This window comes from Nocardia sp. KT25-26 (assembly GCF_056627695.1).
In genome coordinates, this window is the sequence record NZ_CM152813.1 from 1,953,238 (window position 1) to 2,010,908 (window position 57,671).

Below are 57,671 nucleotides of genomic sequence, written 5' to 3' on the forward strand. Positions count from 1 at the left end.
GGCAGCTGGTATCCGGGCGTAGCGGTGGGGGCGTGGCGACGGGATTCTCCGGCGGACTCGCGGCACCCGTGCCCTGGCATGCGTGCGGTGAGAGCACGGTCCGGCGGTGAGCTGGGCGCTGTGGCGGGGGTGTGGTGACCCGGTCCTCCGGCGGACTGGTTGCACTCGCGCTCGCGTCTCGGAGCGGCGCGAGCATCGTTCGGCGGTTGGGAGCCGGGCGTAGCGGTGGGGGCGTGGCGACGGGATCCTTCGGCGGACTCGCGGCATCCGCGCTCGGGCATGCGTGCGGTGGGAGCACTCTCCGGCGGTGAGCCGGTGGCAGCAGTGAGGTTGTGCAGGCCGGGGTGCGACCCGCTGGGCGCCCGGTCCCGCGGCGGGATCGGGACCGGACACGGCGGCGGCGTGGACATGGCTCCACTCTGCTCGGCGGGGCGGCCCGGCCGGACCGGTCGGGGCCGATTGGGGACAAGGTTCCAGCATGTGAACACCGAGCTGGCCACAAGCCGGTGGGGTGGGGTTGCGCCGGGCTGATTTCGCACCCGGTGCGCGGGCGCGTAAACTGGGCAGGCGGTTTTTGTCCGGGACGTGGCCGAACGTGTTCGGTGCCCGGCGGAAATCGACTTCGCGCGCCACCCGATCCGTATGTCTGGGCGCTGCTCGCACAGCAGGTACGCCCTCCGGGTGTTTCCGCCCGGGCGAGGTTCCAGCGGCGGAAGTGGAAATCGTCGGCTGGTCCCGGTCCGAACCGGGTCCGGCGGTTTCGGTGGCGCCAGGGCGATCGATCGCCGATCGATCGCGACAACCGGCAACGAAAGCGAGATACGAGAGCCATGGCTGTCGTAACCATGAAGCAGCTGCTCGACAGCGGCGCACACTTCGGACACCAGACCCGGCGCTGGAACCCGAAGATGAAGCGGTTCATCTTCACCGACCGCAACGGCATCTACATCATCGACCTGCAGCAGACGCTGACCTACATCGACAAGGCCTACGAGTTCGTCAAGGAGACCGTCGCCCACGGTGGCACCGTCCTCTTCGTCGGTACCAAGAAGCAGGCCCAGGAGTCGATCGCGGCCGAGGCGACCCGGGTGGGGATGCCCTACGTCAACCAGCGCTGGCTGGGTGGCATGCTGACCAACTTCCAGACCGTGCACAAGCGCCTGCAGCGCCTCAAGGAGCTCGAGGCGATGGAGCAGACCGGCGGTTTCGAGGGTCGCACCAAGAAGGAAATCCTCATGCTCACGCGTGAGATGAACAAGCTGGAGCGCACCCTCGGCGGCATCCGCGATATGGCCAAGGTGCCCTCGGCCGTGTGGGTCGTCGACACCAACAAGGAGCACATCGCCGTCGGCGAGGCGCGCAAGCTCAACATCCCGGTCATCGCGATCCTGGACACCAACTGCGATCCCGACCTGGTCGACTACCCGATCCCGGGCAACGACGACGCGATCCGCTCCGCCGCCCTGCTGACCAAGGTCGTCGCCTCCGCGGTGGCCGAGGGTGTGCAGGCCCGCGCGGGCCGGGCCGCCGGCGATGTGAAGCCGGAGGCCGGCGCCGACGAGCCGCTGCCCGAGTGGGAGCAGGAGCTGCTGGCCCAGGCGAACCCGAACGCCGAGCCGGCGGTCGAGACCGCGGCCGAGGCCGAGGTCAAGGAAGCGCCCGCGGCGCACACCCCGGCCGACTTCTGAGTCGTTCGGTAGCTCACCGTTCACCTTGCCGGCCCGTCTGAGTTCAGGCGCGGTCGGCAAGGTGGTGTAAACCCGAGATACCCCAGTAGGGCCGATGGCCGAGAACACGAGCGCGCCAGCGCTCCGATAACACAGGAGGCTCGCCACCGATGGCGAACTACACCGCTGCTGACGTGAAGCGGCTCCGGGAGCTGACCGGATCCGGCATGATGGCCTGCAAGAACGCCCTCGCCGAGAACGACGGCGACTTCGACAAGGCCGTCGAGGCGCTGCGCATCAAGGGCGCCAAGGATGTCGGCAAGCGTGCCGAGCGCACCACCGCCGAGGGCCTGGTCGTCGCCAAGGACGGCGTGATGGTCGAGATCAACTCCGAGACCGACTTCGTCGCCAAGAACGCCGAGTTCCAGGAGCTGGCCGAGGCGATCGCCACCGCGGCCGCCGCCGCGAAGCCGGCCGATCTGGACGCGCTGAAGGCGCTGAAGCTGAACGACTCGACCGTCGACGATGCGCTGCAGGCCCTGGCCGCGAAGATCGGTGAGAAGCTGGAGCTGCGCCGGGTGGTCTCCCTCGACGCCCCGGTGGCCACCTACCTGCACAAGCGTGCCTCCGATCTGCCGCCGGCCGTCGGTGTGCTGGTCGAGTACACCGGTTCCGGTGACGCCGCCGCCGAGGCCGCCCGCGCTGCCGCCATGCAGGTCGCCGCGCTGAAGGCCAAGTACGTCACCCGGGACGAGGTGCCGGCCGACATCGTGGAGAACGAGCGTCGCATCGCCGAGCAGACCGCCCGCGAGGAAGGCAAGCCCGAGGCCGCCCTGGCGAAGATCACCGAGGGCCGCCTGAACGGCTTCTTCAAGGATGTCGTCCTGCTGGAGCAGCCGTCGGTCACCGACTCCAAGAAGACCGTCAAGGCGCTGCTGGACGAGGCCGGTGTCACCGTCACCCGCTTCGCCCGCTTCGAGGTCGGCCAGGCCTGATCCGGCACCGATCGGACCGTGGGCCCCGTGCACTGCACGGGGCCCACGGCTGTTCCGGGCCGGCCCGGCGCGGATCCGAAACCGGCACCCGGGGGTCTTGTACCGCTCCGGAATCCGGATAAGGCAGGATGGAATACGCTTCGCGGCGCGTGTGTGCGGCGACGAGTCCATCACCAGGGAGAAGGAGACCGACACCGATGACCGACCCGGGTAACGATCGCCCAGGATATCGCCGGGTGCTGCTGAAACTCGGCGGCGAGATGTTCGGCGGGGGTGGTGTCGGACTGGACCCGGACGTGGTGGAGGCGGTGGCCGAGCAGATCGCCGAGGTGGTCGCGACCGGCGCCCAGGTGGCCGTGGTGATCGGCGGCGGCAACTTCTTCCGCGGTGCGGAACTCGAGGAGCGCGGTATGGAACGCGCCCGCTCGGACTACATGGGCATGCTGGGCACCGTGATGAACAGCCTGGCCCTGCAGGATTTCCTGCAGAAGCAGGGCATCGACACCCGGGTGCAGACGGCCATCACGATGGGGCAGGTCGCGGAACCGTACCTGCCGTTGCGGGCCAAACGGCACCTGGAAAAGGGCCGGGTGGTCATCTTCGGTGCGGGTATGGGCATGCCGTACTTCTCCACCGACACCACGGCCGCGCAGCGCGCACTGGAGATCGGCGCCGACGTGGTGCTGCTGGCCAAGGCGGTCGACGGCGTGTTCGATGCGGACCCGCGGGAGGTTCCGGATGCGAACATGTTCGCCGAGATCAGCCACAAGGAGGTCATCGAACGCGGGCTGAAGGTGGCCGATGCGACGGCCTTCAGCCTGTGTATGGACAACCAGATGCCGATTCTGGTGTTCAATCTGTTGACCAAGGGCAATATCGCCCGAGCGGTCGCCGGTGACAGCATCGGCACATTGGTTCGGTCCTGACCCCGCATCCGCGGATCATGACGATGACGACGCAGTGGAGGAAACGGTCGTGATTGAAGAAGCGCTCTTCGACGCCGAGGAGAAGATGGAGAAGGCTGTCTCGGTGGCGAAGGACGATCTCGGATCCATCCGGACCGGTCGCGCCAACCCGGGCATGTTCTCCCGAGTGGTGGTGGACTATTACGGGTCGCCGACGCCGATCACCCAGATGTCCAGCATCACGGTGCCCGAGCCGCGCATGGTGGTGGTGAAGCCCTACGAACAGGCACAGCTGGGGCCGATCGAGACCGCGATCCGCAACTCCGATCTGGGGGTGAACCCCACCAACAACGGTGACATCCTGCGGATCACCATCCCGCAGCTGACCGAGGAACGCCGCCGCGAACTGGTCAAGCAGGCCAAGAGCAAGGGCGAGGACGCCAAGGTCTCGATCCGCAACGTCCGGCGCAAGGCGATGGACGAGCTGTCCCGCATCCAGAAGGACGGCGAGGCCGGTGAGGACGAGGTCGGCCGGGCCGAGAAGGAACTGGACAAGACCACGGCCAAGTACGTCGGGCAGGTGGACGAGCTGGTCAAGCACAAGGAATCGGAACTGCTCGAGGTCTGAGCGGGGAAGTCGGGTCGTCCCGCTCGGGCGGGGGATAACGGAAGCGACGAGTTGAGCGACGGGACAATCGTGGCCGAGAACGCCGCCGCCACCGGTGCGGCACCGGAGCCGGAACCAGCCGTTGACGCTGGTGCATCGGCCGATGCTGCCCAGCCGGTGCCGCAGCAGTCCGAGCCGCAACGGACCTCGCGGGCCGGTCGGAATCTGCCGGCTGCGCTGGCGGTCGGGCTGGGCCTGGGTCTGTCCCTGATCGCGATCCTGCTGTTCGTGCCGAAGGTGTTCATCGGCGTCGCCGGGGTCGCGGTCGGGGTGGCCACCTGGGAGGTGGCCAAGCGGCTCCGCGAGGCCGACGTGCTGGTGCCGCGGATTCCGCTGATCGCGGGTGGCCAGGCGGTGTTCTGGCTGGGCTGGCCGTTCGGTGCGAGTGGCGTGCTCGGCGCTTTCGCCGCGACGGCGCTGGCGTGCATGGTGTGGCGGCTGTTCGACCACGGCCTGCGCACGGCGCCGCGCAACTTCCTGCGGGATACCGCCATCACGCTGTTCACCCTGTCCTGGATTCCGCTGCTGGCGTCGTTCGCGACCCTGCTGCTCCTGGAACCGGACGGCAACCTGCGGGTGCTCACCTTCATGATCCTGGTGGTGTGCTCGGACGTCGGCGGCTACGTGGCCGGGGTGTTGTTCGGCCGGCATCCGATGGTGCCCGCGATCAGCCCGAAGAAGTCCTGGGAGGGGTTCTTCGGTTCCCTGGTGTTCAGCGTGATCGGTGGCCTGCTGACCGTCACGCTCCTGCTGGAAGCGAACTCGATGATCGGTGTCGTGCTCGGTATCGGGCTGGTGCTGGTGGCCACCGGTGGCGATCTGATCGAATCGCAGATCAAGCGGGAACTCGGCATCAAGGACATGGGAACGCTGCTGCCGGGGCACGGCGGCATCATGGACCGGCTGGATTCCATGTTGCCGTCGGCATTCGTCTCCTGGCTGGTGCTCAGCGCGCTGCTGTGAGCGCGGGCGCCGCCGTCAGTGCTTCTTGGCAGCGCGGCGCAGCTGCAGGATCCGGACCCCGCCGACCAGCCCCATCACCAGGGCACCGGCGATCACCGACAGCAGCACGGTGACTCCGAGCGGCAGCGACAGACTCCAGAACAGCAGCTCGACTTCCACCTGATCCAGATTCTGGATGATGAAGACCAGCAGGACGATGCCGATGATCGCGGCGGCGAGCAGCGCCGTCCAGGTGTAGCCGGTGCGCGATTTCGGCAGCGCGGTCTTACCGGGCCGGGCCGGGGCGGTGGCATCCGGTTCGCCGGTCGGCGGGGTCGGCTTCGCGGGATCGGCCGCATTGCCCGGATCGGGTGTGTGTTCGGGGTTGTGCGCCATCCTTCGATCATCGCCGATACCGGCGTTCCGGGCCGGGATCGGCGCGCTGTGGCTTCGCGATCCGGGGCGGGCGCGGCGGAACGGACGGTGTTTGGGAGAATGGACGAATTATGGCCTCCCTGCCCCTCGTCTTCGATGCCCCCCGCCGTGGTATGCCGCCGCGGCATCTCGCCGACCTGGATGCCGATCAGCGTCGCGAGGCGGTGCAGGAGCTGGGGCTGCCCAAGTTCCGGGCGGATCAGCTGGCCCGGCAGTACTACGCCCGGTTGCAGGCCGACCCGGAGCAGATGACCGATCTGCCGGCCGCGGTCCGGGAGCAGATCGGCAGCGCACTGTTCCCCCCGCTGCTCGACGTGGTCCGGCATATCACTTGCGACGACGGCGACACCCGCAAAACTCTGTGGCGGGCCGGTGACGGCACGCTGCTGGAGAGTGTGCTGATGCGGTACGCCGACCGCAACACCCTGTGCATCTCCAGCCAGGCCGGCTGCGGGATGGCCTGCCCGTTCTGCGCGACCGGCCAGGGCGGGCTCGACCGAAACCTGTCCACCGCGGAGATCGTCGACCAGGTGCGCGCGGCGGCGGCCGCGCTGCGCGACGGCGCGGTGCACGGCGGCCCGGGCCGGCTGTCCAATATCGTGTTCATGGGGATGGGGGAGCCGCTGGCCAACTACAAGCGGGTGGTGAGCGCAGTCCGCCGGATCACGGCGCCGGCGCCGGACGGGTTCGGGATCTCGCAGCGCAATGTGGTGGTGTCCACCGTCGGCCTCGCTCCTGCCATCCGCAAGTTGGCCGACGAGGACCTGTCGGTCACCCTGGCAGTCTCACTGCACACTCCCGACGACGAACTACGCGACACCTTGGTTCCGGTGAACAACCGGTGGCCGGTGTCGGAGGTGCTCGACGCCGCGCGCTACTACGCGGACCGGTCCGGTCGTCGTGTTTCGATCGAGTATGCCCTGATCCGCGACATCAACGATCAGCCGTGGCGGGCCGACATGCTCGGTGAGAAGCTGCACAAGGCGCTGGGGTCGCGGGTGCATGTGAACGTGATTCCGTTGAATCCGACGCCGGGTAGCAAGTGGGATGCCAGTCCGAAGCCGGTCGAACGGGAGTTCGTGCGGCGGGTGAATGCCCAGGGGGTGCCGTGTACGGTGCGCGATACCCGGGGGCAGGAGATCGCGGCGGCCTGCGGGCAGCTCGCCGCCGAGGAGTGACGGCGGCGGTCAGGCCGCGGTCGCCCGCAACTGCGCGGGTTCCCGCAGGATGACGGTGGCGTAGCCGACGGTGATCCAGCCCTGCCGTTCGAAATCCTTCAGGATCTTGTTCAGCGATTGGCGCTGGACGCCGAGCATTGCAGCCAGGGTCCGCTGGGTCAGCGGTACGGTGCCGTCCACTGCTTCGTCCAGGAGCAGTTGGGCCACCTGGACGGTCAGTGAGCGGCCCAGCATCGTGACCATCCGGTGCTGGCTCGCGGCGAGCCGCTGGGCGACGCTGGCCAGCCAGCGCCGGGCCAGCGGCAGGCTGTCGACCAGCAGCGCTTCGAAGTCGCGCAGCGGCAGGACCAGGGCCATGACATCGTCGAGGGCATGTCCGGTATAGGGCATGGCCACATCGAGGAGACATTCGACATCGCCGATGACATCGCCGGGGCGCAGCACGCCGGCCACCGCCCGGCGCGGTCGTCCCGCGCTCTTCGACAGTTCGATCCGGCCGTGCCGGACGATCCAAACGCCCACGGCCGGTGTGCCTTCGGCGAAGAGGGCGGCACCGCGCTCGAACAGCCTGGGCTGCAACGACCCGGCCAGGGCGGCGACATCGTCGGGGCCGAGCGCGGTGCGGCCACGACCCACGTACCGGGCCACCCAGGCAGCATGCCGGGCGGTGGCTTCGGCCGGGGCCGCGGCGGCGAGCAGAGCGGCCGGGTCCTCGTAGGCCGGAGCGGTTCGAATGGTCGACATCGTCGTTCACTTCTTCTGTTTCGGGGCGATTGTGGGTATACCGGCACGCCGACGGACCGGGTGTCGCCCGGTGGGCAGCGGATGCCGAGACGCTGAGCTCGGCCGGGAATCCCCCCCGGACCGTGCGGGCCGGTCGGACCGGCAGCGCGGGCGGGCGTGAATCAGGCGGGTGCCCGTCGTCGCCGGGTCCTGGCTCCCGCCCCGGTCAGGGGGTGGGGCGAACCGGTGGGCGAACGGCCGCTCGAGGTGTCGCAGGGGAAACGCAGGGGCCCGCCGGAGCCGGTGGGAGAGCGGTCACAATGAGGTGTCATTCGATTTCCACCGTCGTGCAGAGGGCCGGAGAGGGTGGACGCCGCAGTTGCCTCGTCGAAATCGCCACGCCCCGCCTTCGCGGTCCGAACGTATGATGTTGCTTTTCTCCGCACCCCGACCTGCCGAGAAAATGTCTGTTTTGTCCCGTTGTTCCATGAGCCGTTCTGTGGGCTGTTCCTACGCTACCGCGAGTTCTTCTGGACGAACGACTCAAAGCCACAACGATAGTAAGCACCCGGGCAGCCGGCGGGCAATCAACGAATCGGCAACATTCGCGGCGCGCCTGCCGAACCCGCCCCATCCGGAGTGTGTCGCCTCGCGGACATTCTGCTGCGTTCCTTCGTAAACCTCTGCGTATCTTTCGGAGTGGACTGATCGACGGGCCACGGGGGTCCAGGCGGCCCGAGGCTTCCTCCGGATCCGGCCACGACGTATCCATGGAGGTCAGCGATGATCGAACCCAGCGACCACCTCGACATCGGTGCGGAGTGTGTCGACCGGGCCCCGGAGTCGTCCGCGGTGCTTCCGCTGACCGCGGCCCAGCGCGGCATCTGGTTCGCCCAGCACCTCGCCGGTTCGTCGCCGATCTCGGTGGCGCAGTACGTCGACGTGCACGGCGCCCTGGAACCGGACCTGCTCGCCGAGGCCTGCCGGACCGCGGCCCTCGAATTCGGCTCGGGCTATCTGCGGTTGCTCGAGGTGGACGGCGAACCCCGGCAGATCGTCGACCCCGACCTGGTGCCGGCTGTTTCGGTCCTGGATCTGCGGTCCGAGCCGGACCCGGTCGGAACCGCCCATCGGATGATGGTCGACGACTACTCCGCACCGCTGGACCTGCTGCGCGAACGCCTGATGACCAGCATCATCTTCTGCGTCGGACCGGACCACTACCTGTGGTACCAGCGTGCCCACCACATCGCGCTGGACGGATTCGCCGCGGTCACGGTGCTGCACCGGATGACCGAGTTGTACAACTCCTGGATCGCCGGGGAGCGGCCGCCGGCGTCGAAGGCGGCAGATCTCGGCCGGATCGTCGAACAGGACCTCGGGTACCGGGAGTCGGAACGGTTCCACAACGACCGCAGCTACTGGACCGAGCACCTGGCCGGCGCTCCGCCGGTGGTGAGCCTCGGCGGGCGGGTCGGCAAGCCGACCGTGCACCCGGAATTGATCAGCGAGGCCCTGCCGGACGATACGGCTGCGCTGCTGGACCGGACGGTGGCCGACCGCGGCACCAGCGTGACACCGATCGCGGTGGCGGCCTTCGCCGCCTATCTGGCCCGGATGACCGGAAGTGACGAGGTGCTGCTGAGCCTGCCGGTCTCCGGGCGGCACTCCGCGGTGCTGCGCCGCTCCGGCGGGATGATCGCGAACGTGGTGCCGCTGCGCGTAGCGGTCACCGGCCGCGGCGTCGGCGCACTGATCGATGCCACCCAGGGCGAGCTGACCGGTGCGCTGCGGCGGCAGCGCTACCGGCAGGAGGACATCTTTCGGGATATGGGCATCGCCCGGGACGAAACGGCCTCGTTCGGTCCCGCCGTGAATCTCATGATGGTGGAGAACGAAGTCGTTCTGGGTGGGACCATCGGGACCCTGCACGTATTGACTTCCGGCCCTACCGCGGATCTGTTCGTCAATATCTATCCGGGTGCCGGCAAACGCAGCACACATATCGATTTTCAAGGCAATCCGAACGTTTACACCCCCGCCGAATTGGGTGGACATCATCGCCGCTTCCTGAATTTCCTGCACGATTTTCTGGCCGGATCGCCGGAAAACCGGGTGGATGAAATTCCGTTGCTCACCGAATCGGAACGGACTGCGCTGGTGCCGGTGCGGGGGCGCGGCGCGACCACCACCCGCACGCTGCCGGACATCCTGAGCGACGGTGCCCGGCGGCACCGGACCGCGGCTGCGGTGTACACGGCGGGGCGGACGGTCACCTACGGTGAACTCGCCGACGAGTCCGGCCGGTGGGCCCGGCATCTGATCGCCCTCGGCTGCGGGCCGGGTACGGCGGTGGCGATCGTGCTGCGGCGTTCGTACGAATCGGTGCTCGCGGCGTGGGCGGTCGCCGCCACCGGCGCCGCGATCGTCCAGGTGGACCCGGACTATCCGGCCGAGCGCATTGCCCACATCCTCGCCGACAGCGATGCGGCAGCGGTGATTTCGGTCGCGGCGCGGCGCGACAGACTGCCTCGGCAGCTGTCGCCGGTGCTGCTCGACGAGCCGGCCCGCCGGGCCGAGATCGCAAGCCTGCCTGCGGGTCCGGTGTCCGACCGGGACCGGATTCGGCCACTGCGATCGGCGCACCTCGCCTATCTCACCTACACCTCCGGGTCGACGGGCACGCCGAAGGGAGTCCAGATCACCCATGCCGGACTCGCGAACCTGATCGCCGACCGTACCGCCGCCTACGGCGTGGACCCGGAATCGCGGGTGTCCTATGCGCTTTCCCCGAGCTTCGACGCCGCGATGGAACAGTTCCTGATCTGCTTCGCCAACGGGGCCACCCTGGTGGTCGTGCCCCCGGAGGTGATCGGCGGCGAACCGCTGGCCCGGGTGCTCGCCGACGCTCGGGTCAGCCATCTCACGCTCACTCCCGCCATGCTGGCCACCGTGGATCCCCGAGCGGTGCCGTCGGTGCGGGTGGTGGCGGTGGGCGGCGATGTCTGCGCCCCGGGTGTCATCCGGCGGTGGGCGCAGCAGTCGATACTGCACAACGAATACGGCCCCACCGAGACCACGATCACCGTGGCCGGGGCGCGCCTGCAGCCGGGGTGCGGTGCCCGGATCGGGACGCCGGTGCGGGGCGCGGCGGCGGTGGTGCTGGACCGGCGGCTGCACCCGGTCCCGGTCGGCACGCCGGGTGAGCTGTATCTGACCGGTCCCGGCGTGGCCCGGGGTTACGCGGGCCGGTTCGGTGAGACCGCCGCGCGGTTCGTCGCCGATCCGCACGGCCGTGCGGGCGACCGGATGTACCGGACCGGCGATATCGTCCGCTGGGTCGGTGACCCCGCCGACTCCGAGCTGGAGTTCGTGGGCCGCAGTGATTTCCAGATCAAGATCCGCGGCTATCGGATCGAGCCCGGGGAGATCGATACCGCCCTGGCCGGGCACGAGGCCGTCGACCGGTCGGTGACCGTACCGGTGCGGAACAAGGCCGGGACGACCGTCCTGGCGACCTACGTGGTGCCGATCCGGGGCCGCCGGATCGATCCGGGCGAACTGCAGCGCTTCGCCGCCGGAGCACTGCCCGCACACCTGGTTCCGTCGGTGGTCGTGCCTTTGGATACGTTGCCGCTCAATGCCTTCGGCAAGCTGGATCGCTCGGCGCTGCCCGAACCGGACTTCACCGGTCCGGTGACCGGCCGACCGGCCCGCACGGCGCGGGAGCGACTGGTCGCGGAGCTGTTCGCCGAGGTGCTCGGGGTACCGGCACCCGGCGCCGAGGACAGCTTCTTCGCCCTCGGCGGGGACAGCATCCTGTCGATTCAGCTGGTGGCCCGGGCGAAGTCGGCCGGGCTGGTGTTCTCGACCCGGGAGGTGTTCGACCACAAGACGGTCGCCGGTCTCGCGGCGGTCGCCACGGATGTGGCGGAGAATACCCGGCCGGCCGAACTACCCGGCGGTGGTATCGGTGCGCTACCGCTGACCCCGATCATGCACGCCATGGTGGACCGCGGCCGGTTCGATCGGTTCGCCCAGGCCGCGCTGGTGCGGTTACCGGACGGCATCGATCGGGCCGGGCTGGTGGCGGTCACCCAGCATCTGCTCGACCGTCACCCCATGCTCCGGGCGGTCCTGCGCGCCGGTGATTCCGGTGGCTTCGATCTGGAAGTCCGGCCGCCCGGCGCGGTCTCGGCTGCCGATGTCGTGGTGGAGGTCTGCGCAGATCCGCAGGATCCGGAGGTGGTGAACGAACACCTGCAGGCGGCAGCCGATCGGCTGGACCCGCGCCGCGGAGTGCTGATCCGGCTGGTCCGGATCTCCGGCGGCGCCGAGCCGGGGCTGCTGTGGCTGGTGATCCATCACCTGGCCGTCGATGCCGTGTCCTGGCGGATCCTGCTGACCGATCTCGGCACGGCGTGGTCTCGGCGCGCCACGGGCGCCGAACCGGCAGCCGACCCGCCCGGAACGTCGGTACGTCACTGGGCGCACGGGCTGGCCGAGCAGGCGCCGCAGCGCCGGGCCGCCGAACTGTCCCGATGGCGGGCCGTGCTGGCGCCGGGCGAGCGGCTGCTCGGATCGCGGCGCCTGGATCCGGAACACGACACCGTCGCCACGGCCGGGCGGATCCGGCTCCGGATCCCGGCCGATGTCACCGAGGCCGTCGTGACCCTGCTGCCGGAACGTTTCCACGGCAATCCCAACGACGGGTTGCTGACCGCGCTGGTACTCGCGCTCGGTCAGTGGCGGCGGCGTCGAGGTACCGCGGACGGCAGCGAGCTGGTGGCACTGGAAGGGCACGGCCGGGTGGAGCAAGCCGTTGCGGGAGCGGATCTGAGCAGCACGGTGGGCTGGTTCACGGCGCGGTTCCCGGTCCGGATCGATATGACCGACACCGATATCGACGAAGCGTTCGCCGGAGGTGCCGCCACGACCCGGGCGATCCGGCAGACGAAGGAGCAGCTGCGCGCCGTACCGGACCGCGGCATCGGCTACGGTGTGCTGCGCTATCTGGACCCGGTGGGCGCCGCCGAACTCGGCGCCTTCCCGGAACCGCAGATCAGCTTCAACTATCTGGGCCGGACCGGCACACACGCCGGCCCCTGGGCACCGGCCACCGGCCGGTCGGCCCTCACCGCGACCAGCGATCCGCAGATGGCGCTGCCCGCGGTACTCGATATCAACGCCCTGGTCGAGCCGGGCGCCGACGGGCCGGAGCTCGAAGCGACCTGGGATTTCGCCACCGGTGTGCTCGACGCCGAGGCCGTCGACGAACTCGCCGGGTTGTGGTTGCTCGCCCTGCACGCATTGGCCGGCCATCTCCGGCGGGATGCGGCCGGCGGCTTCACCCCGTCCGATTTCGCGCTCACCGCCGTCACCCAGGCCGATCTGGACCGCTGGCAGCAGGAATACCCGGCGATGACCGACGTGTGGCCGCTCACGGCGCTGCAGGCCGGACTGCTGTTCCATGCGAACTACGCCGCCGACGCCGCCGACGGGTACACGGTGCAGGCCCGGCTGACCTTGTCCGGTGCGGTCCGGCCGGACCGGATGCAACGCGCCGCGCAGGCGCTCATCGACCGGCACGACAGTCTGCGCACCGCATTCGTCTCCGGCGTCGACGGGCCGCACCAGATCGTGCTCGGCCAGGCCCCGGTGGACTGGCACCAGTCGGATATCAGCGGGATCGCCGACCCCGCGGCCCGGGACCGGGAACTGCAGCGGCTGGCGACAGCGGCCTGCGCGCCGTTCGACGTGACGCAGCCGCCGCTGGTGCGTTTCCGGCTGGTGCACACCGGCCCCGACGAGTTCCGGCTGCTGATCACCAACCACCACATCGTGCTCGACGGCTGGTCGATGCCGCTGCTGGTGCAACAGTTGCTCGACCTGTACCTGTCCGACGGGGAGGCCACCGAACTCGCCCCGGCCCATTCGTACCGGGACTACCTGCACTGGTTGCACACCCGGGACCGGTCGGCCGCGGCCGCGGCCTGGCAGGCGGCGCTCGCCGGAATCGAGGAGCCCACGCTGGTCACCGGTGAACCCGATCGCACCGTCGCCGCGCAGAGCGGCGAGGTCACCCGGCAGCTGGATAGTGCGACCACGGCGGCGATCCGCGATCTCGGGCGGTCGTACGGGATCACAGCCAACACCACGGTGCAGACGGCCTGGGCCCTGCTGCTCACCGTGTTGTCCGGCCGTTCGGACGTGGTCTTCGGCAATACGGTGTCGATCCGGCCGCCGGAACTCCCCGGTATCGAGCACCTGGTCGGACTGTGCGTCAACACCCTGCCGGTCCGGGTCCGGGCCAACCCGGGCGAATCGGTGCTCGACCTGCTCGTCCGGGTGCAGTCCGAGCAGGTCGCGATGCTGGACCAGCAGCATATCGGCCTGGCCGAGTTGCAGCGGGCGGCCGGGGTCGGGGAGCTGTTCGACACCGTCACGGTGCTCGAATCCTATCCGCTGGATCGGGACGGACTGGCCCACCACCTGGGCCGGGCCGGGCTACGGCTGCGCGAAATCACCGCCACCGACGCCACGCCGTATCCGCTCAGCCTGCAGGTGACGCCGCCGCGGCCGAGTCCTGGCGCGGCCGCCGAGCCGGGCACCGGCGACACCTACACGGTGGCCCTGCGTTTCGCCACCGATCGCTTCGGCGACCGGGAGGCGCGGGAGCTGCTGGACCGCTTCGAACGCATCCTCCGGCAGCTCGTGGCCGATCCGCACGGTGCGGTCGCCGCCGTGTCCGCGCACCCCCCGGCACAACGGGACGAGTTGCTCGCCGTGCACGGCCCGGCCGCAACGCCGCCCCGCACCCTGCCCGAGATTCTGTCCGCGACCGCCGCCGCCCGCCCGGCGGCCGTCGCCGTCCGGTTCGGCGCCACCAGCCTGACCTACCGGGAGCTGGCCCGCCGGGCCACCGATCTGACGCGGGTGCTGGCCGGCCGCGGTGCCCGGCCGGGCGAGCTCGTCGCGGTGGTGGTGCCGCGGTCACTGGAACTGATCGTGGCGATCTGGGCGGTGGCCGGGACGGGTGCCGCCGTGCTGCCCCTGGACCCCGGCAATCCCACCCGGCGGCTGGCCGAGCTGCTGGCCGATTCCGGTGCCGCGCTGGGCGTGACGACCGCCGACGTCGCGGTCCGGCTGCCGGGCGGCTCGGAGTGGGTGGTGCCGGGCGCGGAACCGGTCCCGGTGACGAGCCCACCGGCCGCACAGCGTCTTCCGGCGCTCGACGACCCGGCGTACCTGATCTACACCTCGGGATCGACCGGCCGGCCGAAAGCGGTGCGGGTCGGTCATCGCGGGCTCGGCGATCTGGTGGCCGCCCAGGCGGAGTCCTTCGCCGCCGGCCCCGGCGCGGCGGTCCTGCAGGTCGCTTCCCCGGGCTTCGACGCCTGCCTGTCCGAACTGCTGCTGGCCCACGCCGCCGGGGCCTGTCTGGTAGTGGCGCCGCCGCATGTCTACGGTGGCCCCGACCTGGAGAACCTGCTGCGCGCGGCGCAGGTGACCCACGCGATCATCACGCCGTCCGCGCTGGCCACGATGGACCCCGCGGGCCTGCCCGCGCTGACCACGCTCGCCGTGGTCGGCGAAGCCACCGGCGCGGATCTGGTGGCGCGCTGGGCCCCGGGCCGCCGGCTGATGAACCACTACGGCCCGACCGAGTGCACGATCTGGGCCACCGGGACCGACCGGCTGCGGCCCGAGACCCCGGTCACCATCGGCGGCCCGATCCGCGGTACCTCGGTGGCGGTGCTCGATCACTGGCTGCGGCCGGTACCGGCCGGGGTGGTCGGCGAGTTGTACATCGGCGGGAACAGCCTCGCCCAGGGCTATGCGGACCGCCCGGCGGTCACGGCGGCCCGGTTCGTCGCGAACCCCGGATCGCCGGCCGGTGATCGGATGTATCGCACCGGCGACCTGGTCCGCTGGGTGCGGACCGGGACCGGACCGGAACTCGAGTACCTGGGCCGCGCCGATCAGCAGGTCAAGATCCACGGCCAGCGCATCGAACCGGGTGAGGTCGACGCCCACCTGCTGCGCCACCCGGAGGTGGCGCAGGCCGCGACGGTCGCCCAGCCCGGCCCGGCCGGGGAGCCGATCCTGGTGTCCTACGTCGTCGCCGCTCCCGAGACGACCGTGGATGCCGAACGGCTGCGCGCCGATCTGACTGCGTCGGTCCCCGGCCATCTCACGCCGGCGGCCGTCGTCGAACTGGCTGCGCTGCCCCGGACGCCGGCGGGCAAAATCGACCGGCAGGCGTTGCGGCGACTGATCTTCCGGCCCGCGGACCGCGGCGGCCGGGCCCCGGCCACCAGCCGCGAACGACTGCTCGCGAAGCTGTTCGCGGAGGTCCTCGGGGTGGACCGGGTCTGGGCGGACAGCAACTTCTTCGCCCTCGGCGGCGACAGCATCGTCTCCATGCGGCTGGTGGCCCGGGCGCGCGCTGCCGGGCTGTACCTCACCCCGCGTGATGTCTTCGAAGGCAAGACCGTGGCCGCGGTGGCTGCCGCCGCCCGAGGGGAGGCGGCAGCGGGCGAACTGCCGGCGGGCCCGGTGTCGGAATCATCCCGATCGCCGGAGATGTCCCGACCACCGCAACCGGCCACCGAGTTTCGGCTCGTCGACCTGCGCGCTGCCGATATCGACCGGCTCCGCACCCGGTATCCGGGCCTCATCGATGTCTGGCCGCTCGCCCCGATGCAGTCGGGCATCCACTTCCACGCGGCCTACACCGACGGCTCCGCCGACGGGTACACCGTGCAGTCGGTGATCGGGCTGTCCGGCAGTGTCGACGCCGACCGGCTGCGCCGGGCCGCGCAGACAGTGCTCGACCGGCACGATGTGCTGCGGGCCGCGCTCGTCGACACGGCGGCCGGGCCCTGCCAGGTGGTGCTCGACCATGTCGACGTGGTGTTCTCCGAGATCGATCGAACCGGTGCGGCCGGCCCGGTGCCGGAGCCGGATGTAGCGCAGCTGGCCGCGGCGGACGTCGCCGCCGGGTTCGACCTGTCCGCACCGCCACTGATCCGGTTCACCCTGATCCGGTCGGCACCGCAGGAGTTCCGGCTGTTGATCACGAATCACCACATCCTCCTGGACGGCTGGTCGATGCCGCTGCTGATGCGCGAGCTGCTGACCGCGTACGCCGCACCCGCCGATCCGCAACTGCGGGTTCCCGCGCCGTCCTTTCGGGACTTCCTGGACTGGTCGGCCCGGCGCGATCGGGCCGCGGCGACGGCCGCGTGGCGGCAGGTCTGTGCCGGCATCGACGGGCCGACCCGGGTCGCCCGCGGCGCCCGTCCGGCGCGGCCGGTCACCGGGGAGATCACCGCGGAGCTACCCGCATCCGGCCTGGCGGCGTTGCGCGCCGTGACCGCCGACGCCGCCGTCACCCTCAACACGGCGGTCGCCGCGGCCTGGGCGCTGAACCTGCGGATACTGACCGGCGAGACCGATGTACTGTTCGGGTCCGCGGTCTCCGGCCGCCCGCCCGAACTGCCCGGGGTGGACCGCACCCTGGGGATGTTCCTCAACACGATTCCGGTGCGGGTGCGACTGCGGCCCGGCGAACCGCTGTGCGAGTTGCTGACCCGGATCCAGCAGCAGCACGCGAACACGCTGGACCACCACCATCTCGGGCTGGCCGACATCCATCGGGCGGTGGGAGTGCCCGAACTCTTCGATACCGCGGTGGCCTTCCAATCGTTCCCGGTCGACCGGGCGGCACTGCAGCAGCATGTGGAATCCGCCGGGCTCCGGGTCACCGAGGTCACCGGATCCGACGCCACCCCGTATCCGCTGAGCCTGGTGGTCGCACCGCAGTACCCGGGGGCGGGCGCGGAGCCGGGGCTGCAGATCACGCTGCGGTTCTTCACCGACGAGTTCACCCACCCGCAGGCCCACCGGATCCTGGATCGGTTCCTGGAACTCCTGCACCGGATCGCGGCCGATCCGCAGCTGTGCCCCGCGGGGCTGGCGATCGGCGACGGACAGGAGCCGGTCCGGCCCGCCCGGTACCCGGCCGGTGGGATTCCGGCGACGCTGGACCGGATCCTGGCGGCATCGGCCGCCGCGGCGCCCGATGCGGTCGCGGCGGTTTGTGCCGACGCCACCGTGACCTACCGGCGCCTCGACGCGCTGTCCAACCGGCTGGCCCGGCTGCTGCTGCACCGCGGCATCGGGCCGGAGGACGTCGTCGCGGTGGCGCTGCCGCGCTCGCTGGCCGCGGTGGTGACGATCTGGGCGATCGGCAAGACCGGTGCCGCATTCCTGCCCGTCGATCCGAAACTGCCGTCGGGCCGGATCGAATTCCTGCTGGCCGATTCGCAGGCGGCGCTCGGGGTGACCACCGCCGCCGTGCGGGGCCAGCTCCCGGACGCCGTGGACTGGCAGCTCGTCGACGAACCGGCCCCGCTCTATGCGCTCGATTCCGCGTCGGTGGCGCCGGTGACCGACGCCGAGCGCGGTGCACCGATCCGGCCCGATCAGCTTGCGTACCTGATCTACACCTCGGGATCCACCGGGACGCCGAAGGGAGTGCAGGTGACCCACCGCGGCCTGCCCGCCGTGGTCGCGGCGCAGCGCCGGATGCTCGGGGTGGACCACACGTCGGCGGTCCTGCAGGTCGCCGCACCGAGTTTCGACGCCTCGCTCTTCGAACTGCTGATGGCGCACGGTTCCGGCGGCCGGCTGGTGGTCGCGCCGCCCGATGTGTACGGCGGCCCCGAACTGGCGGATCTGCTGCGGCGCGAACGGGTCACACACACCGTGATCACGCCGTCGGCACTGGCCACCGTCCCGCCGGACGGGCTCGACGGATTGCGGCTGCTGGCGACGGCCGGGGAGCCGGTCGGCCGGGAACTGGTCGAGCGCTGGGCGCCCGGCCGCATCATGGTCGACCTCTACGGACCGAGCGAATGCACCATCTGGGCTACCGGCAGCACGCCCCTCGCACCCGGCACGCCGATCACCATCGGCCGCCCGGTGGGTCCGGTCGCGGCCGTGGTCCTCGACACCTGGCTGCGGCCGGTGCCCGCCGGTGTCGCCGGCGAGCTGTACCTGTTCGGCACCGGCCCGGCGCGTGGCTATGCGCACCGGGCCGGGACCGGCGCGGCACGATTCGTTGCTTGCCCGTTCGGCCCGCCGGGAACCCGGATGTACCGGACCGGTGACATGGTCCGCTGGAATGCCGACGGATGCCTGGAATTCCTGGGCCGCAACGACTTCCAGGTGAAAGTGCGCGGTCTGCGGGTGGAGCCCGGTGAGATCGACGCGGTCCTCGGCGCGCGCCGCGAGGTGGCCTTCGCGGTGACGGTACCGCGGGGTGAGCCACCGGCCCTGGTGTCCTATGTGGTGCCGGAAGCGGGGATGCAGGTCTCCGGTACGCAGCTGCGGACAGTGCTGGCCGAGATGCTGCCGTCGTATCTGGTGCCGGCGGCGGTGGTGGTGCTCGCCGAGGTCCCGCTGACCGCGAACGGCAAGCTCGATCGTGACCGGCTGCCGGAACCGGATCGTGTGGTGGCCGCCTACCGGGCGCCGGCCTCGTGGTTGGAAGGGGTGGTCGCCCGGGCCTACGAAGAGGTACTCGGCGAACATCGGGTGGGTGCCGATGGTGACGGCTTCGCCGGTGTGGCTCGGGACGGCTTCGCCGTGGGGGCCGATGACGACTTCTTCGCGCTCGGCGGCGATTCGCTCAGTGCCGCCCTGGTGGCGGCGCGAATCGGCGCGGCGCTGAATGCACGGGTCCCGGTGCGTGCGGTATTCGAAGCGCCGGTCGTCGCGGCGCTGGCGGCGTGGGTTCAGGATCTGCGCGGCACTCGCCGGGTGGCCCTGACCGCGGGGGTGCGGCCGGAGGTCGTACCGCTGTCGCCCGCCCAGCAGCGAATGTGGTTCCTGAACCGATTCGAAACGGGTTCGGCCGCGTACAACATCCCGGTACTGCTGCGGTTGTCCGGCCGGCTGGATATCGACGCACTGGCCGCCGCCCTGCAGGACGTGATCGCCCGGCACGAGGTGCTGCGCACCGTCTATCCGGAAACGGCCGGTGAACCACGCCAGCAGGTGCTGGCCGTTCCCGAATCCGGGGTGGCCCTGGAACGGATCCCGGCCGGGGCGGGGACCGTCGACGCGGCGGTGGCCGAATTCGTCTGCCGTGGTTTCGATGTCACCGAGCAGGTCCCGGTGCGGATCGGGTTGTTCGACGCCGGTGCGGCCGAGTACCTGCTCGCGCTGGTGGTGCACCACATCTCCGGCGACGGGTTCTCGATGGCGCCGCTGGCCCGCGACGTGGTGGCGGCGTACGCGGCCCGGATGACCGGGCAGGCGCCCGGATGGGACCCGCTGCCGGTGCAGTACGCCGACTACACACTCTGGCAGCGGGAGGTGCTGGGCGCGGCGGACGACCCGGACTCGCTGCTCGCCGGGCAACTGGACTTCTGGCGGACGACGCTGGCCGATGCGCCGGACCGGCTGGAGTTGCCGGCCGACCGGCCCCGGCCCGCGGTGGCCTCCCTGGCAGGCGGCCGGGTACCGCTGGACATCGAGCCGGAACTGCATGCCCGGCTGGTGGCGCTGGGCCGGTCCCGGGGGACCTCGCTGTTCATGGTGCTGCACGCGGCGCTGGCCGTGGTCCTGACCCGGCTGTCCGGCACTCCGGATGTGGTGGTGGGCACCCCGGTCGCGGGCCGGGGCGAACCGGGACTCGACGATCTGGTGGGGATGCTGGTGAACACCCTCGCCCTGCGCACCCGGGTGGCCGCCGGCGAGTCGTTCGAGGATCTGCTGGCCCGCACCCGGGACACCGACCTGCAGGCCTTCGACCACGCCGATGTGCCGTTCGAACGGGTGGTGGAGGAGCTGGATCCGGAACGGTCCGCGGCGCAGCATCCGGTGTTCCAGGTGGCACTGGCCTTCCAGAACCTGGCGCCGGTGGAGGTGGAACTGCCCGATGTGGTGGTGTCCCGGGCCGATGCGGACACCGGGATGTGCCAATTCGACCTCCAGTTCGCGATATCGGACAGCTATGCCGCCGACGGTGCCGCACAGGGCATCTCCGGCGTCCTGACCTATGCGCGGGACCTGTTCGACGAGAACACCGCCGCGGGCTTCGGGCAGCGCCTGGTCCGGGTGCTGCGGGCCGTCGCCGACGATCCCGCCCGCGCCGTCGGCGACCTGGACTGGCTGTCTCCCGCGGAACGGGCCGACCTGGTGTCACGGATCGGGACCCGGCCGACCGGCCGGGCACCGCTTCCACAGCTGCTGCCGGAGGTGCTCGACGATGCGGTGCAGCGCAACGGTGCCGGACCGGCAGTGCTGGCGGGCCCGGTGGAGCTGTCCTACGCCGAACTCGACGAACGGTCGAATCGGCTGGCCCACTGGCTGATCCGGCGCGGTGCCGGACCCGAGGAGCTGGTGCTGGTGGCCGCCCCCCGGTCGGTGGCCGCCGTGGTGGCCTGGTGGGCCGTGGTCAAATCGGGTGCCGGGTTCGTGCCGGTGGATCCGGCCTACCCGGCCGGGCGGATCCGGCAGATGGTGTCGGAATCCGGTGCCGTACTGGGGGTCACGGTATCGGACGCCCGATCCGCCCTGCCCGGGGCGGTGGACTGGTTCGTGCTCGACGACGGAGCGGATGCCGCCCGGCTCGCCGAGATGCCCGGGACCGCGGTCACCGATGCCGACCGGCGGCGGCCACTGCGCGGTACGGACGTGGCGTACATGATCTTCACCTCCGGCTCGACCGGGATACCGAAGGGCGTGGTCGTCACGCACACCGGGGTCACCGATTTCGTCGCCGCGCACCGGGCCGACCCCACCCTCGGGCCGGACGCCCGGGTGCTGCAGTTCGCCTCACCGTCCTTCGACGCCTCACTGCTGGAGATCCTGTGGGCGGTCAGCGGTGCGGCGGCCTCGGTGGTGGCGCCGGCCGGACTGTTCGGCGGTGACGAACTGGCCGAGTTCCTGCGGGACCGGCGGATCACCCATGCGTTCGTGACCCCCGCGGCCCTGGCCTCCGTCGACCCGGCCGGGCTGGACGAACTGCGGGTGGTGCGGTCCGGCGGCGAGGCGGTGCCGGCCGATCTGGTCACGCGCTGGTCGGGTACCGATACCGCGGGCCGGCGGGAGTTCGGGGTGCTGTACGGCCCGACCGAGACCACCATCCTCGCCACCGCAACCGGTGGGATCGCTCCCGACGAGCGGGTGTCGATCGGCACCCCGCTCCCCGGCCTGCAGGCCCTGGTACTGGACGACCGGTTGCAGCCGGCGCCGATCGGCGTGGCGGGCGAACTGTATCTGGCGGGCGCGGCGGTTGCGCGCGGGTACGCCCACCGGCTGGGGTTGACCGCGGCGCGGTTCGTGGCCTGTCCGGTCGGCGCACCGGGCGACCGGATGTACCGCACCGGTGATGTGGTCCGGTGGAATACCGACGGAGAACTGGAGTTCGTGGGGCGCAAGGACTTCCAGGTGAAGGTCCGTGGCTACCGGGTGGAGCTGGGCGAGATCGACGCGGTACTGGGCGCCCGCGCGGATGTGCGTTTCGCGGCGACCGTACCGCGCGCCGACGGCGACGGGCCGACGCTGCTGGTGTCCTATGTCGTTGCCGCGGCCGGTGCCCGGGTGTCGGGGGAGCAGCTGCGTTCGGCGCTGGCGGCGGTACTGCCCGGGTACATGGTGCCGGCGGTGGTGATGATTCTCGACGAGATCCCGCTCTCCCCGAACGGCAAACTCGACCGGTCGGCCCTGCCCGAACCGGTGTTCCGGGCGCGCCCGTTCCGGGCACCCGCCTCGCCCGTGGAGGAGATCGTGGCAGCGGTGTTCGCCGAGGTGCTGGGCATCGATCGCGCGCTGGGCGCCGACGACGGGTTCTTCGACCTGGGCGGTAACAGCCTGTCCGCCACCCGGGTCGCCGCCCGGCTGGGCGCCGCGCTGGACACTCGCATCCCGGTCTCGCTGATCTTCGAGGCACCCGGCGTGGCCCGGCTGGCGGCGCGAGCCGAATCGCATACCGGAACCGGGCGGGCGCCGCTGACCGCTCAGGCGCGGCCGGACCGCATTCCGCTGTCGTCGGCGCAGCAGCGGATGTGGTTCCTGAACCGGTTCGAACCGGCCTCGGCGGCCTACAACATTCCGATCGTGCTGCGCCTGTCCGGGCGCCTGGAGGTGGACGCCTTGCGGGCGGCGATCATCGACGTGGTCGCGCGGCACGAGGTGCTGCGGACCATGTACCCGGCCGTGGCCGGTGCGCCGGTGCAGGTGATCGTGCCCGCGGCCGAGGCACTGCCCCGGCTGGAGGTCACCGCGGTCACCGAACCGGAGCTGACCGCGGCTGTTGCCGCCTGCGCCGCAGCGCCGTTCGATCTGACCGCCGAAGTACCGTTCCGGGTGCGGGTATTCGATCTGGGCCCGGGCGAATCGGTGCTGGCCGGCGTGGTGCACCATATCGCCGGGGACGGGTCGTCGATGGGACCGCTCGCCCGGGATCTGATGACGGCGTACGCGATGCGGCTGCACGGCACCGAACCCAGCCGGCCGGCCCTGCCCGTCCAGTACGCGGACTACGCGATCTGGCAGCGCACGGTACTGGGCAGCGACGACGATCCGGACTCCCTGCTGAGCCGGCAGATCGATTACTGGACGGCGCAGCTGTCCGGCCTGCCGGCGTTGCTCACCCTGCCGACCGACCGGCCGCGGCCGCCGGTGCAGTCCTATGCCGGTGCGAGCGTCCCGATCACGATCGACGCCGACCTGCATGCCGGCCTGGCCGGGGTGGCTCGCAGCCACGAGGCCACCTTGTTCATGGTGGTGCATGCGGCCCTGGCGGCCGTGCTGGCCCGGCTCGCCGACACCGGCGATCTGGCCATCGGCACCCCGTACGCCGGCCGCGGCGAACCCGAACTCGACGATCTGGTGGGCATGTTCGTCAACACCCTGGTGCTGCGCACCGAGGTGGCCGGCGGAATGTCGTTCAGCCAGCTGCTCGAACAGGTCCGCCGCACCGACCTGGCCGCGTTCGGGCACGCCGATGTCCCGTTCGAGCGGCTGGTCGAGGAACTGAACCCGGTCCGGTCCACCGCGCACCACCCGATCTTCCAGGTGATGCTGGCCTTCCAGAACCAGGCGTCGGCCGAGTTCGAGCTGCCGGGCCTGTCGGTCACCCAGGTACCCACCGAAACCGGTACCTCGCTGTTCGATCTGCAGGTGACCCTGTCGGATTCCTACGACACCACCGGTGCCCCCGCCGGGATCCGCGGCGTCGTCGGGTATGCGGCCGATCTGTTCGATCCGGCCACTGTCGCCTCCGTGGTGGAACGTTTGCTCTGGCTGCTCGAAGCCGTGGTCGCCGATCCGGCGCAGCCGGTACACGAGGTCGATCTCCTGGACGCCGAGGAGCGCGACAACGTGCTGGTGCGCTGGAACGCGACGAACCACCCGCTGCCACCCGGCGAAACACTCGCCTCGATGTTCGCCACGGCCGCAACCGAGTTCGCCGCCCGTCCGGCGGTGGTGGCCGGTGCGGAATCGGTGACCTATGCCGAGTTCGCGGCCCGGGTGTACCGGCTGGCCCGGTGGCTGATCACCCGGGGTGTCGGCCCGGACGCACTGGTGGCGCTGCGGATGCGGCGTTCGGTCGATCAGGTGGTCGCCATGTACGCGGTGCACGCGGCGGGCGGCGGCTATGTTCCGGTCGATCCGGACCATCCCGACGACCGGATCGACTATGTGCTGCGCATCGCCGATCCGGTGGTGGTGCTCGATTCGCTGGCCGGGCTGGATCTGTCCGGCTTCGCGGCGACCCCGGTCACCGATGCCGACCGGATCGCGCCGCTGCGGCCACACAACACCGCGTACGTACTGTTCACCTCGGGGTCCACCGGACGGCCCAAGGGGGTCACCGTGGAACACCGATCGGTGGTGAATCAGCTGCGCTGGCTGACCGACGCCTTCGGGCTGACCGCCGCTGATGTGGTGTTGCAGAAGACCCCGGCCACCTTCGACGTCTCGGTCTGGGAACTGTTCGCCACCACCGCCGTCGGGGCACGGCTGGTGATCGCCGATCCCGGCGGGCACGCCGATCCGGCCTACCTCGCCGAGATCATCGACGCCGAGCAGGTCACCGTCACGTCCTTCGTCCCCTCCATGCTGGCCGCGTTCGTGCACGCCGCACCCGGCACTGCCCCGGCCGCCCTGCGTGCCCTGCTGGTCGCCGGTGAGGCATTCGGGGCGGATGTCCTGGCCGCGGTGCGGCGCACGCTGCCCGGGGTCGAACTGCACAACCTGTACGGGCCGACCGAGTTCACTCTGCACGCCACCGCGCGTGCGGTGCCCGATGCGATCGCGAACGTCCCGATGGGGACGCCGGTATGGAATGCGCGCGCCTATGTGCTCGACACCCGGTTGTGCCCGGTGCCGCCGGGGGTGGCCGGTGAGCTGTATCTGGCGGGGCCGCAGGTGGCCCGCGGCTACCGGGCGCGCCCGGCGCTCACCGCCGAACGATTCGTCGCCGACCCGTACGACACCGGTGGCCGCCTGTACCGGACCGGCGACCTGGTCCGCTGGACCGCCGACGGTGAGCTGGAATATCTCGGCCGCACCGACCACCAGGTGAAGATGCGGGGGCTGCGCATCGAGCTCGGCGAGATCGAGACCGTGCTCGCCGAGCATGCCACCGTCGCCCGGGCGATCGTGGCCACCCACGCCGCGGGATCGGCCGAACAGCTGGTCGGCTACCTGGTACCGGCCGCGGGTGCCACCGTGGATGTCGAGGCGGTCCGCGACTACGCGGCCGCGGTACTGCCCGACTACATGGTGCCGCCCGCGCTCATGGTGCTCGACAGCGTCCCGCACACCCCGTCCGGCAAGCTGGATCGTGGCCGGTTGCCGGTACCCGCCGCGGTGGCGCGGGAATACCGGGCGCCGGCGTCCGAGCTGGAGGAGCTGGTCGCCGAGGTGTTCGGCCGGGTGCTCGGCCGGGACCGGGTCGGGGCCGACGACGATTTCTTCGCCTTGGGCGGCAATTCGCTGAGTGCGGTGCATGTGGTGAGCGAGCTGAAGAAGGGGCTCGGCTATTCCGTGCCGGTGAGCTGGATGATGTCGGACGCACAGCCTGCCGAGCTCGCCAAGCGGATCGAAACCGGCCTGCGCTCCGACAACGGCGACGACTCCGAGTACACCGCTCTCGGTCTGGATGTCGTGGTGCCGTTGCGCGCCGGCGGGCAGCAGCCGCCGCTGTTCTGCATCCATCCGGCGTCGGGACTGGCCTGGTGCTACCGCACCTTCGGCGAACACCTCGCCGCCGATCGCCCGATCTACGGGATTCAGGCACCGCAACTCGCCGGTGAGGACCCCGGGCCCGAAACGATCGGCGAGCTCGCCGAACGCTACGTCCGGGAGATCCGGGCCGTCCAGCCCGACGGCCCGTACCATCTGCTCGGCTGGTCACTCGGCGGTGTGCTCGCCCATGCCGTGGCCGTCGTGCTGCGGGCCGCCGGCGCGGAGGTCGCATTGCTCGCTCTGCTCGATGCCGAAGTGGACGGTATCGACGCTGCAGCGGTCCCCGATGTCTCGGTCGGTGAGCTGGTCAGCAACCTCGGCCCGGTATTGGGCATCGATTTCGTCCGCCCGGACGCCACCGCCGAGGAGGCCGCCGCCGCGATCCGGCAGCACCTGGGCGACGGGCTCGGCATCGACGCCGGGGTGCTGGAACGTATGGCGGGGGCGTACAACCGGTCGATCCGAGCAGCCGGTAGCTGGCGGCCGCCGGTGCTGGACGGGGATGTCCTGTACTTCACCGCGACCGCCGACCGGCGCCCCGACGCGCTGGGCCACCGCGGCTGGGAACCGGTGGTGCGGGGCCGCATCGTGGACGTCGGCATCGACGTGACCCACCTGGAGATGACCGAACCCCGGGCGGTCGCGCAGATCGCCCGGGTGATCGATGAACGGTTGCGGCGGCGGCCGCTGCTCGCCACGGTGGTGCGCGCCGGCTGAGCCGCCCCGGGCGCGTGCCCGAGGTGTGCTGTGTCGTCGGTTCACTCGCGTGCCCGCTCACGGGGTGACGATCGGGAAGAACGGGTCGGGAGTCTCGAGCAGGCCGAGGAAGGTGGTGAGGACGCTGCGGTCGCCCTCGGCCGGCAGATCGTCGATCCCCTTGCCGGAGAGTGCCTCCAGCAGTTGCGGGCGGGTCAGATGCACGGTGAGGTCGGCGCTGCCGCGCAGCGGCGCCTGTTCGGTCGGGCTGCGATGGGTGACCGCGCCGCGCGAGAGCAGCAGCCGGACCACCCGGTTCTCGTCGGTCAGGTCCCAGTCGATGCGCAGGTCGTGTTCGGCGGCACGGGGGCCGTCGATCCGGACGGCCAGCGAATCGAACAGCATCTCGGTGGTGAGGGCCGCCAGCACCTCGGGATTGTTGGTGTCGAGCTCGGTGCGCGAGACGCCCTCCTGCAACTCCTGGGCACCGACCAGGAAGAAATTGCGCCACGGGCCGTTCTCGGCACCGAAGCCGAGTTCCCGGTACACCTGCGCCAGTGCCTGTTTCGCTCCGACGTGGTCCGGATCGGCGAACACGGCATGGTTGAGCAGGGTGGCGGCGAACCGGAGGTCACCGGCCTCGTGGTATTCGCGGCCCTTGGCCACCAGCGCGTCGACACCGCCGTAGTCGGCCGCGTACCGCTGTGCCGTCTCGACCGGCGGATGCTCCCACAGGTGGGCCGGGTTGCCGTCGAACCAGCCGAGGTAGCGCTGATAGATGGCCTTCACGTTGTGGCTCAGTGAACCGTAGTAGCCGCGATCGGCCCAGACACCGTCGAGCGATGGCGGCAGTTCCAGTTCCTCGGCGGCCTCGGCGCCGTTGAGCCCTCGGTTGGTCAGCCGCAGGGTCTGATCGTGCATGTAGGAGTACATATCGCGCTGGGCGGCCAGCCAGTCGCACCAGCGCTCCCGGCCCCAGGTGGGCCAGTGATGCGAGGCGAAGGCCACATCGGCGCGGTCGGCGAACATCGCGATCGCCTCGTCGAGGTAGCGGGCCCAGATACGGGTGTCGCGGACCAGGGCGCCGCGCAGGGTCAGCACATTGTGCATGTTGTGGGTGGCGTTCTCCGCCATGCACAGTGCGCGACGGTCCGGGAACAGGAAGTTCATCTCGGCCGGTGCCTCGGTTCCCGGGGTGAGCTGGAAGACGATCCGCACCCCGTCGACGACTTCTTCCTGGCCGGTGTGGGTGATGTCGACGGTCGGCGGGATCAGGCTGATGCCACCGGTCGAGGTGGTCATGCCGAGCCCGCAGCCGACCTGGCCGTCGGCGGCCTTCGGCAGGCCTGCTCCGTACATGTAGATCGCGCGGCGGGTCATCGCATTGCCTGCGTACACGTTCTCGCTGACGGCGTGTTCGAGGAATCCGGTGGGGGCCAGGATCGGGACCGGGTCGTGGCCGTGCGGCAGCACCCCGCGGGCGCCGCCGAAATGGTCGGCGTGCGAATGGGTGTAGATCAACCCGGTGACCGGCCGGTCACCGCGGTGTGCCCGGTACAGGGCGAGGGCGGCCGCCGCGTTCTCCACCGAGATCAGCGGGTCGATGACGATCACCCCGCGCTCACCTTCGACCAGAGTCATATTGGACAGGTCCAGGTTGCGCACCTGGTAGATACCCTCGGCCACCTCGTAGAGGCCCTGCTTGGACGCCAACTGCCCCTGCCGCCACAGACTCGGGTTCACGGTGGGCGGGCAGGAGCCACCGAGGAAGTCGTATGCGTCGCCGTCCCACACCACCCGGCCGTCGGCCGCGGTGATCACCGCGGGCTCGAGGGCCGCGATGAAACCCCGGTCGGCGTCCTCGAAGTCCTGCCGGTCGTCGAAGTCGAGCGATGTCGTCATGGTGCACCCCGATCCTGTCAGCCGGAAACCGCCGCCCCTGCTGGGGCGCCGGAGCCGACGCTACGCGCGGCAGCAGGGCGGCGGCTTCACCCGATGCGGGTGATCCCGCGCCGGGGCAGCTACCCGGCGGGATCGACATCGGCGACCGCGGCATCGACGGTCGGGTACACGGGGAACGGCAGCACGCCGTGGTCCACCCGGCGCAGGGTATCCCGGACCTGGCCGAGGTCGTGGGCGAGCCGGAAGTCGATCCGGCGCCGGGCCAGCGCGCGATGCAGTTCGCCGAGCATCCGGCTCGCGGTCACGTCGATGGTGGGGGAGGTACCGGCGTCGAGTACCACGACCCGGGTGCGGTCCCCGATCAGATCGGTGATCCGCTGGGACACGTATTCGGCGTTGGCGAAGAACAATCCGGCCTCGGCCCGGACGACCAGCAGTTCCGGCCGGGTGGCCGGGCCGGGGTGCCGGTGCAGGTCCACCCAGGCCTGGCCCCGGCGGGTCAGCGTGGTGACGTTCGGCCGGGTGACCCGATACAGGAGCAACAGGATGGAGATCACGACGCCGATGGCCAGCCCCGGGAGGGTGCCGAAGACGAGCACGCCGAGCATCGCCGCCATGGCGGCACCGAAGTCGGCACGTGCGGCGAGACCGTAGATGCTGCCCAGCCGGGCCGTCCACACCCGGTACAGCTCGCGCAGGGCGGCGAAGTCGATCAGTTCTACGACGGCGGCGATCACCACCGCCGCCAGCACGGCATCCGGCAACTGCTCGAACAGCCCGGTGAGCAGCAGGAGCGTCAGGACCGTCAAACCGGCGACGATGAGCCCACTGACCTGCGTCTTCGCTCCCGCCCCGCCGTTGACGGCGGTTTTCGACAGGCTGCCGTTGACCACCATGCCCGAGCTCAATCCGGCGCCGAGATTCGCCGCACCCAGCCCGGACAGTTCCCGATCGGGATCGATGCGGTAGCCGTTGCGGGAGGCATAGGTCTTCGCCGCCCCCAGCCCCTCCACGAAGCCGATCAGCATCACGCCGGCCGCTGGGCCGAGCAGGTGCAGATAGTCGCCGAAGGACAGCCCGCCGGGGAGTCCGAATTCCGGCAGCCCGGAGTCGATATGGCCGACGATCGCCACACCCCGATCGTCCAGATCGCCGACGGCGACGATTGCGATCCCGGCCAGGACCGCAACGAGGGATCCGGGAACCCGGGGCAGCCATCGGCGCGCGCCGAGAACCACGGCCAGCGCGGCGACGCCCAGTACGGTGGTGAGCCAATGGATGTCGCCGAGCTGTCGGAACAGCCCCCACATCTGCTCGAAGAACTCGCCGTCGGTTTTCGGCACGCCGATCAGTTTCGGGAGCTGGCCGGCGGCGATGGTCAGGGCCAGCCCGACGATGAAACCCTTCAGTACCGGTTCGGAGATGAACTGGGCCAGGAAACCCAGCCGCAGCAGCCCCGCGGCCACCGCGACCAGCCCCGTGATCAGGGCGAGGGCAGCGCTCAGCGCCACGAACCGACCGGTGTCACCGCCGGCCATCGGTGCCACGACGGCCGCGGACAGCGCAGCGGTGGCCGCCATCGGGCCGACCACCAGATGCCGGGAGCTACCCAGCAGGGCGTACAGAATCAGGGCGGGCACCGCGGCGTACAACCCGACCACCGGCGGCACCCCGGCGATGGTGGCGTAGGCGAGCGCCTCCGGCACCAGTACCGCCCACACCGTCAGCCCGGCCAGGACATCCGCGCGCAACCACTTCCGGTGGTACCCGTCCGGAAGCGAAGGCAGCAACAGCCGGGTGCGGTGCGTTCGGGGACGGGCGGATTCGGTCATAGCGCGTTCAATCCCTTCCCGAGGACGGCCGCACCCATCACCAGCAGCACGATCGTCATCACCATGTGATTGTTGGTCTGCAGCCAGTCCTTCAGGCTGTCCAGCCCCGGCCGCAGCCGCTCCTGCGCCAGGTGGTATCCGATCACCGGGACGACGACGCTTGCGGCGGCCAGGCAGCCGAAGATCACCAGGGCGCCGATCGCCGCGCCCGACGAGGCATCGGCGGTGCCGAGTGCGACACCGGCCGATACGCACAGCAGCAGGTTCTTCGGATTCACCGCCGACAGTAGGAAGCCGAGGCCGGCGGCCTTCGACACGGTGAAATCGTCGATCGCCGCCATCCAGGCCGGTGTGGTGGTGTCGGCGCGGGCCCGCCACTGGCGTACCGCGAGCACCAGCAGCGCCGCCCCCAGGAGCAGCTCCGCCCAGCCCACCGCGGGTGACGAGCCGTGGCCCGACGATCCGGTCAGGCCGCCGGACAGCAGCGCGAATACCCCGGTGGCCAGCAGGATGCCGGCGGTCCAGCCGAGGGCGAACCCGGTGCTGGTGCCGCCGGCATTGCGGGACAACAGCATCAGGATCACGGCAACGACCGGGATCGGCGAAAGCGCGATCCCGGCCGCCAAGGGAAGCAGATCTCCGATCACCGGGCCCATACCGGGAAGGTAAGGGCGCCCGGCGTCGGCGCACCTCACACGTTCGGGGTGAGGTTCCGCGCCGGGCTGCCGCCCGCCGGTGCCGCCTCCGTCGGGTCAGGCGGTGTAGTCGAGCCGGGTCATCATCCCGGCATCCATGTGATACCCGTTGTGACAGTGCACCATCCACGCGCCCGGATTGTCGGTGACCAGGTCCACCTCGACACTCGACATGGGGAGCACCACCACGGTGTCCTTGCGGGGTCCGGCGCTGCCGTCCGGCCGGACGACCTGGAAGGTGTGCCCGTGCAGATGCATCGGATGCCACATCATCGTCCGGTTCCGGAAGGTGATCCGGGCCCGCATGCCGGGCGCCACGGTCAGCGGCGTGGCCTGCGCATACGGCACCCCGTTGATGCCCCAGTCGTACTTCGCCATCCCGCCGGTGAGGTCGGCGTCGAGCCGGACATCGGGCGTCGCGGCGGCCAGTTCGACCTCCGGGGCGGGGGTGAACCGGTCGACGGTGCCGATCCGGCCGGTCAGCTCCGCGGGCCGGAACTCCGGGCCGGGGGCCTCGCCGCCGGCGGTCCGCAGCAGCGCCCGGGCGACTCCTTCCTTGCCCTCGGCGGCCGCGACCAAGGGGAACACCCCGTCGCCCGCAGTGACGATCACGTCGTACCGTTCGCCCATGCCCACCAGCAGCCCGTCCACCTGGACCGGCTGCACCGGGAACCCGTCGGTGTGCGTCACGGTCATCCGATGACCGGCGAGCGCGATCCGGAACGCGGTATCGGCCCCGGCGTTGACGATGCGCAGCCGGATCCGCTGCCCGGGCTCGGCCCGGAAGGTCGTCGGCGCCTCCGGGATCCGGCCGTTGACCAGGTAGTACGGGTAGTCGACATCGCCCGCATCGCCGCCGAGCAGGTCGCTGCCCGGGCCGGCGTGCATCCCGTGTCCGCCGGACATGTCGCCGTGGCCCATACCGGACCCGCTGCGCAGTTCGTCGAGGATCTCGCGGGGGCTCGGCCCCACGCCATGGGTCCAATCGTCGAGGACCACGATCCATTCGGTGTCGTAGTCGCCCGGCTCGTTCGGGTCGTCCACGATCAACGGCAGGTACAGGCCGAAATCGGTGTCCATACCGGTGTGCGGATGGGCCCAGTAGGTGCCGGCGTGCGGCACCGAGAACCGGTAGGTGAACTCCGCACCGGCCGGAATGTCCGGGGTGGCGGGGGCGGCGCCGTCCATATCGTTGCGCAGGGCGATCCCGTGCCAGTGCATCGACGTCGGGTGGTCGAGGCCGTTGGTCACCGTCACCGCCAGTTCGTCGCCGACATTCGCGCGCAGCAGCGGGCCGGGGACGGTGTCGCCGTAGGCGAAGGTGCGGGTGGTGATGCCGCCGAGGTCGATATCGGCGGGACCGGGCCGGAGGGTGGCGGCGACGGTGCGCCCGGTGTGCGGCCGGGCGGCTTCGGCCGCCTCGATGGCTGCGGGATCGATGGCCGTGCTGCCGGCGGTGGTGCTGCGGGCGCGACTGCAGGCGGTCAGTACGACACCGCCGGCCAGGGTGGCGGCGAGGAAGGTGCGCCGGGACAGGGCGCTGGAAGTCCGCGGTGTTTCGGGCATGGGTCAGCTCTTTCGGAGTCGATGGGTCGGCGCGAGGCGCCGGAGGTGTGCCGGTGGCCCATCCCGGCCGTCGGGCCGGATGGGTGCGCCGGTCACACCCGCAGAATCGACAGCTGTGCCAGGGACGGACCGAGCCACGGCGGACTGCGCCCGTAGCCGGGGTGCCGGTGGACGGTGACCGGTATCGGCAGCGCTGCCGGCCGACCGGCCGCGGGTTCCGGCCGGGCGCCCGGGACGGTGTTCCGGGGGATCGGCTCGCACGGATGGGAATCGATACTGTCTCCGCCGTGGTCGCACCGGCCGCTGAGCCACGGCTGCTGGTCGTCCGTGGTGGTAGCGGACATGGCCGCCGTCCGCGAGTCGTCCGGCGTAGCCTGGGCGGCGGCCGGGCCGAGAATCGCCGGCAGATGCATGATCGCGATGCCCAGAATCACCAGCACTGCGCAGATCAGCGTCGGGTGCCGGTGCGTGGTCATGGACCCGATAGTACGTATGGGGGGTAGGGGTCGATGCAGGGGGAGGTGGAGGTCACCCGGGTCTAATATGTACTGCGCATAGAATATGTAAGCTGCACATTGTTGGTATGGCTCCGGCGCGCCGGTGGCGGCTGCCCGTCGCCGGGATTCCGGGCGGCCGCGGGTACTCCGGCAGAGGATTCATGGACAAGCCGACGCACTTGATCGAATTCGAGACGATGCTTCTCGGGCGCTACAGCGTGATACCGCGCGCACCGCACGGCGTGGGACGGAAACTGGACCGCAGCGCCTTCTTCCTGCTGCGCCGGCTACGCGCCGAAGGCCCGATGTCGATCGGCCAGCTCAGCGATGCGATGGCGCTGGACACCTCCACCATCAACCGGCAGACCGCCGCCATGCTGCGGTCCGGGCTGGTCGAACGTATTCCCGACCCGGCGGGCGGGATGGCACGCAAATTCCGGATCAGCGCCGAGGGGCAGCGCCGGCTCGACCTGGAACGCACCGAGAATCTCGCCGCGCTGGAGGCGATCCTGGCGGACTGGTCCCCCGAGGACGTCGCGGCCTTCGCCGACTACCTGCGCCGATTCAACATCGATATCGAGCGCCGGCACGGCCGGGCGTGGCCGCGCTCGGCCGAGGCCGATCCCGCGGGCGCGACCGGCTGATCGGGCCCGGTTCCGGGATCAGGCGCGGGCCGGTTCCGGGGCGGGGTGCCGGTCCGCCGGGGCGATGGGCGCGCGGCCCGCCGGAATTGCCGTTGCGAGCGCAGCACCGAGCACCGCGACCCCGGCGCCGATCAGCAGGCCGGTGCGGAAGCCGCTTTCGGTGGGGATGGTGTACCCGGCGGCCGTCACGCTCATCTGGGTGAGGACCGCGCCCATCACCGCAGCGGACACCGAGGTGCCGATCGAGCGCATCAGGGCGTTGAAGCTGTTGGCGGCTGCCGTTTCCGACTGCGGAACCGAGGCCATGATCAGCGCGGGCATCGCGCCGTAGGCGAATCCGACACCGGCACCGATCACGACCGTGACGATCAACAGGCCCCAGGTGCTGCCTATCAGCAGCATGGCCGAACCGTAGCCCAGCGCGATGATCAGGCAGCCGGTGATCAGGGTCGTCTTCGGTCCGCGGCGGGTGGTGAGCCGGGCCCCCACCGGGGAGACGAGCATCATCGTCAATCCGGCCGGGGCCATCCACAGTCCCATCGCCAACATGGATTGGCCCAGGCCGTACCCGGTGGCGGCGGGCAGCTGCAGTAGTTGCGGCACGATCAGCGATTGGGCGTACATGGCGACCGCCACCACCACCGACGCCGCGTTGGTCAGCAGCACCGGCGGCCGTGCCGTCACCCGCAGATCGACCAGCGGGTGTGTGGTGCGCAACTCCCACCACACCCAGGCGGCGGTCGCGATCACCGCGCCGGTCAGCAAGGTCAGAATCGAGCCGCTGGTCCAGCCCCAGTCGGCGCCCTTGGAGACGGCCAGCAACAGGCAGACCAGCGCCACGCCCAGTCCGGCCGAGCCGGCCACATCGAACCGGCCCACCGGTCCGGGAGGTGGGCCCTCCGGTACGACCAGGAACAATGCCAGGCCGACCAGTGCCGCGACCACGGCCGTGGCCCAGAACAGCACATGCCAGTCGGTCTGTTGCACCACCGCCGCGGCGACCGGCAGGCCCAGCGCGCCGCCGATGCCCAGGGACGAACTGATCAGGGCGATCCCCGACGGCAGCTTCGCCGGCGGGAGCAGGTCGCGCAGCACGCTGATGCCGAGCGGGATGATGCCGATGCCCATCCCCTGCAGGCCGCGGCCGACGATCATCGGCGTCACCGTGGTGGCCAGGGCGCACACCACCGAACCCGCCACCAACGGCACGATCGAGGCCAGCAGCACCGGGCGTTTGCCGTACATATCGCCGAGCCGGCCGGCCACGGGGGTGGTGACGGCACCGGCGAGCAGGGTCACGGTGACCACCCAGGTGGCGTTCGAGGGGCTGGTGTCCAGCAGATCGGGCAGCGTCCCGAGGAGCGGGACCACCAGGGTCTGCATGAGCGCCGCGACGATCCCGCCGGCGGCCAGGGTGGCCAGCAGCGGTCCGGAACGGACTGTGCGGGTGGGGGTGGGCACGAACGCCTCCATCCATGAGCATGGCTAACGATATGTATCGTACATATCATTTGTAGGATGCATAGAGCATGCCCGATGCACACGGTGGATGCGCCGCGGGCGTCCCATAGGCTGGTCCGAATGAACGACTTCGATCCGGCGGTGGCGGAACGTCTCGAAGCGGACCGGTTGCGCCGGTTCGTCGCCGTCGCCGAGGAGTTGCATTTCGCCAGGGCAGCGGCTGCGCTGCGGATCTCCCGGCAACGGTTGAGCCACACCGTTCGTGAACTGGAGGACGAACTGGGCGTCCGGCTGTTCGTTCCGGGCGCCGCGCCGACTCGGCTGACCGCCGAGGGCGAGGCCCTGCTGGTGCGCGCCCGCGCCGTGCTGCTCGCCGCGGCGCGGGCCGACCAGGAGCAGTCCGTCGCCGGTGAGCCGGGGCTGCGCGTCGGTTTCGTCCCCGGTGTGACCGTGTCCAAATGGGCGCGGGTGTGGGCGGATCGGTTCCCCGAGGTCCCGCTGGAACTGACCGGCGTGGCGCAGGCCGACCAGGAGACCGCACTGCGGGAGGCCCGGGTGGACATGTGTTTCGTCCGGCTCCCGATCGACCGGGACGGGCTGAACGCGATCCCGCTCTACCGGGAACGCCCCGTCGCCGTGGTCCAGAAGGACCATCCGGCCGCCCTGTTCGACGAGGTGGGCTCCGGCGATCTCACCGGCGAGCGCGAACAGGACGCAGCCGACCTCGACACGGCCGCCGACACCCTGGCCCTGGTCGCCGCCGTCGGCGGGTTCGCCGTCGTCCCGCAGTCGATCGCCCGCCTGCATCACCGCCGCGACCTCGTGCACCGCCCGCTGCACGACGTCCCGGAGACCGAGATCGCCCTCGCTTGGCCGGCCGGCGAACCGAATGACCTGGTGCAGGAGTTCATCGGGATCGTGCGGGGCCGCTCCGCGAACAGTTCCCGGGGCAGCGGCTCGCAGCGAATTTCGCCCCCCGGCGCGAAGCAGAAGTCGCAGTCCGGGCGTGCGGGTGGCAAAGGGGCTGCGGCCGGGAAACCGGCACGGGGCAAAGCGGCCGGAGGCCGGGCTCGCGGTGCCGACACCGGCCGGTCCGGACGCTCGGGATCGGGTCGCCGGCGTCGTCGGTGAAGTTGGGGAGGGCCGGTGCGATTCGGCTGGTCCCTGTGGTGGTTCGGGCCGCACCAAGAGGTGAGACCAAGTTGTCGCTTTTCGGGCGGGTCGTTGTTTGCGGAGGCAGCGTTGGCGCCGTGGATGCCATCAGCGACTCTCAGCTATAGTCAGGTCCGCTGAGGTGGTCGATGGCACCTCGGATGTTTTGAAGGGGGCTTCCATGTCGTTGACGTGCGTGGGCACAGTGGCTTGAACGTACTTCCGGAATTCTCGAGGACTTGACGGTGGAAGTGGTGCCACCGGAGTCAGGTGGCACTGAGGCAGCGGTTCCGGGCACCGATATCGGCGCCGTACTGGCTGGCGTCCAGGACACGGTGCGTCGGTCGATCGGAATGTTCGCGGCCAGGCCTGTGGCGATGGCCTCAATCGCCCGTGGAGCGGGCGATGCCTATGAGGTCACCGACAGTGACTTCGCCAAGGCCTTGGCGGCGATGGAGGTGCCGTCGTGACGAGGCAATCTCTGCGGTTGTCGGAGGTCGAACTGTGGAACGTAGAACTGCTCGGGTACGCAGGAGCTCAACTGGTAGCCGCCACTACAGCGGTGCGTGACCAGGTCGAGGCGATGCGGAATCACCAGGAAGCGATGGCCCACACCTGGACTGGCGCGGGTTCTGATGCCGCAGCGAATCGCGTTTGGGCAGAATGTGCGACCGGAACGGGTATCTGTACCCGCATCGACGACCTCGCCGCGCAGTTGACGGCGTCCCAGACCGACCTCTCGGATGCGCAGACCCGGGTTATCGGCAAGCGGGACAGTATAGTTGCGCTTGGGTTCGACGTAGATGATCGCGGTATTGTCAGTGCGACTACGAAGATCCAGGCTCTCGGCCCGGCGCGGGGTACTCCGGCAGGAATACGAGCCGGTTTCGAGTACATGGCTGAAGCCGGGAACCACTCCCTCGCACTGCTCGGCTTGCTGCAAGATGCAGCAAGAGTCGCAAGCAGCTCGGCTGAATTGTTGCGGAGCGCATCCGATGGGCTCGACTCATTTGCTGAATCCGAAGCTTCAGCTACTGATGGGCTCGATTCGCCTATTTATGGTCAACCCGGTGCGGTAGACCCACGGGAAGGCTATCATCTCGGACCTCCGAACAAACCGGAGTTACCGAAGGATGATACATTCGAATACGATTCCGAAGACGCCGGGATTGGCGATTATATCGAAGCAGCCAAGTGGAAAGCGCAGCTGGCCGGTGGTGAGATTACTCGTTCTGATCTGTGATGCTGCTGGTCAGCGGGCTGGACGTGGAGCGGCCACCGCGTGATCATGTCGTATTTGTGTGGAACACAACTGAATTGGCGGTGGCCGCGGGTCACAGCGTAGCGCCTGATCGCTGGCGACGGGAGTTCGACGAGTTGGCTGGCCGGGTCGGCGGCCGGTTCGCGCGGGTGGAGACCCGCCGGACCGCGGCGCGGATGCTGGAGGCGATGATGTCGGAAGTGCCCAACAAGAACTGCTGGACACTGGCCGAACACGCTGGTGATCGCTCCCCGGACGCGATGCAGCATCTACTCGCCTCAGCGGTCATCGATGAGGGCGGATTGCGTGATGACCTGCGTGACTATGTGGTCGAGCATCTGGGCGAGGCCGATGCCACGCTCGTGGTCGACGAGACCGGCGACCTGAAGAAGGGGCACCGCACCGTCGGTGTCCAGCGTCAGTACACCGGCACCGCCGGCAGGATCGAGAACAGTCAGGTCGCGGTGTATCTCACCTACGCCACCGCTACGGGGCTTGCCTTCCTCGACCGGGCCCTCTACCTGCCGAAATCGTGGACCACCGACCGGCAGCGCTGCCAGCGGGCCGGTGTGCCCGACGAGGTGGGCTTCGCTACCAAGCCGGCCCTGGCCAAGCGTCTGATCATCGACGCTCTCGACGCCGGTGTTCCGGCGCGGTGGGTGACCGGCGACGAGGTCTACGGAGGTGACCCGAAACTCCGTTCGGCACTCGAAACACACGGCACTGGTTATGTTTTCGCGGTCAGTTGTGACCACCGAGTCATGACCGCGACCGGCAGGGTCCGTGCCGATGTCCTGGCCGCGACAGTTCCGAAACGGGCATGGCAGCCGCTGTCGGCCGGTGACGGAGCCAAAGGCCGACGCGTCTACGACTGGGTCTGGATAGAGATCGGCACCGAGGACGACAAGGACGTGCCCGGATGCCGCTGGCTGATGATCCGCCGCAACCGGAACACCGGTGAACAGGCCTTCTACCGCTGCTGGAACCCCGCACCGGTGCCGCTGGCACGACTGGTGAAGGTGGCCGGACGCCGCTGGTCGACGGAGGAGAACTTCCAAACCGCCAAAACGCTGACCGGGCTCGACCAGCACCAAGTGCGGGGCTGGCGCTCCTGGCACCGCTGGACCCTGCTGGCGATGGTCGCCCATGCCTTCCTCACCGCCCTCGCCATCGCCCACCCGGCCAATGAACCTTCCATCGGCCTGATCACTCTGACCCGCAACTGGCCGTCGGGGCCACGATTCACAGATTTCACCTCCCCTCATCGTCGTAGGTACCGCCCTCGCGGTGCGGCCACCAGATGGCGGCAGCCGCGACAAGCAGTGGTAGTCCGGTAGCGACTGCGAGCCCGACAACCCCCGTGGCACTCACCGTGCCGTCTCCGGTATCGACCGTTCGGGTACGTCGAGCACTCGGCGGCCGCTCGGGGTGCCGGCCCAGCTCCGGTCCCGGGATGTGGCCTCCCAGGCGGTAGTGCGGCGCGAGATGAATCCTCGGCCGGCAAGCGGGGGGATTGCCGCGGACACAGCGTGATCCCGCAATCCGGCAGTAGTCGCGATTTGGTGAGCGGGGCAGCGCGCCGGGGCAGGCACGACCCACCTGTCCGGCGTAGCCGGATCCTATCGGGTTTCAGCCGGGACAGCGGGACCGATTCAGCCGCCTAGTCACGTTTTGCCTGCGCGTCGCTCACCCTGGGCACACCCGCGCTTGAACCCTGCGACTACCTATGGCGAGTTGGCAACACCCCTGGTCGTAGCGGATACTCGCTCCTCGGCGTGTCGTAGGAAATATTTCGAGGATATTTTCTATAAATTCTCCAGCCTGGTCGAGTGACCTGATTTCTGGGGGAAACACGGCGGGACAACGGCATCTGAAGCCGACGACAGGAGGGGTTTGTGCGTCCGCATCGACATAGCGGCAGGCGATCCACAGCATTCCGTGCACCGGTGGTCATAGCCGCGGTGGCAGTGCTCGCGATCACCGGGACCGGCGGTGCCGGCATTGGCGTCGCGGATCCCACCGCACCAGTAAGTCCGAGTGCCCCGCACGCGACGACGACGACGGCGCCCTCCTCATCGACACCACAGCGATCGTCGACCACCGCACCACGACCTCGAAGTACAACCTCGACCCCATCGCGCACCGCAGCCTCGACCCCGAAACCGGCTCCGACCAGCCGGCCCGAACACTCCTCGACCACGACGAACGTCCCCACGTCGAGGTCAAAGCCAGCTCGGCCGCCGAAGTCGAACCCCGGCACCTGGAAGCCCACCGAGAATCCGAATTCCCGTGTCATCCCGGGCAAGATGCGCTCGGATCGAGAAGAGATCCCTGAGGGGTTCACCAAGGAGGATGCCGACCGCGCCGAAGTCTTGGAGGCTGAACTGAAGGCGAACGGCGGCCGCCGTCCTGCCCCGGCTGACACCACCGCCTTCATCGCTGGTGAGGGTTGCTCGGTGTACTGGCCGGCCCCGTACTACGTGTGCGGCGCGATCCGCGATAAGTACGACTCCCTCGGTGGGCCAAACAGCTTCCTGCTGTATCCGACGACCGACGAACTCACGAACCCGGACGGTGTGGGCAAGAGGTCAGTATTCCAGAACGGCCCAATCTACTGGTCGTCCTGGGGCGGCGCACACCCTGTGGTGAACCACTTTTTTGCTGCGTGGCAGCGAAACGGCTGGGAGTCTGGAGTGCTTGGCTATCCAACCAGTGATGAGCTGGTGAATCCGGACGGAATTGGACGCCGACAATACTTTGACGGTGGCACGATCTACTGGAAGACAAACGAAGCCTATTATGTAACGGGGGCCATTCGCGACAAGTGGGGAGAGACCGGGTGGGAAACTGGAACGCTCGGCTATCCGATCAGTGATGAAATGGTTACACCTGACGGGCTAGGAAGGTTCAACCGGTTTGACAACGGCGTCATATACTGGACCGATGCTTATGGGGCGCACCCCGTTACCGGTGGATTGCTGGCGAAATGGCAGCAGTCGGGTTTTGAAGCAGGCCCATACGGCTATCCGATAGCCGACCACCAGTCGGTCGGATCCGCATCGCAGCAAGAATTTCAGTTCGGCACCATGGGGTGGCCTACGGAATCGGCTGCTGGAGTAACGCCGCAAGTTGAGGATGAAGAGCCCGTGGTCGACAGCGGTCGACCGAACACTTGGGCCGAATTCGCAGATGATTCAGCCCTAGGTGCGCAGGGTAGCGAGGGTTCTGGCGCGACTGCAGTTGACTACGATAGTTGCGAGAGCGATCGTTCGTGTCCCGTTCCCGAGGAAGGCGGTAGTATGCCGCCGGGTGGAGAGAATCCTATTATTGAAGGACCGGACACACACGCCTACTTCATACCCGGATCATGTACCACGGCGGCGTGGGATGGTAAATGGAAGTGGACGAGAAAAAATGCTTGTACGGTATTTAACTCTGGGCTTGAACTATTCAGTACTACCGGTGCGTATCTTGGGACCTTGAAGTTGAACATCAAGACGGGAATTCTTTCGTCGCACCGAACTGGGGAGATGAATCAGGAATTTCGGATTACTTTCGGCTCCTTTAGTGGTAGTTTTGGAATTCCGACATTCTATCTAAATCCCACATACGTCGGATTCGGGTCCGATCAGGTCAGCGTCGACGGACCCGATAATGGTTCGGTCGTGACTCCGGGGTCTACCAAGGTTTTTGTGGTGAAATGGACAGAGCAGGATATGGCCGACCGAATCTCGGCGGCGCGATCGATGAAACTCGAATGGTATTTCGGCAATAATGACCCGAAAGTCTCGGACTCGACGAAGGCCAATATCACGGCCAATATGTTCCGGTGTGATACTACGATGAAGAACTCACAGGGTAGTTACCAGCAGGGGTGCGTTGTAGCGCCGGCCACTCCGGAGTTCAAGCTACGTGCTGACACCAGTGAGCAGACCGGGCACGTTCAGGCTGCGATTGGATCCGGTTTGCCGGGCGTCGGTACGCCGTTGCACCGACAGGCAGATCCTGTCACCCGCGACATCAACCGGCAGACTGCTTGCCCTCGGCGTGGCGCGATTCGAGATGGCCGGCGCATCGAGGGGCGCTCGTGCGACGAGTATCCGTTTGCATCGACGACGGAGGGTGCAGCAAGCTCGGGCGGTGGCGGCAGAACGTTCAATCCGGAGTGTCATGTCCCTGACCTTGGATCCGATAGTGGGCCAACAGGCTATAGCGTCTGCATGATCGATGCTGGCCAGAACTCCACGTCGGGCAGCTTGCTCGGATCCTTCTACGGACAAAACCGGGTTATCGACCAAGACCCCTTCACTGTGGATGCTCAAGGTGGTGCCCTCCCGCCGGTGCCCTGACGTGGTAGTAGAGGCCGAACTATGATGACGTATGTCGGCGACCAAGGAGGGAGTTCACATGCGTCGTATGGCTGTGACCGGTCTGGGGGCTGCGGCGCTGGCGGTTACGACGGCCGTTGCTGTCGGCTTGCTAATCCGAGATGACCCACCCTCGGATTCCCCTCCAACAGGAAACGAGGCAGTTCACATGCACGATCAGCCGAGCCCGGTCGACAACCAGCACGACGATGACAGCGAACCTACTGACCTGGAAGAACCCGCCATCGATCCGGGTAAGCCGGCTAGTCTGGAGGAGTTCGTGCGGGATGCTCGGGCTGGCGACAATATTGACCTTCAGGAAGGCGACCAAGCCTTCTTCGGCGGTACCCAGACGGCAACACGCAACGACGAATGACCGTGGGGTCGTTGGGGACGGATGCGGATCCGGGGTATCCGGCTGGCAGGTGGGCTGTGGATCGGTCAGGGATCCTTCGGGGGCTCCTCCATCGCTCAGAAGGAGGAACTGGTGACACCTGAACCCCGGCGAAAACCTGACCGAGGACCAGCTCGAGCAAGCGTTGCTCGATGCGGAAGAACCTATGATCGACGGCGACCCCGACAGAACCAGTTGGTGAGATCTACGGTGATTCCACCGACGTCAAGTCGCCCCCGCTGTATCCGAGTTTTCGGTCTCGGGTGATGGCTGGACGGCCTGGTTCCTGACAACTGACCCGAAGCGAACCTGATGGGGGCGGAAGCGCAGGATTACCGCGGGTCATTCGGTGTCGCATGGACGGCAGGCGAACAACTGCCCGATCGGTCCATAGCCGACTGGCACCGCAGCGACAGGGTCAATGAGCCAGGACCGGCCGCAGATAACGCACGCATGCCCGTCGGCTTGTTCGTGGTGCAGCTGGACTGCGTCGAGTCGATCGCGCCACCGGGCGAGGCGGGCGTCGTGCTCGACTTTGCGGATGGCGTAGGCGGTTGCGGTCACGGGCGAAACCTTTTGAGCGGTCGGTCCGGGTTCAGGCGAAGACGTCGTCGAGGGTGTCGGCGGTGATCACGCGGAGAGCCCAGGCCCGCAGCTGTGCGGTGTTCCCGGTTTGAACGGTGGCGGTCACGTAGGCGGGTAGCGTCCCGAACTTCACAGCCAGCAGATCGAGCAGTGTCTCCATGCGTGCTCGGGCTTCACCACGAGCCTCACCGAGTGCTTCGCCGCGGGCTTTGCCTTCGGCGCGGAGTTGTTCGGCTGTGGTCACGATTGCCTCCTTGGTGCGGGGGCCGAGTTGTTCGAGTATCGGTTGCAGGTCTGCGAAGCCGTTTTCCCCGGCTTTCAGGATATAGGAGATGGCGGTGTGGAGGTCGTCGCGTGGGCCGGTTTCCAGGGCGGTGAGGTCGTCGAGGAGGGTGTGCAGGTCGCCGGTGAGGTGGGTGTTGCCGGGGGTGATCTTGTGCAGGATCAGCATGACCCGGGTGGCGGGGGTGAGGTCGCGGTGGCGGAGGGTGTCCAGGTCGAGGGCGGCGATGTCGTCGAGGAGGTAGGTGAAGTCGGGGAGGTGAGGCTGGAGCAGGGTGCGGTCGTGGGGTGGGAGGTCGAGGAGGTCGCCGAGTGTGGTGGGTGCGGTCCAGCGGGTGCCGTTGCTGTGTACGACGAGGGGGATGACGGCGGGCAGGGTGGTGGTTGTGCCGTGGTCGCGGTGCCGGGTCCAGATGCGGACGATGTATTCCAGCAGGCGTAGTGCCATGAAGTGGTCGCTGCTGGATTGGTGTTCGATGAGTAGGTAGATGAGGGCGTCGTGGTCGTCGAGTCGGGTGCGGTAGAGGATGTCGCTGTAGCGGCAGCGCAGGTCGGGGTCGACGAAGCTGCCGGGTTGCAGTTCCAGGGTGGTCCAGTCGATGCGGGCGACCAGGTGTGCCGGTAGTGCGGCGCGGAGTTCGCCGGCGGCGTCGGGGGAGCGGGACATGATGTGCCGGAAGTAGGCGTCGTGGTGGTTCGACCGTTCCGGTGGCATGGGTGGTGAAACTACGCCCCGGGTCGGGTGGGTAACGAATCGGACACGGACTGATCGGTCGACTTCGGCGCCGATCGCCCGGTGTGCCGTCGGCGGCGGTCGCATCACAGTCGGCTTCCAGCCGGGGCCGGTCGCCGCTACCATCGGTTGGTCGGAATGCTGTGTTCCCGGCACCGGGGTGGCTGTGGGTTCGACGGCATGGCTACACGGGGGTGAGGTATGGCGATCGACAGATTCTTGGAGCTGTCGTCGGCGAGCGGTCGTGGCGAGGACTTCGATCTCTGGCAGACATCGATGGAAGAAACCTATGCTCCGCTCTCCGTGAAATCGGACCCGGAGCTGCCGTTCTACGGCCGAGTCTGCAGCGGCTCACTGGCCGGAGAGGAGGATTTCCGGCTGGCGAGTCTGGCGGGCCGGAACCAGCGGTTTCGCCGGACCCGCAGGCACATCGACCGCTCTGACGGCGAATACCTGACCGCGATCATATTGACCGGCGGCGGAGCGCAGCACCTGAACCATGCCGGCCGGTCGACGTTGATTGCGCCCGGCGAGATGACGTTCGTGGACACCTCCACGCCCTATGACTGGCCGGATCGAGCCCCTTGGAGTCTCGTATCGGTGCAGGTTCCGGTGCGGACACTGCGCCGGCAGCCGGGGTTGAGTCGGTTGGAGTTGCCGGCCGGAGTCGGACTGCCCGCTGATGGCGCCGCTGCCGCAGGATCGGCGTTCTTCCGCAACCTGGCCCGGGTTCAGCAGCAGTCGCCGGCCGAGGCAGACGCACTGGCGTCCGCCGCGTTGGATCTGTTGACAGCGTTGGTGCTTGTGGCGGCGGGACAGTCGCCGACCGATTCGGCAGCCGAAACCCTCGGCCACGAACATGCGCTGGCATACATGCGCAAGCACTGCACCGAACCGGAGCTGACCTTCGCCGAAGTTGCGTTTTCCTGTGGAGTGTCCCGTCGTACCCTGTCTCGAATCTTCCAGGCGTCGGGGGCCACCTTCACGATGACGTTGCGCAGGATGCGAGTGCGTCACAGCAGGCGGCTGCTGCTCCGCGACCGGACTTCGTCGCCGGCCGCAGTTGCGTTCGGAAGTGGATTCTCCTCGGAACGGCAGTTCTACCGGGTGTTTCGAGATGAGGTCGGGATGACCCCCAGCGAGTACCGGGACACGCACACTCGTTGATCTGCGGCGCGCGCATGACAACCGAGCCCGCTCGCCGGCACGCGCAAAAGCGAAAGCCGGCACCGCAACGATGTTGCGATACCGGCGGTGAAGAGCGGGATTACCGCGGCTTACGCCGGTAGATCGTGTCGTACACCATGATGGCGGCGATGCCGAGGGCGAAGCCGACGAGGTAGATGTTCTCCACGTTGCCGCCGTGGTTGCCGAACAGCATGGCCAGCAGGATCAGCGCGACGATCCAGCCCGCGATGCGGAAGGTCTTGCGCGACTCGCCGCTCCAGCCCCAGGCGGCGGACGGTACCTCGGCGGGGTCCACGCTGGTGACGACGCCGCGTTCGGCGGTGGCGGGTTCGAGGTCCGTGGCGGCCACGATCGCTCCTAGGGTCTCGGTTCGACTTTCCGCCATATCGTGGCATACGACTGTTCGTCGTAGCCAGCAGCCCCTGCCACAATGGGCGCGTGTCCCACCCCGCAACGACGCCCGAAGCCGTCCCGTCCGCCCCCGCCACCAGGAGCAGGGTGCTGCTGCTGGGCAGCACCGGTTCCATCGGCACCCAGGCGCTCGACGTGATCGCCGCCAACCCCGACCGCTTCGAGGTCGTCGGGCTGGCCGCGCGCGGCGGGAACCCGGAGTTGCTCGCCGCCCAGATGGCGGCGACCGGCACCACGAACGTCGCCGTCGCCGATCCGGCCGCCGCAACCGCCCTGGACATCGAGCTGGGCGGCCCGGACGCCGTCACCGAACTGGTGCGACGCACCGAAGCGGACGTGGTGCTCAATGCCCTGGTCGGCTCGCTCGGCCTGGAGCCGACCCTGGCCACCCTGGAACAGGGCACCCGGCTCGCGCTGGCGAACAAGGAATCGCTGGTCGCGGGCGGATCGCTGGTGACCCGTGCCGCCGCCCCCGGCCAGATCGTGCCCGTCGATTCGGAGCATTCGGCGCTGGCCCAGTGCCTGCGCGGGGGCCGGGCCGCGGAGGTGGACCGCCTGGTGCTCACCGCCTCGGGCGGGCCGTTCCGCGGCTGGACCACCGAGATGCTGGACTCGGTGCAGCCGGACGAGGCGAAAGCACATCCCACCTGGTCGATGGGCCTGATGAACACGCTGAACTCGGCGTCGCTGGTGAACAAGGGCCTGGAACTCATCGAGACCCATCTGTTGTTCGGCGTCCCCTACGACCGCATCGACGTGACGGTGCACCCGCAGTCGATCGTGCATTCGATGGTCACCTTCACCGACGGTTCGACCCTCGCCCAGGCCAGCCCGCCGGATATGAAACTGCCGATCGCCCTCGCCCTGGGCTGGCCGGACCGGGTGCCGGGTGCGGCCGCGGCCTGCGATTTCGGCACCGCCGCCACCTGGACCTTCGAACCCGTCGACGATGCGGTGTTCCCGGCCGTGCAGCTGGCCCGCCGGGCCGGAACCGCGGGCGGCAGCGTGACGGCCGTCTACAACGCGGCCAACGAGGTCGCGGTGCAGGCCTTCCTCGACGGCGCCATCCGGTTCCCACAGATCGTGGCCACTGTCGCGCGGGCCGTCGACGCCGCGGACCGCTGGACGGCCGAACCGCAGGATCTCGCCGAGGTGCTCGCGGCCGACCGCTGGGCCCGCGAGTACGCCGGGAAGCTGGTCGCACAGGGCTGAGCCGCCGCAGGCGGCGGGCGTACGCCCTGCTCGCCACCCGGGGCCGCCGGCCCCGCTACAGTGGGCGGGGTCCTCGCGGCCGGGTGCGCCCGGCGCCGGCGAGCATGCTGCGGCCGTCGTCCGGCCGTCCGTCACGGAGACCGATACGTCGAGGGAGCAGATGGTATTCGCGCTGGGGTTCGTGCTGTTCGCCCTCGGAATCACGGTTTCGATCGCCCTGCACGAATGCGGTCACATGTGGGCGGCGCAGGCCACCGGCATGAAGGTGCGCCGCTACTTCATCGGGTTCGGGCCGAAGATCTTCTCCTTCCGCCGCGGTGAGACCGAATACGGGGTCAAGGCGCTGCCGCTCGGCGGCTTCTGCGATATCGCCGGAATGACCGCGCTCGACGAACTCGATCCGCGGGATCTGGACCGGGCGATGTACCGGCAGGCCACCTGGAAGCGGCTGCTGGTGATGTTCGGCGGGATCGCCATGAACTTCCTGCTCGGGTTCCTGTTGATCGTGGTGCTGGCGGTGACCTGGGGGCTGCCGAGCATGACGCAGCCGCCGGAGACCTCGCTGGGGTCGATGGGGTGTGTGGCTCAGCAGAATCCCGACCGAACGGTGCAGCGATGCACCGGTACCGGGCCGGCCCAGCAGGCCGGACTGGAGCGCGGCGACCTGGTGACCGCGGTGGCCGGGGTGCCGGTGGACACCTGGGACGAATTCGTCGAGGAAACCCAGAAGCAGACCGGAACCTTCGAGTACACGATCGAACGCGACGGCGAGACCATCGATGTCGCGGTCACTCCGGAGCGGGTGATGCGGTACCCGAGCGACGGCAGCCCCGGCGAGAAGGTCGCCGTCGTCGGGGTGGCACAGAACTTCTTCGGCCCGACCACCTACAACCCGCTCACCGCGATCCCGGCCGCGGCGGTGTTCACCGGCAACATGTTCGTGGACACCTTCGAGGCGCTGCTGAAGATGCCGCAGAAGGTGGTGGCGCTCTGGGACGCGGTCACCGGCGGTGAGCGCGACGAGGAGACCCCGGTCAGCGTCTACGGCGCCAGCCGCATCGGCGGCGAAACCGCCGAACGCGGCTGGTGGCACGTCTTCATCATGGTGCTGGCCGGGCTGAACTTCTTCCTCGGCGCCTTCAACCTGCTGCCGCTGCTGCCGCTGGACGGCGGGCATATCGCGGTGGTGCTGTACGAGAAGGTGCGCAACATCATCCGGTCCTGGCGGGGCCTGGCCCCGGGCGGTCCGGTCGACTATCTGAAACTGCTGCCGATCACCTACGTGTTCGTGGTCATCGGTGGTGCATACATGTTGCTGACCCTTGCCGCCGATATCGTGAACCCGATCCAGCTGCCGAAGTGAGCCGTGCGGTTCCGCCACCGCCACCGCCCTCGCGCAGCCGTGGCTCAGGTCGGCCGTCCCCGGCCCATGGCGCCCCTCACAGAGCGGCCCCGCACCCGGCGCGACTAAGCTTGCGGTGAACGGTCCGCAACCAGCGACAGGTAGGAAGAGGCAGCCGAAGTGACCAGCACAGTCGGATTGGGGATGCCGGCGGCTCCCGCGGCCGTTCTCGCACCCAGGCGCAAGACCCGCCAGCTGATGGTGGGCGGGGTCGGGGTCGGCAGCGAGCATCCGATCTCGGTCCAGTCGATGACCACCACCAAGACCCACGATGTGAACGCGACGCTGCAGCAGATCGCCGAGCTGACCGCTTCCGGCTGCGATATCGTCCGGGTGGCCTGCCCGCGCCAGGAAGACGCGGACGCCCTGCCGATGATCGCGAAGAAGTCGCAGATCCCGGTGATCGCCGATATCCACTTCCAGCCGCGCTACATCTTTGCTGCGATCGACGCCGGCTGCGCGGCGGTCCGGGTGAACCCGGGCAACATCAAGGAGTTCGACGGCCGGGTCGCCGAGGTCGCGAAGGCGGCCGGTGCTGCCGGAATCCCGATCCGCATCGGCGTCAACGCGGGGTCGCTGGACAAGCGGATGATGCAGAAGTACGGCAAGGCCACCCCGGAGGCGCTGGTCGAGTCGGCGCTGTGGGAGGCGAGCCTGTTCGAGGAGCACGGCTTCGGCGATATCAAGATCTCGGTCAAGCACAACGACCCGGTCGTGATGGTCGAGGCCTACCGGCAGCTCGCCGCGCAGTGCGACTATCCGCTGCATCTGGGCGTCACCGAGGCCGGCCCCGCCTTCCAGGGCACCATCAAGTCGGCCACCGCGTTCGGTGCGCTGCTGTCGGAGGGCATCGGCGACACCATCCGGGTTTCGCTGTCGGCGCCGCCTGCCGAGGAGGTCAAGGTCGGCGGGCAGATCCTGCAGTCGTTGAACCTGCGCCCGCGCAAACTGGAGATCGTGTCCTGTCCGTCCTGTGGCCGCGCCCAGGTGGACGTGTACACGCTCGCCAACGAGGTCACCGCCGGTCTGGACGGACTGGAGGTGCCGCTGCGGGTCGCGGTGATGGGTTGTGTCGTCAACGGTCCGGGTGAGGCCCGGGAAGCCGATCTCGGCGTGGCCTCCGGCAACGGCAAGGGGCAGATCTTCGTCAAGGGTGAGGTCATCAAGACCGTGCCGGAGGCGCAGATCGTCGAGACGCTGATCGAAGAAGCCATGCGGATCGCCGACGAGATGGGCGAAGCAGCCGGTGCCGGTGCGCCGGAGGTCACCGTCGGCTGATCCGATCCAGGTCGGATACGGTTTCCGGCGTAGCCGTACCGGATCGGCCGATTTCGTGGCAGGCTGGCAGAGTGCGGAGTCTGCTGGAGCCGACGCGACGGTCCGAGACCGCTCCCGCGCGTCCGCTGGTGAGCCGTGATCTGGCGCAGGTGCTGCGGGTCCTCGACGACGACCCGGTGGCGACCTGCATGATCGCCGCGCGGGTTCAGGAGTTCGGCATCGGCGCCCGGACCGGAGCCGGTGAGCTCTGGAGCCGCGGCGGCCCCGCGAATTCGCTGTGCTTCTCCGGTGCGAACCTGGTGCCGCTGCGCGGCGACCGCACCGCCATGCGAGCGTTCGCGGACCGGGCGGCTCGCCGGCCGCGGGTGTGCTCGTCGGTGGTCGGCCGCCGCGAGCTGGCGCTGCCGCTGTGGGAACTGCTGGCCGCCCGCTGGGGTCCGGAACGCGAAGTGCGGGACACCCAGCCGCTGTTGGCGATCACCGGGCCGGCGCTGGCCCGCGCCGACCACATGGTGCGGCGGGTGCGTCCCGACGAACTGGACCGGTATCTGCAGGCCGCGATCGCGATGTTCATCGAGGAAGTCGGGGTGGACCCACGGGCCGGTGACGGTGGCCGCAGCTACCGGCGCCGCATCCGCAGCCTGATCGATGCCGGACGGGCCTGGGCCCGGTTCGAAGACGGTGAGGTGGTGTTCAAGGCCGAGATCGGCTCGCTGTCCCGGCGCACCGGCCAGATCCAGGGCGTGTGGGTGCATCCCGAGCACCGCGGCGCCGGGATCGGGACCCGCGGCACCGCGGCGGTGGTGAACGCGGTGGTCGCCTCGGGGCGTACCGCCAGCCTGTACGTCAACGACTACAACCTGATCGCCCGGCGGGCCTACTGCCGGGTCGGGTTCCAGCAGATCGCCACCTTCGCCACCGTGCTGGTGGATTGAGCGGCACGCGGCGTCGATGCCCTGGTTGCGGGCCGGTTGCGGCTAGCATCGACTCCCGATGCGGACCCGGATACTGCTGATCTCCCTCGTCGTCACGGTACTGGCGGCCGTCGGAACGGCCTGCTCGCCCGGTGCGGACGGACCGGCGCCGGCCGCTCAGGCATTCCTTGCGGCCCTCGCCCGGAACGATCTGGCGGCTGCCGCGGCCCGGACCACCGATCCGGACCGGGCGCGCGAAGCACTCGATTCGGCCTGGGCGCAGTTGCAGGTGGCAGGGCTGCAGGCGCGCACGGGGGAGGTGCGGATCGACGGCCCCACCGCGACCGTCGACTACCGGTACGAGTGGACCCTGTCCAAGCGGCGGGTCTGGTCCTATTCCGGGGAGCTGCAGCTGGCGCGCAGCGGCGGGACCTGGAAGGTGCGCTGGACCTCGTCGGTGATCCATCCGCGCCTCGGCGACACCCAGACCCTGCAGCTGCGCCGGATGCCCGCTGCGCAGGCCCGGGTGAACGAATCGGCCGGGAGCGATGTGCTGGTGCCGGGCACGGTGACCCGGGTCCGGTTCACGCTCGCCGAGGCGCCGGATCCGGCCCGGGTGGCCGGAACGCTGGCCGCGGCGTTGCGCGATCTCGAGCCGGAGCTGACCGCCTCGCAAATTCTCGCCTCGGCCCGCCGGTATCCGGACGGCTATTCGGTGATCGTGCTCAACGAAGCCGAGACGGCGCGGGCCGGCTACCGCCTGGTCGGCCTGCCCGGGGTGACCCTCACCCAGGAATGGGATCTGATGCCGACCGATCGGCACTTCGCACCGGATCTGCTCACCCAGGTGCGCAAGACCGTGATCGAGGAGGTGGACGGGCAGGCGGGCTGGAGTGTGGTGACGCAGAATGCGAACGGCGCCGACACCGGTGTGCTGCACGAAGTTCCGGCCCAACCGGCCCCATCGTTCGCACTGAGCATCGATCGGTTCGTGCAGAACGCTGCGCAACGGGCTGTGGACCTGCGCGAGGAGCAGGCGATGATGGTGGTGCTGCAGCCTTCGACCGGGGCGATTCTCGCGGTGGCGCAGAACGAGGCCGCCGACCGGGACGGGCCGGTGGCGACCATCGGCCAGTATCCGCCGGGGTCGATCTTCAAGACGGTGACCGCCGCGGCCGCCATGCGCGCCGGTATCGCGACCCCGGATACCGTGCTGCCCTGTCCCAGCCGGATCGTCATCGGGGAACGGACGATTCCCAACTACAACCTGTTCACCGTGGGGGACGTGCCGATGGCCACCGCCTACGAGCGCTCCTGCAACACGTCCTTCGCGAAGCTGGCCAGCCGGCTGGACGACGATGCGCTGCACCGGGCGGCCGCCCGGTTCGGGATCGGCCCGGACTATTCCGTACCTGGCCTGCCGATCTGGTCCGGGTCGGTGCCACCGGCCGCGGACCCGGTCCAGCGCGCCGAGGACGGGATCGGCCAGGGCAAGGTGGTGGCCAGTCCGTTCGGCATGGCGGTGATGGCGGCGACCGTGGCCGCCGGCCGGGCACCGGTGCCGTGGCTGCTCGACGGCCGCCCCACCGAGATCACCGGCGAGCGGCCGGCGGTCGACCCGGACGTCATCGCCGGCCTGCGGACGATGATGCGCAAGGTGGTCACCGGCGGCACGGCGGAACGGATCGCCGATCAAGGCGAGGTGTACGGCAAGACCGGGGAGTCCGAGGTGGCGGGCGGTTCGCACGCCTGGTTCGTCGGGTATCGCGGTGATATGGCATTCGCCACGCTCGTCGTCCGCGGCGGCAGTTCCGACAATGCCGTCGCCGTGACCCGGGATATGATCACCGCGCTACCGACCGGCTACTGATTTTCCGGGTCGGCCGACCCGGGCGGTGCGAGCTGTGAATCGGTCGATCGAATGCTCGGTGCGGCGGCCGTCGGGTCGCTGTCGAGCAGGTCGACCGCTGCGGCACCGCCGATGACCATGCCCGCGGTGGCGAGGATCAGGGTGTAGCGCTTCATGGTCGTCTCCCTCGTCGTACCGCTCGAAAGTTAGCTGAAAAATAGCTGTGCTGTGCACGCTACGACGCGGGTGGGACATCGGACAAGGCTGTAGTGACCAGGCCCACGTACCGGCCGCCGAGGGTGATTCAGGCGCGATGCAGGGACGCGGCGAGGTGGTGGGTCAGCGGTTCGCCGACCGCGGCCATCCGCACCGTATAGGTGAGCTCGTCCCCGTGTAGCCGAAACGATCGGCCGGTGGCGAGGACCGGCTTGGCGGTGCTGCTCAGTCCCACCGAGGTGCTGGTGAAGTCCAGCAGCAGATCGGCACCGTCCGTTTCGGCGGTGCCCTCGCAGATCTCGGTGATTCCGGTGGGATGCGCCAGGATCAATTCGACCCGCCCGGCCGCGGGGCAGCGCAGGTAGCCGGTTTCGGCATGGAGTCCGCGGCCGTCGTCCGCGGCGCGGGTGCGCTGCCGGTAGGTGAGGAACGGCCGGCCGAGGTGGCCGAACTGCACTTCCTCCAGGTAGTCGAAGGATTCGATGGTCGGGTATTCGCCGTGCCCGCGGCCGCGCCAGGTGCCCAGCAGCGGTGCGAGCGTCGCGATCCCCGGATGAGGTTCGGCCGGGTCGGGCGGGACGGGCTGCTGGCGATCGAGCACGCCGACAGCCTAGTCCCCGGCCGGGTCCGGTGTACACGACACGCCGTCGGCGGCAGCACGTTAGGGTGACACCGCGCAACCGGTTGTGTCGGAAAGGATGGACTGTTGAACGGACATGTGCGGGGTATTCGCGTCGTGGTGCTCACCGCGGCGCTCGGCCTGGCCGCAGCCTGCTCGACGGCGGAGTCGGCAGTGGACGAGGCGCCCGCTCTCGACGGCAACCGGTACGGCCGGGTGGACCTGGTCGCCGACGATGCCGACCGCAACGCCCGGATCATCGAGGAAGACCTCGTCAACGCCTGGGGGCTGGCCGACCGGCCCGCCGGGGGACATTTCTGGGTGGGCGCCGGGGGTGCCGCATTCCAGTTCCTCGGCGATGTGTCCGAGTCGAGCGATCCGGACCTGCGTTCGGTGAGCCGAGACGAGCTCACCGCGGTCACGGTGCCTGGTACGGATTCGGAATTCTCCGACGACAGTGCAGGCAAGACCACGGATGTGGTGGCGAATCCGGCTCCCGTCGGGGACGACGCCTTCGTGGTGCGCGATCAGTGGGTGCTCGTGGGGGAGCAGCCGGTGCCGCTGGGCGGCGCGGCGCGGTTCATCATGGTCACCGACTCCGGGCGGATCGCCGCCTGGACCGACCGGGCGCCGGACGGCGCCACCGTCCGCCGTAACGGCGCGACCAACCAGATGTTCGACGGGGAGAAGGACGGCATGTCCTTCACCGGCGCGGCCCTGCACCCGTCCGGTTCGGCGCTGCTGGTCGCCGACTTCGGGGCCGAACCGAAGTTGCGGACCTTCGACGAGGACTGGCGGCAGGTCCCGACGGACGGATTCGCCAATCCGTTCGCCACCGGCGAGCCGATCGACCCGGCCGAGCCGGAACTCGGCCGCACCACGATGCCGGGCGACCTCGCACCGTACAACGTGACCACCGCCGACGGGCGGGTGTTCGTCAGTTATGCGCCGACCACCCCGGCGTCCGGGCAGCGCTCCGGCGCAGCGGAATCGGAAGAGTCGAAGCGGGATTCGGATGCCTCCGGCACGGAGGACCGGTCCGGCGGCGCATCGGGCGGTACGGCCGACAGCGACGGAGACGAAAAGACGGACGGCTCCGAACCGGAGTTCGAGTCGGGGGCGGTCGATGCCCTGGACTCCGACGCCGAGCGTCGCACGAGCGGCCGGCCCGACCGCGGCAAGGTGGTCGAGTTCGATGCCTCCGGCAAGCTGGTGCGGATCCTGAACGACGACGGCCGGCTCAACGCACCCTGGGGTGTGGTGCTGGCGCCCTCCACGTTCGGCCCGCTGGCCGGGAAACTGCTGGTGGGCAATTCCGGTGGGCTCGGCCGCGTGGCGGCCTACGACGACACCACCGGCCGGTTCGTCGACTATCTGCGGGATGCGGACGGGCGGCCGGTCGAGGTGGCGGGCCTGCGTGCCTTGATGTTCGGCAACGGGGACACCGCCGGTGACGGCGATGCGCTGTACTTCACCGCCGGGCCCGACGAGGGCGAGGGCGGCCTGTTCGGCGCGTTCCGCGGAATCTGAGCGATCCGCCGCGGCCCCCGAAGTGTGGTCGCGGCGGGCGTCAGTCGCTGTCCAGGGCGGCGCGGGCCTCGGTCAGCAAGGCGGCGGAATCGCGCGGGCTCAGCGCCATGGCCCGCAACTGATCGAAGATCACGCCGAATCGTCGGATCTCGTGGTGCCCCTCGATGAGCCGGTCCTGGCCGAGGCTTTCCACATACACCAGTTCGGGATCGGCCGGGTCGTGGAAGTCCAGCAGGGTGAACGCGCCCGCCATCCCCGGGTGGGCACCGGCGTCGAACGGCAGGATCTGCAGGATCACGTTCTTACGCTTGGTTTCCTGCAGGAGCCGATCCAGCTGCCCGGCCATCACCGCCGGTCCGCCGACCACCCGGCGGATGGCGGCCTCGTCCATCACGACCCACAGCTCGAGGGGGTCCTTCTCCTTGGATACGTGCACCGCGCGATCCATCCGGGCCTTGGCCCGATTCGCCATGGTGGCATCGTCCAGTCGGGGCATATAGGTCTCGATCACCGCGGCGGCGTATTCGTAGGTCTGCAGCAGCCCGGGGATGGTGGAGGTCTGGTACTGCCGCGCCGACAACGCCTCGGACTCGAAGTTGATGAAGGCGGCGTAGACCTCGGAGACCGCGCCTTCGTAGTCGCGGGACATGCCGGGTTTCTGGGCATCGGTCAGCAGCCGGAACGCCTCGTCGCGCTGGGCCGGGTCCACATCGTAGAGGTCCAGCATCGCCGCCAGGGTGCGGCGTTGCGGCCGCGCCTGAGCGGATTCGATCCGGTACAGCGTGGTGACGTTGATCCCGGTGTGCGCGCTCACCTCCTCCTTGCTGAGCTGAGCGTTTTCGCGCAGCTCGGCGAGCACGGCTGCGAGCCGGCGCAGCCGGACGGTGATGACGGTGCGCTTACCTGCCATGTCGACCCCTTCGAAGCGGCGGTGGTCTCCGAGGTTACTAGTCCGGGATGTGCGACGGGGACGGGTTCGCCTGTCGCGGTTGTCAGCCCGGGTTTACTCAGAGTTGAGGTCGCAATCTTGCGTTCTGCCACATGGAAGCGCATGATCCAGATAGCCTTCGAGGCGAACAACCGAACAGATGACCGTAAACCGAATCGAGAGCCAAATGTCGGTAGCTAATTCGTTGGTGTCGGGTGTATTCGGGGTGTGGCGATGAGCGCGCCGGTCGCAGTAGGGGTGCTGCTGCCGACCGCTCCACAGTTGTTGTGTGCATTTCAGGGGCGCCGTTTCCAGGATCGGGAACTGCTGCGGTCGGCGCATGCGCTGGCCGAACTGCACGAGCGCCGGGCGCATCTTCGCGATGCCGCTTTGCAAGCCGAGATCGACTGCCGTCGAGGTGAACTCGTCGACGACATCAACGACTGGGTGATCCAGGAGATGCCCTTGCATCGCGCCGGTGCGGCCATGCACACCGAAAGCCTCGGTGCGGTCGTGGACCGGATGGCGCGGAGCTGGGTCGAGGCGAACCAGGCGATCGACGTCGACGGGGTGCGTAGTGACAACACCCATAAGCACTGGTATCAGCTCGCCGAACTGGTGGACGGCTACACCGATCTGGTCACCGATGTGGCCGGTGGTCGGCGCCGGCTGCCCGAACGTTAACTGCTCAGACCGGCTTCGAAGGCGATGCGGTCGCCGCGGTACAGCGACCGCACGCGTTCGACCGGCAGACCGGCGGAGTTCACACTGCGACGGTGCAGCAGCAGCATCGGCAGCGCAGTACTGCATTCCAGGAGCTGGGCCTCCCGCGGCCCGGCCAGGACGGTCTCGATCCGTTCCCGGGCCCGGCCGAGAATGACGCCGTGTGCCCGGAATGCGGCGTACAGCGAGGTGGTGGGGTCGTAGTCCGCGCGCAGCCAAGCGAATTCGGGCAGGGGTAGGAAGGTGCTCTCCAGTCCGACGCGTTCGCCGTCGGCGAGCAGCACCCGTTCCAGGTGCATGACCGTGGTTCCCGGTGCGATACCGAGATCGCGGGCGGTGCCGGCATCCGCCGGCTCGTCCTGCCAGTCGACCAGCCGCCGCCCGGGGGTACGGCCCAGTGCCAGGGCGCCCTCCGTGTAGGAGCGCAGCGACAGCGGCTGGATCATCTTGGGCCGCGACACCACGGTGCCCCGGCCCTGCCGGCGAATCCGCCCGGCGACCAGCAGGTCGCGCAGTGCCTGGCGCACGGTTTCGCGTGCCACCTCGAAACGGGCGGCCAGTTCTCGTTCGGCGGGTACCGGGTCGCCCTCGGCGAGGGTGTCCAGGATCTCTTCGATTCCGGTGCGCACCAGGTAGGACTTCGGCAGTTTCGGCTCGACCCCCAGGGATTCCATACCCACCAGCCTACCGGTTTTTGGTCTATACCAATTCTTAACCTGGTGTTCGCACGTGGCACACCGATAGGTCTAGACCATTTGTCACCCTATCGGCATGCGATTGGTCGTCATCGGAGGTGGCATCCTCGGCACCGCCCATGCGTGGGCGGCGGTCGAGCGCGGTCACCATGTGGTGCAGCTGGAACGGGAGCCGGAGGCGCGCGGCGCCACCGTGCGGAACTTCGGATTGGTCTGGGTATCGGGCCGGGCCGAGGCCGAATTGGACACCACGGTGCGGTCCCGGCAGCTGTGGGAGGAGATCGGCGGGCGCGTCCCGGGGATCGGATTCCGCCCGGCCGGCTCGATCACCGTGCTGCGCACCCCGGCGGAGCTGGCGGTGGCCGAGGCCGCCGCCGCGGCGCCGACTGCCGGAGTCCGCGGATTCGAACTGCTCGAACCCGATCGGGTACGGGCCGTGAATCCGGCGCTGCGCGGCACCTTCCTGGCCGGGCTGCACTGCCGCACCGATGCGGCGGTCGAGTCCCGGCAGGCGCTGCCCGCACTGCGCTCGTATCTGACCGGCACCGGCCGCTACACCTTCCACGCGGGCACCGAGGCCCGCAGCGTCACCGATACCGGAACGGGTGCGGCCGTGCTGGACGACCGGGGGGCCCGGCACGAGGCCGATCTGGTCGTGCACTGCCCCGGCGCCGCGCACGGCGGGCTGACCCGGGAACTGGCCGGGCAACTGCCGGTCCGGCGGGTCCGGCTGCAGATGATGCAGACCGCGCCGCTCGGGGAAGCGCTGACCACCGCGATCGCCGATGCCGACAGCTTCCGCTACTACCCCGGCTACGCCGGGTCCGCGCTGACCGCCCTCGCCGCCGAACAGG

General features: G+C 69.3%; 38 protein-coding genes (1 of these 38 running past the window's edge). 23 read left to right on the top strand and 15 right to left on the bottom strand.

Going from position 1 to position 57,671, the window contains the following annotated elements:
- Positions 1 to 830: 830 nt before the first annotated feature.
- From rpsB to AC1HFH_RS08975, 5 genes are all read left to right on the top strand, one after another.
- Positions 831 to 1,688, top strand: coding sequence for a 30S ribosomal protein S2 (gene rpsB, locus AC1HFH_RS08955; RefSeq protein ID WP_480246963.1), 858 nt, complete (start codon positions 831 to 833; stop codon positions 1,686 to 1,688).
- A gap of 149 nt (positions 1,689 to 1,837) precedes the next feature.
- Positions 1,838 to 2,662 carry a translation elongation factor Ts gene (tsf, locus tag AC1HFH_RS08960; protein ID WP_480246964.1) on the top strand — a complete coding sequence of 275 codons (825 nt, stop codon included), beginning with the start codon at positions 1,838 to 1,840 and terminating at the stop codon, positions 2,660 to 2,662.
- 197 nt (positions 2,663 to 2,859) lie between these two features.
- Positions 2,860 to 3,588, top strand: coding sequence for a UMP kinase (pyrH, locus tag AC1HFH_RS08965; protein ID WP_480246965.1), 729 nt, complete (start codon positions 2,860 to 2,862; stop codon positions 3,586 to 3,588).
- A gap of 49 nt (positions 3,589 to 3,637) precedes the next feature.
- Positions 3,638 to 4,195 (top strand): ribosome recycling factor, encoded by a 558-nt coding sequence (gene frr, locus AC1HFH_RS08970; RefSeq protein WP_480246966.1) that lies wholly within the window; start codon positions 3,638 to 3,640, stop codon positions 4,193 to 4,195.
- Between the two features lie 156 nt (positions 4,196 to 4,351).
- The gene (locus tag AC1HFH_RS08975; RefSeq protein ID WP_480247784.1) at positions 4,352 to 5,197 is read left to right on the top strand and encodes a phosphatidate cytidylyltransferase; all 846 of its coding nucleotides are present in this window, start codon (positions 4,352 to 4,354) and stop codon (positions 5,195 to 5,197) included.
- Positions 5,198 to 5,212: 15 nt separating this feature from the next.
- Here the strand turns inward: AC1HFH_RS08975 and AC1HFH_RS08980 are convergent, their stop codons facing one another.
- The gene (locus AC1HFH_RS08980) at positions 5,213 to 5,572 is read right to left on the bottom strand and encodes a LapA family protein (protein WP_480246967.1); all 360 of its coding nucleotides are present in this window, start codon (positions 5,570 to 5,572) and stop codon (positions 5,213 to 5,215) included.
- Positions 5,573 to 5,679: 107 nt separating this feature from the next.
- Between AC1HFH_RS08980 and rlmN the strand changes: the two genes are divergently transcribed.
- A complete protein-coding gene (rlmN, locus tag AC1HFH_RS08985; RefSeq protein ID WP_480247785.1) occupies positions 5,680 to 6,789 on the top strand; it encodes a dual-specificity RNA methyltransferase RlmN in 1,110 nt (369 codons plus the stop codon).
- Positions 6,790 to 6,798: 9 nt separating this feature from the next.
- Here rlmN and AC1HFH_RS08990 read toward each other — a convergent pair whose 3' ends face one another.
- Positions 6,799 to 7,533: a Crp/Fnr family transcriptional regulator gene (locus AC1HFH_RS08990; RefSeq protein ID WP_480246968.1), complete on the bottom strand. Its 735-nt coding sequence runs from the start codon at positions 7,531 to 7,533 to the stop codon at positions 6,799 to 6,801.
- A gap of 762 nt (positions 7,534 to 8,295) precedes the next feature.
- Here AC1HFH_RS08990 and AC1HFH_RS08995 point away from each other — a divergent pair.
- The gene (locus AC1HFH_RS08995) at positions 8,296 to 26,502 is read left to right on the top strand and encodes an amino acid adenylation domain-containing protein (RefSeq protein WP_480246969.1); all 18,207 of its coding nucleotides are present in this window, start codon (positions 8,296 to 8,298) and stop codon (positions 26,500 to 26,502) included.
- A 57-nt stretch (positions 26,503 to 26,559) separates the two neighbouring features.
- Here the strand turns inward: AC1HFH_RS08995 and AC1HFH_RS09000 are convergent, their stop codons facing one another.
- The 5 genes from AC1HFH_RS09000 to AC1HFH_RS09020 form a co-directional block, all read right to left on the bottom strand.
- The gene (locus AC1HFH_RS09000) at positions 26,560 to 28,383 is read right to left on the bottom strand and encodes an alkyl/aryl-sulfatase (protein ID WP_480246970.1); all 1,824 of its coding nucleotides are present in this window, start codon (positions 28,381 to 28,383) and stop codon (positions 26,560 to 26,562) included.
- A 119-nt stretch (positions 28,384 to 28,502) separates the two neighbouring features.
- A complete protein-coding gene (locus AC1HFH_RS09005; protein ID WP_480246971.1) occupies positions 28,503 to 30,215 on the bottom strand; it encodes a SulP family inorganic anion transporter in 1,713 nt (570 codons plus the stop codon).
- On the bottom strand, positions 30,212 to 30,871 hold the full coding sequence (locus AC1HFH_RS09010) for a GAP family protein (RefSeq protein WP_480246972.1): 660 nt from the start codon (positions 30,869 to 30,871) through the stop codon (positions 30,212 to 30,214). Before AC1HFH_RS09010 ends, AC1HFH_RS09005 begins: the two co-directional genes overlap by 4 nt.
- Positions 30,872 to 30,967: 96 nt before the next feature.
- Complete coding sequence (locus AC1HFH_RS09015) at positions 30,968 to 32,476, bottom strand: multicopper oxidase family protein (RefSeq protein ID WP_480246973.1); 1,509 nt, start codon at positions 32,474 to 32,476, stop codon at positions 30,968 to 30,970.
- Between the two features lie 92 nt (positions 32,477 to 32,568).
- Positions 32,569 to 32,952, bottom strand: coding sequence for a DUF6153 family protein (locus AC1HFH_RS09020; RefSeq protein ID WP_480246974.1), 384 nt, complete (start codon positions 32,950 to 32,952; stop codon positions 32,569 to 32,571).
- Positions 32,953 to 33,134: 182 nt separating this feature from the next.
- Here AC1HFH_RS09020 and AC1HFH_RS09025 point away from each other — a divergent pair, with 182 nt between their 5' ends.
- Entirely contained in the window at positions 33,135 to 33,617 is a 483-nt protein-coding gene (locus AC1HFH_RS09025) for a MarR family winged helix-turn-helix transcriptional regulator (RefSeq protein ID WP_480246975.1), read from the top strand.
- Positions 33,618 to 33,635: 18 nt separating this feature from the next.
- On the opposite strand, the gene AC1HFH_RS09030 is transcribed toward AC1HFH_RS09025, so the two are convergent.
- Positions 33,636 to 35,078: an MFS transporter gene (locus AC1HFH_RS09030; RefSeq protein ID WP_480246976.1), complete on the bottom strand. Its 1,443-nt coding sequence runs from the start codon at positions 35,076 to 35,078 to the stop codon at positions 33,636 to 33,638.
- A gap of 120 nt (positions 35,079 to 35,198) precedes the next feature.
- Between AC1HFH_RS09030 and AC1HFH_RS09035 the strand changes: the two genes are divergently transcribed.
- From AC1HFH_RS09035 to AC1HFH_RS09060, 6 genes are all read left to right on the top strand, one after another.
- Positions 35,199 to 36,209 (top strand): LysR family transcriptional regulator, encoded by a 1,011-nt coding sequence (locus AC1HFH_RS09035; protein WP_480246977.1) that lies wholly within the window; start codon positions 35,199 to 35,201, stop codon positions 36,207 to 36,209.
- Between the two features lie 260 nt (positions 36,210 to 36,469).
- Complete coding sequence (locus AC1HFH_RS09040) at positions 36,470 to 36,700, top strand: hypothetical protein (RefSeq protein ID WP_480246978.1); 231 nt, start codon at positions 36,470 to 36,472, stop codon at positions 36,698 to 36,700.
- The gene (locus AC1HFH_RS09045; RefSeq protein ID WP_480246979.1) at positions 36,697 to 37,473 is read left to right on the top strand and encodes a hypothetical protein; all 777 of its coding nucleotides are present in this window, start codon (positions 36,697 to 36,699) and stop codon (positions 37,471 to 37,473) included. Before AC1HFH_RS09040 ends, AC1HFH_RS09045 begins: the two co-directional genes overlap by 4 nt.
- 80 nt (positions 37,474 to 37,553) lie before the next feature.
- Positions 37,554 to 38,828: an IS701 family transposase gene (locus tag AC1HFH_RS09050; protein ID WP_480246980.1), complete on the top strand. Its 1,275-nt coding sequence runs from the start codon at positions 37,554 to 37,556 to the stop codon at positions 38,826 to 38,828.
- A 969-nt stretch (positions 38,829 to 39,797) separates the two neighbouring features.
- Positions 39,798 to 41,840, top strand: a complete 2,043-nt coding sequence (locus AC1HFH_RS09055) for a NucA/NucB deoxyribonuclease domain-containing protein (RefSeq protein ID WP_480246981.1) — start codon at positions 39,798 to 39,800, stop codon at positions 41,838 to 41,840.
- Positions 41,841 to 41,871: 31 nt separating this feature from the next.
- Positions 41,872 to 42,234 carry a hypothetical protein gene (locus AC1HFH_RS09060; RefSeq protein WP_480246982.1) on the top strand — a complete coding sequence of 121 codons (363 nt, stop codon included), beginning with the start codon at positions 41,872 to 41,874 and terminating at the stop codon, positions 42,232 to 42,234.
- A 360-nt stretch (positions 42,235 to 42,594) separates the two neighbouring features.
- On the opposite strand, the gene AC1HFH_RS09065 is transcribed toward AC1HFH_RS09060, so the two are convergent.
- Both AC1HFH_RS09065 and AC1HFH_RS09070 read right to left on the bottom strand, forming a co-directional pair.
- A complete protein-coding gene (locus AC1HFH_RS09065; protein ID WP_480246983.1) occupies positions 42,595 to 42,816 on the bottom strand; it encodes a hypothetical protein in 222 nt (73 codons plus the stop codon).
- Between the two features lie 31 nt (positions 42,817 to 42,847).
- Entirely contained in the window at positions 42,848 to 43,834 is a 987-nt protein-coding gene (locus AC1HFH_RS09070; RefSeq protein ID WP_480246984.1) for an Rpn family recombination-promoting nuclease/putative transposase, read from the bottom strand.
- Positions 43,835 to 44,053: 219 nt separating this feature from the next.
- On the opposite strand from AC1HFH_RS09070, the gene AC1HFH_RS09075 reads away from it, so the two are divergent.
- Complete coding sequence (locus tag AC1HFH_RS09075; protein ID WP_480246985.1) at positions 44,054 to 45,019, top strand: helix-turn-helix domain-containing protein; 966 nt, start codon at positions 44,054 to 44,056, stop codon at positions 45,017 to 45,019.
- A gap of 100 nt (positions 45,020 to 45,119) precedes the next feature.
- On the opposite strand, the gene AC1HFH_RS09080 is transcribed toward AC1HFH_RS09075, so the two are convergent.
- Positions 45,120 to 45,389 (bottom strand): DUF2631 domain-containing protein, encoded by a 270-nt coding sequence (locus tag AC1HFH_RS09080; protein ID WP_480246986.1) that lies wholly within the window; start codon positions 45,387 to 45,389, stop codon positions 45,120 to 45,122.
- Between the two features lie 89 nt (positions 45,390 to 45,478).
- On the opposite strand from AC1HFH_RS09080, the gene dxr reads away from it, so the two are divergent.
- The 5 genes from dxr to AC1HFH_RS09105 all read left to right on the top strand — a co-directional run bounded on the left by dxr (position 45,479) and on the right by AC1HFH_RS09105 (position 52,127).
- The gene (gene dxr, locus AC1HFH_RS09085; protein WP_480246987.1) at positions 45,479 to 46,663 is read left to right on the top strand and encodes a 1-deoxy-D-xylulose-5-phosphate reductoisomerase; all 1,185 of its coding nucleotides are present in this window, start codon (positions 45,479 to 45,481) and stop codon (positions 46,661 to 46,663) included.
- A gap of 160 nt (positions 46,664 to 46,823) precedes the next feature.
- Entirely contained in the window at positions 46,824 to 48,026 is a 1,203-nt protein-coding gene (locus AC1HFH_RS09090) for a M50 family metallopeptidase (RefSeq protein ID WP_480246988.1), read from the top strand.
- Between the two features lie 159 nt (positions 48,027 to 48,185).
- Positions 48,186 to 49,343: a flavodoxin-dependent (E)-4-hydroxy-3-methylbut-2-enyl-diphosphate synthase gene (ispG, locus tag AC1HFH_RS09095; RefSeq protein WP_480246989.1), complete on the top strand. Its 1,158-nt coding sequence runs from the start codon at positions 48,186 to 48,188 to the stop codon at positions 49,341 to 49,343.
- Positions 49,344 to 49,414: 71 nt separating this feature from the next.
- Positions 49,415 to 50,278: a GNAT family N-acetyltransferase gene (locus tag AC1HFH_RS09100; protein ID WP_480246990.1), complete on the top strand. Its 864-nt coding sequence runs from the start codon at positions 49,415 to 49,417 to the stop codon at positions 50,276 to 50,278.
- Between the two features lie 58 nt (positions 50,279 to 50,336).
- Positions 50,337 to 52,127, top strand: coding sequence for a penicillin-binding transpeptidase domain-containing protein (locus AC1HFH_RS09105; protein ID WP_480246991.1), 1,791 nt, complete (start codon positions 50,337 to 50,339; stop codon positions 52,125 to 52,127).
- Here the strand turns inward: AC1HFH_RS09105 and AC1HFH_RS09110 are convergent.
- A complete protein-coding gene (locus tag AC1HFH_RS09110) occupies positions 52,121 to 52,282 on the bottom strand; it encodes a hypothetical protein (RefSeq protein ID WP_480246992.1) in 162 nt (53 codons plus the stop codon). The genes AC1HFH_RS09105 and AC1HFH_RS09110 overlap by 7 nt on opposite strands.
- A 128-nt stretch (positions 52,283 to 52,410) precedes the next feature.
- On the bottom strand, positions 52,411 to 52,923 hold the full coding sequence (locus AC1HFH_RS09115) for a peroxynitrite isomerase (protein WP_480246993.1): 513 nt from the start codon (positions 52,921 to 52,923) through the stop codon (positions 52,411 to 52,413).
- Between the two features lie 105 nt (positions 52,924 to 53,028).
- Between AC1HFH_RS09115 and AC1HFH_RS09120 the strand changes: the two genes are divergently transcribed.
- Positions 53,029 to 54,471, top strand: coding sequence for a TIGR03118 family protein (locus AC1HFH_RS09120; protein WP_480246994.1), 1,443 nt, complete (start codon positions 53,029 to 53,031; stop codon positions 54,469 to 54,471).
- 40 nt (positions 54,472 to 54,511) lie between these two features.
- Here the strand turns inward: AC1HFH_RS09120 and AC1HFH_RS09125 are convergent, their stop codons facing one another.
- Positions 54,512 to 55,381 (bottom strand): helix-turn-helix domain-containing protein, encoded by an 870-nt coding sequence (locus AC1HFH_RS09125; protein ID WP_480246995.1) that lies wholly within the window; start codon positions 55,379 to 55,381, stop codon positions 54,512 to 54,514.
- Between the two features lie 252 nt (positions 55,382 to 55,633).
- On the opposite strand from AC1HFH_RS09125, the gene AC1HFH_RS09130 reads away from it, so the two are divergent.
- Positions 55,634 to 56,083, top strand: a complete 450-nt coding sequence (locus tag AC1HFH_RS09130; RefSeq protein ID WP_480246996.1) for a DUF4254 domain-containing protein — start codon at positions 55,634 to 55,636, stop codon at positions 56,081 to 56,083.
- Here the strand turns inward: AC1HFH_RS09130 and AC1HFH_RS09135 are convergent.
- The gene (locus tag AC1HFH_RS09135) at positions 56,080 to 56,796 is read right to left on the bottom strand and encodes a GntR family transcriptional regulator (protein WP_480246997.1); all 717 of its coding nucleotides are present in this window, start codon (positions 56,794 to 56,796) and stop codon (positions 56,080 to 56,082) included. The genes AC1HFH_RS09130 and AC1HFH_RS09135 overlap by 4 nt on opposite strands.
- A gap of 97 nt (positions 56,797 to 56,893) precedes the next feature.
- Between AC1HFH_RS09135 and AC1HFH_RS09140 the strand changes: the two genes are divergently transcribed.
- A protein-coding gene (locus AC1HFH_RS09140) for a TIGR03364 family FAD-dependent oxidoreductase (protein ID WP_480246998.1) crosses the window boundary here: on the top strand, positions 56,894 to 57,671 show its 5' portion. Its footprint extends 350 nt past the window's final position; only the first 778 of its 1,128 coding nucleotides appear in the window; the start codon lies at positions 56,894 to 56,896; its stop codon lies off the right edge, out of view.

Excerpts from the sequence above, each read along its gene's own strand:
- rpsB (WP_480246963.1), top strand. The coding sequence starts at position 831 with ATGGCTGTCGTAACCATGAAGCAGCTGCTCGACAGCGGCGCACACTTC.
- tsf (WP_480246964.1), top strand. The coding sequence starts at position 1,838 with ATGGCGAACTACACCGCTGCTGACGTGAAGCGGCTCCGGGAGCTGACC.
- pyrH (WP_480246965.1), top strand. The coding sequence starts at position 2,860 with ATGACCGACCCGGGTAACGATCGCCCAGGATATCGCCGGGTGCTGCTG.
- AC1HFH_RS08980 (WP_480246967.1), bottom strand. The coding sequence starts at position 5,572 with ATGGCGCACAACCCCGAACACACACCCGATCCGGGCAATGCGGCCGAT.
- AC1HFH_RS08990 (WP_480246968.1), bottom strand. The coding sequence starts at position 7,533 with ATGTCGACCATTCGAACCGCTCCGGCCTACGAGGACCCGGCCGCTCTG.
- AC1HFH_RS08995 (WP_480246969.1), top strand. The coding sequence starts at position 8,296 with ATGATCGAACCCAGCGACCACCTCGACATCGGTGCGGAGTGTGTCGAC.
- AC1HFH_RS09000 (WP_480246970.1), bottom strand. The coding sequence starts at position 28,383 with ATGACGACATCGCTCGACTTCGACGACCGGCAGGACTTCGAGGACGCC.
- AC1HFH_RS09005 (WP_480246971.1), bottom strand. The coding sequence starts at position 30,215 with ATGACCGAATCCGCCCGTCCCCGAACGCACCGCACCCGGCTGTTGCTG.
- AC1HFH_RS09010 (WP_480246972.1), bottom strand. The coding sequence starts at position 30,871 with ATGGGCCCGGTGATCGGAGATCTGCTTCCCTTGGCGGCCGGGATCGCG.
- AC1HFH_RS09015 (WP_480246973.1), bottom strand. The coding sequence starts at position 32,476 with ATGCCCGAAACACCGCGGACTTCCAGCGCCCTGTCCCGGCGCACCTTC.
- AC1HFH_RS09020 (WP_480246974.1), bottom strand. The coding sequence starts at position 32,952 with ATGACCACGCACCGGCACCCGACGCTGATCTGCGCAGTGCTGGTGATT.
- AC1HFH_RS09025 (WP_480246975.1), top strand. The coding sequence starts at position 33,135 with ATGGACAAGCCGACGCACTTGATCGAATTCGAGACGATGCTTCTCGGG.
- AC1HFH_RS09035 (WP_480246977.1), top strand. The coding sequence starts at position 35,199 with ATGAACGACTTCGATCCGGCGGTGGCGGAACGTCTCGAAGCGGACCGG.
- AC1HFH_RS09055 (WP_480246981.1), top strand. The coding sequence starts at position 39,798 with ATGCGCTCGGATCGAGAAGAGATCCCTGAGGGGTTCACCAAGGAGGAT.
- AC1HFH_RS09060 (WP_480246982.1), top strand. The coding sequence starts at position 41,872 with ATGTCGGCGACCAAGGAGGGAGTTCACATGCGTCGTATGGCTGTGACC.
- AC1HFH_RS09070 (WP_480246984.1), bottom strand. The coding sequence starts at position 43,834 with ATGCCACCGGAACGGTCGAACCACCACGACGCCTACTTCCGGCACATC.
- AC1HFH_RS09075 (WP_480246985.1), top strand. The coding sequence starts at position 44,054 with ATGGCGATCGACAGATTCTTGGAGCTGTCGTCGGCGAGCGGTCGTGGC.
- AC1HFH_RS09090 (WP_480246988.1), top strand. The coding sequence starts at position 46,824 with ATGGTATTCGCGCTGGGGTTCGTGCTGTTCGCCCTCGGAATCACGGTT.
- AC1HFH_RS09105 (WP_480246991.1), top strand. The coding sequence starts at position 50,337 with ATGCGGACCCGGATACTGCTGATCTCCCTCGTCGTCACGGTACTGGCG.
- AC1HFH_RS09110 (WP_480246992.1), bottom strand. The coding sequence starts at position 52,282 with ATGAAGCGCTACACCCTGATCCTCGCCACCGCGGGCATGGTCATCGGC.
- AC1HFH_RS09125 (WP_480246995.1), bottom strand. The coding sequence starts at position 55,381 with ATGGCAGGTAAGCGCACCGTCATCACCGTCCGGCTGCGCCGGCTCGCA.
- AC1HFH_RS09130 (WP_480246996.1), top strand. The coding sequence starts at position 55,634 with ATGAGCGCGCCGGTCGCAGTAGGGGTGCTGCTGCCGACCGCTCCACAG.
- AC1HFH_RS09135 (WP_480246997.1), bottom strand. The coding sequence starts at position 56,796 with ATGGAATCCCTGGGGGTCGAGCCGAAACTGCCGAAGTCCTACCTGGTG.